The sequence below is a fragment of the Granulicella mallensis MP5ACTX8 genome, from assembly GCF_000178955.2.
GTDB lineage: Bacteria > Acidobacteriota > Terriglobia > Terriglobales > Acidobacteriaceae > Granulicella > Granulicella mallensis.
On the sequence record NC_016631.1, the window covers coordinates 2,812,584 to 2,870,254 of the forward strand.

Genomic DNA, 57,671 nt, shown 5'->3' on the forward strand with positions numbered 1-57,671 from the left:
GAAAAGGCTGGGTCAAAGCTTCTTTCCACTCTGCCGAAGGCTGAAGCGAGACGTAGCCGGAGCGACTGAATTGCTTTCTTTGATTGTGGCAAAACGAGTGGCCGCATCCTCAAAAGTGTCCCCGGTGGTCCTTGTGCAGCTTGGGCTGCACGAAAGAAGGCAATTCAGTCGTTGCGCCATTCGGGCTTCACTTCGGCCTTCGGCAGAGTGGAAAGAGCCTTTAAATGCTGCTTTTGTGGCACGGTTGAAACCGTGCCCTTCCGATTTGTGCCTCAATAAACTGATTGCACAGTTCGAGCATCCTTCACGTGCAGTTTGATATCACGCCTAGCGAAGTTTGTAGGGTGACGGTGGTACTTCAACCAGAGGGTGTTTGGCGGGAGCGGGAATCTGTGTTGCTCCTTCGAGCCCGTGACCCGTTACGTTCGCGAGACTCAGCAGCGGTCCGGTGTAACCGGTCACGGAGACATTCTTGATGGCGACGTTGCGCGCGTTTGCGATCGAGATTCCTTTGGCGCAGGTTCCGGAGATTCCCTGAAGGACTAAGCCGTCGAGCATCTTGCCGGAGTCAGTGTTTATTGCTTCGACGAGTACCGGGGCGTCCTGGACACGGATGTTTTCGAAGCGGAAGTTGCGGAAGAGCGGCAGGCCTTCCAGGCCCGGAACAGGATCGGCGTCCTGAATTCCGGCGTTGGTCTGATCGATGCGCAGGAAGCCCATGCGCATCCTGGCGGCGTCCATATCGCGGACCGTGAGGTTCTCGATGAACGCGCCGCGGCCGATGCGGCTCTTAATGTAGATCGCGTACTTGTACACGCTGGTGATGTGGCAGTGCTCAATGATGACGTTCCGGATTCCGGCGGAGGACTCGGTGCCGATGCCCAGGCAGGCGAAACCGCGGCCTTCCAGGGTGCAGTTGGTGATACGGACGTCCTCGGTCGGGCGGTTCATCGTGTAGGCTTCTTCGCCACGGCCCGACTTCAGCGAGATGCAGTCGTCGCCGGAGGCGATGTCGCATGAGTCGATCAGGACGTGGCGGCAGGAGTCGATGTCGATGCCGTCTCCATTGGTCTTTGTGCTGCGAATGGTGAGGTTGCGGAAGACGAGGTTGTCGCAGCAGGTGGGGTGGATGGACCACATGTGTGCGTAGCTGGTGGAGATGCCCTCCAGATGCACGCCATCGCAGTTGATGAACTCGAGCAGCGCGGGACGTCGCAGTGGATTGTCTTTGGTGGGCCTGCCCGCGACGGCTTCGTTGCCTTCGATCTTTCCTTCGCCGACGATGGCGATGTTGCGCGCGTCGAGAGCGTGCAACAGGGCAGTGTAGCCCGGAATCCATTTGCCTTCCCAGCGGACCTGCGCGACCGGATAGTGCGCGAGATCGGGGGAGCCGAGCAACGTAGCATCTTTGTCGAGCCGTAGGGTGACGCGGCTGCGCAGGCTGAGGCCTCCGGTGAGATAGCGGCCCGCAGGAATGAGTACCTCTCCTCCGCCCAGCACGTTGCAACGGTCGAGAGCTTGTTGAAGGCTGGCTGTTTCCAGTGTCGATCCGTCGCCTGTGGCTCCGAAGTCTCGAACGTTGAGTTGCAGGGAGGGCGGTGCGGCAGGTTTGGCGGGCTTTTCCGCTGCGAGTGGAAGTACTCTCGCGCCGAGCGATGCGGCCACGCCGGCTTGTACTGCACCTTTCAGGAAGCTGCGCCGGCCGATGCCTTGCTGTCCTTCGTAAGTCATGTTTTCCTCGTTGCTGTTTCAAGTTGTGTGCGAAGGATTACCTGGCGAGTGTGATGGCCAGGAGGCCGAGTACAACGCCGAAGAGTTCGCACTTTAGTTCCAGTTCTGAGAGGTCGCGATGCTCGTCTAGTTCAATCCGCAAGACATTCGCGGAGCCGCCCTCGATAGTCTTGCCGTGGCCTTTGAGGGTGGCGCGGTCCAGCAGTCGCACGGCTCCTGTTTGCAGGTCTACGCGTATCGGGAGCGGTGGCTCCGGTGCGCCAATGGGTTCGAGACGGAAGACGTAGTCGTCGACGAGAAAGTCCTGTTCTACAGGCCACCAGTTTTCCGGAGAGCTTAGAACCAGTTCGGTAGCTGGACCGCCATCCGCATAGTGGACCTGTAACCTGCCAAGCCTTGAACGGGTGGCCTGCGGAAAGGTTGTGCAGGTGAACAGGAGATAGATGGCCTTCGCTCGCCCTGTAAGTTTTACGCGTGCTGTGCTCTGATCGCCTTGCCACTGGGAGAGGAAACAGCAGTTGGGGGAGCTGGCGTTCTGTGGGGTTGAGAAGACGAGGCCATTTAGGATGGGCAGCTTACCTGCAGCGGCGCGGAGCCCTGCATCGTTGAGGGTGGCCTTCTTGTCGAAGTTGGCCCATCCTCCGAGGAGTTTCTCTGGGAGATCGAGCGAGCAGAGCCCAGACTTTGGCGCTGTGTATCCGCGTTTGAAGATATCTCGCACCTGGCCGTGCAGAATGTTCTGCAGATCTACTGTCTCGAAATGCTCTCCGGCTTTTGGAGCCATGCTGGGGTTGAGTGCGGTATTACTCAACACGTTGATCTCCAGGGGGAGCCAGTACCGGCAGGCTCCGTGTTCGACTCGCGTGAAGAAGGTATGTCCCCCGAGGCGATGGGCTTTGCCGTCGCGGAGGCAGCCTTGGGGATCGTCTAGTTGGGTAAGAGGAATTGTCTTCGGCCAGGGGATGGTTTCGCTGAGGTTGCAGACAATCGGATGTGCCGGTGCGAGGAGGGGAGGCTTTCCGTGCCACTTCAACTCGATCTTCCAGCTCTTCGCTGCACTCAGTGGACCTAGTACGAGTTGTGGAGAGCCTACGGCGTCGCTATCGAATACGGCTGTTGCAGGATGCCCATTTACACGAACGATGGGTAGCTCCATCGTGCGAGCTTGTAGATGGAGCGTCAACGTTACTGGCTTTGCGAATCGCGACGTGATGATCCAGACTTCTGCCAGGTCCTCGTGTGTGTAGGTGAGATCGAGTTCGGGATGGTGGAGGCTGGCATGATTCCACTCTGGGGGAAGTTGTGGACGAAGCTTCAACCTGCTCGACGATAGATCGGGAAGGATGCCCCACAGGCCTTCGACGATGGTTCGCGAGGCGCAGCCGATGGGATCTCCGAAGTCTCGCTGCGACTCCTGACGATGAGGATCGAGTTGCAGCGACATGGGGAAGTTGCCGGGACAGAGTCCTCTGTATCCTGCGTCGATCAGGCAGCCGCGAAGCAGGCCGTAGCCCTGCTCGGCCATTCCGGCTTGAAAGAGAGCGAGTGCGGTGTGCAGGTTTTCACCGAGGGCGAGCAAGGTTAGCGACCACTCGTAGGGCATCCAGTCGGAGCATGCGATCTGCCAACCGCCTTCGGGAACATCAGGGCCTGTGACGGGGACTTTACGCACGGCGCGAAGGCGTTCGGTGGCCATCTGCCAGGCTTCTTTCGGAGTTGTGATTTCGCTGTCGATGGCGTGATACAGCGTCCACATCGCGGGGCTTTCGCTGAGGGTTTGCTCGCCCAGCCAATCCTTGCTTTCGGCGAAGGCTCCGCGTTCGGGCATCCACAAGAGCTGGCGCATCGCCGACAAGATTGCGTTCGCTTCTGCGCGATAGGCTGCGGGGTCTTCGCCGATCATCTCGGCGACAGAAGCCATTCCTTGATTGAGGAAGACGTTGTAGGCGGAGGAGTGAGTCGCGCCACCGCCGTTGTATTGCAGGTTGTCGCTGGCCCAGATTGCGGCATAGGCCTCGTAGAGCGGCAGAGGATCTTTCGCAGAGCCGAAGTTGCGGCGGAAGAGCCGTCTCTCCCATGCCGCATGACGCACCAGGGCAGGCCACGTCTCGCGAGCGAAGGCTGCATCGCCCGTCCAGCGAAGATGACGGAGCAGGGCGTCGAAGAAGACGAGGTTCATGTCGTAGTGGTTGTGCGAGAGATCGCCGTTGGAGTGCAGCAGGTTCTCTGTTCTTGTTCCGGCTGAGCCTGCATCGGGCGCGCCTGTTGCAGGTGCGATTCCGGCAAAGCCTTGTGGTGTCGGAAGGCCTCCTGATCCGTTCGTGATTGCCGACACATTTTGCCGGGCGATCCAGCGGCGAAGATGGCGCTGCATCCGGTCGTGGCGTCCTGTCACGTCAAGCGCGTAAGGGCCGCGCCATCCGGCGAGCGGCATTCGCCAGGCGACGGCTCCGTGCATCAGGCAGCCGAGAGCTTCATCCCAGATGGCGTCGGTGGCGATGTTCAGTGCGCCGGCCATTCCATTCAACCAAGGGTCTGGGGTGCTCCAGGTCAGGGCTCCAGCAGTGCGAGCCAGGTCCGCTCGCCGGTGTGCGAAGTCATCGAGTGGCGGCGATGGGAGGCTGGGTTGGGTCGCACCTTCGAGAACGTTGAGGCGCAGTTGGATAGCGCTTCCATTCAGGGCGACACACCCGGTCAGAGCGGGGAACTCGAGCTTCACTGTCTCAGCACCGCTGCTCCAGAGGGCGCTCCAGCCATGGTTCCAGAGAGTGCCATCGCCGATACGCATCTCCGAGGCTTCGGGTGCCTGAAGCTGGATGCGTATCTTGCGCGCGGTTACTTCCGCTTCGGTGCCACGCACAGACCAGAGGTTGTCGCGACACTCTTCCGGCCGGACCTGGAAGAAGCGGCTGACGGGTTCTACTTCGCAGCCGATATCGCCGTTGCGTTTTCCCTTGCGGCCGCTGACTCCGGCGAAGGCCCAAGTGAGTGCGATACCGGAAGGGAGATTCGCTCCGGAGACCTCCACCCAGAGACCTGCGCCGACAGTGAGTACCTCAACGCGCAGCACGGCTTGATTTCCGAGTAGCGCGTCGCGGATCTCATAGAGCAGGCGGCCCTCTATGTATCGCATGGTTACGGATGAGGCCTGAAACAGCCAACGGTCTGCACCGTCCATGCCTGAGACTCCAAGTCTCAGGTTGCCGCCGTGACCCGGCAGGTAGAGAGAGAACTCGGGCAGGTCTCCACCGTCGACGCGAAAGGGAATGTTGGGCCCATAGAGAGGGCGATTGAAGAACTCTGTTCCGTTATGGATGGCGAAGGCGCCGTCCATAACGTTGTAGCGCAGGGGACGAGCCACGTTCGACTCAAGCAGTGGGGTGACGCTGCCGGAGGTGATCTCAGGCGAGCTTGCCTGAGACCGCGGCGGCGGCAAGGCCTGGCCCAGCGCTTGCCGCCATGCGGGAACGAGGGACGACGAAGCGCCGACAGCTGTCGCTGCCGCCAGGAATCTACGCCGAGTCCAGAACCCTTCGTGCATTCGTTCTCCAGGTCTTACTTTCCGCTGGGAGGGGCTTCGGGCTTGAACTTGCGTCCTAGCTCCGTCGTCGATTGAATGTCTGCTGCCGGAGGATTGACGGCCTTCTGCACCTCTACGCCGAAGACGTAGCTGGGGCCGAAGATGTTGCTGGTGAAGATGACGAGTGATTTGTCCGGAGAGAATCGCACGTTCGGCTCCTCGCGATAGTTATGGTGCGCCATGTTGACGAGATGCTCGGAGTGGAAGACGCCGGGATGAAAGAAGTCCGGTCCGGAGAGTGCGCCATCGCTTATCTTGAGCAGCTCCGGATGGAAGAGCTCGATCCATTCGTCATCGGGAGCCTTGGCTACGTGACCGGGATCGCCGCCATCGCCGGTGAAGAGGTCGAGGTCTTTGGTCAGGTTGAAGTGGATGGACCAGTCGTTGCGCGGCATGTTGTAGGCCGTGCGTTCGTGCGTCTTGAGGTTATAGCCGGCGAGATAGAAGACCTCTCCGCGGGGATACTGCCAGTCGTACCAGATGGTCTCGCCATCGAGGCCCCAGAACTCGTGGCCGGCGATCTCCATCAGCATGGTGCGCTTGTGGATGAGCGTGTTCTGGGTGCCGTCGGTGTGGATCATCCAGATGCGGTCGACTTTCTCCCAGGCTCCTTCATGGCAGTACATCAGGAGCTCAGGATCGGTGGGAGAGAACAGCAGGTGATTGACCCAGTCGGTCGAGTGCAGGAGCGTCTTCATGGTGCCCGGCTTTTCTCCGTTGGGTCCGGGCTCGAGTCGCACGGTGAAGAGAACCAGCGGAAGCCGTGCGGCAAGGCGAAGCCGCATCATCTCGCCTTTGTTAGTGGGTTGATAGTGCGGGCCCTGAGTCGCAGGGGTGTCTGTTTTTCCTGGCTTGGGAGGAGCGTTCGAGCCGTACTCTTTGCCGGTGGCATCGCCTTCAATGTAGGTGCCTGCGGCGAGTGTCTCGTCGGCGTTGACGGTGGAGATGCTGGTATGTGGCGGCAGGTCGGTGAGCTTGCGGATGTCGCCGGTGTTCGTGTCGATCTTGTAGACGGTGGTGATGCTCTTATCAGGGCTGGAGACGGTGTAGAAGAGACTGTTTGTTTTGTGGCCTACAACAACCGGATGGGGAGTTCCGGCTGCTCTTGAATCGCCGCCAGGATTGGGCAGCAGCAGGTGGGGCTTGCGTGTGCTGAGGTCGAGGACGTGAACGCCGTCGGGGGCGGTGTAGATCATCTGTTTGGAGTCAGGCGTGTAGGCGTTGACGTTGAAGTAAAAACCGCCGGAGTTGGGTTCGTCGCTTAGCCTCCAGATGCGGTGGCCGGTGTCTTTGTCTACCCAGGAACGTGGAGGGGATTGCGCTAGCGAGAGGAGTGGCGATAAAACGAGTCCGCCGATAGCCAGGGATTGGAAGAGAGACTTCATGAGATGTTCTCCTTGGGGTGAGCGAAGAGCGAGGCTGTGGGCGGCGCTTTCGCTGTTTCGATAATGTGTCTTGAGGGCCAACCGCTCGTGTGATGTGGCTCTCTTCTACTTCTCCCATGCCTTGTCATCTCGACCGGAGGTCGCGCTTTTGCGGACGGAGTGGAGAGACCTGTAGTTTGCTCGTGCAAGCACTATCGCAAGTACCAACACACTGCAGGTCTCTCCACTGCGCATGACGATAAAGCCATCATGCTCCGGTCGAGATGACAATTCTCGGGTAGTTCATAACGCTGACCATGCTTTAGTTGAGACCTGTTACATCGTGGCTGTCGGTGACAGTTACCTTGCTGCCATCGGCGGTGGTGAGAGCGATATCTGAGAAGTTCCAGTTGGCTGCATTCACGATATGTCCGGCTGTCTGGGTTTGCAGGGCGAGGTGATCGAGCTTGAAGCGTTCGAGTGGGGCCTTCGGATGGCCGTCTACCTCGAAGGCGGTCTTTGCGGTGCCCGCGATGTTCCAGATGTGAACGTCATGGAAGTGGGCGATGCCTTTGTCTTCCGGGACTGGGGTGCCCAGGACCTTCCAGTAGCTGGGATAGTCTTTGATCTCCGGCGGGATCGTGGCATAGCTATAGGCCGGGTTCCAGTTCATGATGACGCGGATGGCCACGGCGACATCCTTCAGATCCATATCGTGAATGCGGATGTCCTCTGCCCAGCCGCCACGCGTGTGCGCCGACTTGAAGAGGATGCCAACCGGCACCGGCTTGAGGACCGTGATGCCGTAGGCTTCGACGTTGCGGAAGCCGCCTGAGGTCTCGCTGCCGAAGGTCACTCCGGCGGCTCCGGCGCGGACGACCGAGTCTTTCAGCACGACATCTTCGGTGGGGCGGTTGACGCGCAATCCGTCGGAGTCGCGGCCTGCCTTCAAGCAGAGCGCGTCGTCGTTGACGGAGATGTCGGCGTGCTGCACCAGAATCTTTTTGGAGGAGTCGATGTCGATGCCGTCGGTGCTGGGCCCTTTGCCGTCTTCGTTGTTGCGGATGGTCACTCCGTCTACTTCGATATCGTGCGAGTAGCAGATATGCACGGTCCAGAAGCCTGACCGTTTGAGCATCAGGCCGCTCAGCTTGATGTGGTCGGAGTTGAAGATCTGGACGAGGCGCGGCCGCTTGGCGTCGTAGTCCGCAGCCCAGCGCAGGCCCTTGGGATCGTAGTCACTGCGCAGGGTGCGATAGCTGTCCCAGAAGATCTTGCCGTCACCGTCGATGGTTCCGCCCCCGGTGATGGCAGCGTTTTTTTGCTCGTACACGTTGACGAGAGCGGCGGGCCAGGTCATTTCAATGCCGGCGACGCGTGTTGGCATCAGGGGATAGTCGGTAATCTTCTGCGAGCCGCGAATGGTGGCATCTTTTTCGATCTGGAGAGTTACACCGCTCTTTACGAAGATCGATCCACACAGATAGGTGCCCGCCGGCACGATGACGGTGCCTCCGGAATGCGACGCGGCATCGATGGCGCGCTGAATCGCTGGGGAGTCGAGGGTTGTGCCATCGCCCTTGGCTCCGAAGTCGGACACTTTGAAGATCTTTGCCGCAGGAGCGGCAAAGGCTCCAGCCTCGAAGAGGGGAGCGATCAGCAACAGGCATAGAGCGATGCGCAGGAAGGAGGGCCGAACTAGATTCATTTCATCTCCGGGGGCGAGAGGAGGAGGATAAGGATGAACCGATGGATCGCAGAGCGACTCTGCGATCCATCGGTTATCCCATGTACGTTCGTTAGCAAACTAGAACTCGAAGCGGCCTGCGAACTGCCAGTCACGATTGCCGCTTCCGTTGTTGGTGGTGCCAAAGGCAGAGCTGTTGGTGTCCGTAGACGCGTATCCAAAAGTTACTTTGTTCGTTACGTCGAAGCAATCAGCCTGGAAGGTGAACTTGTACGTTCCGACGATGGGAAACGACTTCCGCAGGCTTGCATTCCAAGCATAGGTTCCTGGGGACCAGAGATCGGCAGGAGCACGACTCGGCACATTGCCGATGAGGTAGTTACCCGTGCTTCCTCCCGTATGCATGAATGCGCCTGTCGGTAGTTTGGACAGAGAGGTCCCCAGGGTTGAGCCATTGATGTAGACAGGCGATACGCCTCCTGCGACATAGTGACTGCCCAGGCTTCCGTTCTGGCGTGCCGAGCCCGAGAAGTTGGGGTTCCAGTCGGGATAGCAGGTTCCCTGACCCAGCACCGACAGGCACGAGCTATCTGTTACCGATACCGGTGCGCCGGAGCTGTACTGATAGGTCGAGGAGAGCTGCCAATCGTTCACGATCGGTCGGGTGAGGAAGTTGCCGCCGCTATACCTGCGCCCTTTGCCGAAAGGTAACTCCCAGACGCCATAAAGCGTGAGCTGCTGCTTGTTCGCATTGCTCTGCCAGGTGTTATCGAGGCTGTGTTCTTTCGCTGTGGTTGTCAGGCCGGAGATCAGGCCTGCTGGGATATCGTAACCGCTGCGAGAGTCGTCCGCGTCTCCTGTGGCGATGGCATAGGTGTAGTTCAGGGTGAATGTGATTCCATTCCATGTTCTCTGGTTGAGAGTCAACTGTAGAGAGTGGTAAGCCGTATTGGCTGCATCAGCCCAGACGTCCGAGATGCTCGAGTATTGAGGGAAAGGACGCAGTGCCTGTGAGATTGTTGCCTTGCTGCCTGCAAATGTTGCGTAGGGAAGACGGAAGCCCGGGAGAATCTTCTGCGCGGCAGCGACGTTCGCGGCGTTGGCAGGCTGGGCGAGCAGGGGACCGAGGCCGTTTGCCCCTCCCAGGAGATATTTGGGATCTAATGCGTCCGTCCAGTAGCCGCGGGGCGCACCGGGAACGAAGTGTCCAAGGCTGCCGACATAGTTCACGCTAAGTGTTGTCCTGTTGGCAACGGAACGTTGCACGCCGATATTGATGTTTTGGAAATAAGGAACCCGGCGACCGAGATAAGGATCTCCGTAACCGATGGTTGAGCCTTGAATGATATTTCCGTTCGCATCCAACTGCGCGCTGGAGTTACCGCTCAACTGGGTGGGATCTGTGTTAGGTAATGTGGGGACGGCACCGGGGAAGGAGCCTGCTCCAAAGACGGTGGGGCCGACCCTGCTTGTATCTCCATCCCAGGAGAAGGCCGCTTCTCCGAGAGAGGTGCCGGAGAGTGTGTTGGTTCCTGAGAAGCCCTGCTGGCTGGGGCCAGTGCGGGCACCGGAGTTATGGCCACCCTCCGCGGCGTCGCGTGCGTACGAGATGCCGTAAGCCGCGCGGATGACGGTCTTCGGGTTGACAGAGTAGGCCACACCGATACGGGGAGCTATGTTCTTCCACCACATCTTGATGGGCGAAGAGCAGTTACAACTGTTCGCGCCATACCCGTAGTACTTGAGAATGCCGGGCGCGCCGCTGATGGGGTTTTTGACGGTGGGGTCAAAGTAGGCGGAACGGTTACGGACTTCTTTGAAGGGAGTCCAGAGATCCCAGCGGATGCCCATATTGATCGTCAGGTTCTTTAGCGCTTTGTAGTCATCCTGAAAGTACGGTGCATAGGTTTTGTAGCGGGCACCTGACTCGGGGATAGCAGTAGTTTGCAGGCTCGAGCTATCTACAGCGCCGAGCAGGAAGCCAGCGTAGGCAACGCCTGTTGTTGAGGTGTCGAGTGTTCCTGCTGATTTATTTCCAGCCGGGAAATAGTTCGCGGTCTCCGTGCTATTGAAGCCATAAGTCATCGGGAAGCTATTGCTGTTATTCGGATACTTGTAATTGTCCTGTAGCCACTGGATCTGACCTCCGAAGGTCATGGAGTGCTTGCCGCGGAGATATTGCATGTTGTCGAGCAGAATGTAGGTGTTGACGACTTCGTTGTTCGAGACCGAGCCGGAGATAGCATGCCAGTTGGTTGGATTATCGGTGCCTCCGGCGAAGGTGACAGCCGGGAAGGTATCGGCTGCCTCTCCAGCAGGGAGTCCCGACAGACCTGCGGCGGTAGCCGTATTCGGTGTGCCGAGAGTGGCATTGACGTCGGGTGCCGCAAGCCGGTTGAAGGCGTACTTGATCTGATTCACCAGGTGGGGAGTGATGGTGTAGCTATGCTCTACATCGCCTGTGATGGAAAACTGAGAGACGTACTCGGCGGTGCCGTAGGGCAAGGGAAGCTTTGAGGTGTAGTCGGGGCCAATGGTCGAGTAGTTGCCGAGAAGAAGGATTCCGGAGAGCCGCTGCTTGTTGCTGATGTTGTAATCAACACGCTCGGCGCTCTTCCAGTAGATTGTTCCGCCCTTGATGGCTGACACGTAGTTGTTGACGAGTGCCGAGTTCGTTGGCGCAGGGAGGGCGGCGGCCAGTGCCTGAGAGATCGGAGAGATGCGGCTCGGATCGATCACGTTGGGTGTGGGGATGCCATTCTTCAAGCCCACGAACTGGTAGCGGCAAGGTACTCCACCGTTGGCTGCAGTGCAGGCTGCAGTTGTTGCGGGATCGTAGATGGGGTACGGATACTGTGAGAAATCGCCGGCTCTAGCCTGCATTGTCGGGACGGTTAGCTGCGTGGGGTTGGGGGTGCTCACGTATTTGAAGTGGTCATAGGTGCCGAAGGCGAAGAGTTTGTCCTTGATGATGGGACCGCCCAGGCTGCCGCCCACTTCCAGTTGGTGCTCGACGGGCTTTACAGGTTGCTTGGTGATGACGTTGACGTTAGCGATAGCTCCCGCGAATCCCCACGTGTCGAAGATGGTGTTGCGGATGTAGCCGAAGAGATTGCCGTGAAACTGATTGGTGCCCGATTTGATGACGTAGTTCTGAATGCCCGCGCCTTCGTACTCGACGGGTGAGCCGCTGGTCTGTACCTGGAACTGCTCTACGGCTTCAGGCGAGACCGTGTAGGCGACGGAGCGGTTGTCTCCCTGTTGTACGGGGGCCGTGAGCGGGATGCCGTCTACGTATACCTCGTCGAGATAGCCTGCGGAGCCGCTGCCGTTGAACTCGCCCGAACGTCCGACGCCACCGTTCACGCCGGGCATCAAGCCTACGAACGAAGTGGGATTGCGTGGCGAACCATTCATGATCAAGGGCAGGTTGGTGTATTCCTTTTGCTCCATCGTCGTACCGAGGGTTGCATTTTCGGTCTCAAGGAGCGGCGGCGCGGTGTCGACGGTGACCGATTCGGTGATCGATCCAAGGGAGAGCTTCGGGTTGTAGCCGATGGTCTGCAGGGCGTCGATGGTGACATGCTCCTGGGTCAAGGCGCTGAAGCCGGGGGCCGATGTCTTGATCGTGTACTGACCGGGTGCGAGCGGCGAAAGCACGTAGTAGCCGGCGCTCGATGTCGTGCGAACGGTGACGGAGTTGTTGTCGACGTTGGTCGCAGTGACGGTCGCTCCGGGAATCGCAGCGCCGGTTGTATCCGTGACGGTACCGGAGATGGCTCCCTGGCCGCCGATCTGTCCCTGCGCGAAGGGGGCGTAGACCAACGCCGAAAGCAGAAGGAGCAACGAGAGAACGTTGCAGGAGAGACGGCAGCGAGAGCGGTTAGATGCGTACATGCTAAACCTCGGCAGAGATGGGGTGAATCCGTTGCAGCTTTTGAGGACGAGGCAGATGTTAGGAGCGCGCTAAAACATTTGTCAATAGGAAAGTTATTTTATGCGTGAAATATATCTGCGAAACTGATACGCTTTGCGCGGAAGATTTAAGGCTGTTCGGACGTCGCCTGATTTTGGCCCGTGGGGCGGAATGGCAGCACTCTATGGAGGCGCAGCTGCGAAAATTTTGCCGGGTGGCGAAAGGGAAAACCGCGTGAATAAAGGGAACACGTTATCTCCGGTGCAGAGGCTCTGCCGTGTAGACGGTTTGAGGCCGGAGTGTTCCTTTTTCCATTTCCGCGCAGCCGGATGGATTCGCCGCATGTGCTGGTTGATGGCTCTTTTGGCGGCGGTTGTTCCGGCGCTGGCCCAGGGAATTCATTTGGAGAGGTTGAAGACGGAGGGGCGAACCGAAGCGTTGGGGCTCGATGAAGCTGCGCCTCGTTTGTCGTGGAGTCTTGCTTCTACTGCCGCCGGAGTTCTGCAGTCGAAGTACAGGGTGTTGGTTGCGACTTCGCCAGAGGGTAGTGAGCGAAGAAGGCCCGATGACCTGGTATGGGATTCGCAGGTTGTGCAGTCTGCAGATCCATACACGCGGTACAAGGGGAAGCCGCTGCAGTCCAGACGACGGTACTTCTGGACCGTCGAGGTGTGGACCGGCTTGCAGCAGAAGCCGATTGCGAAGAGTAGCTGGTTCGAGACCAGCTACATGTCGGAGAGCGAATGGACGGGGCAATGGATTGCCGGTGCGCCGCGGAGGGAAGTGAAACCCACAGCGGCTGAGGGCATCGCGGACGATGCCTGTTGTCGCGCCAGCGACACGCGGCTTACGCCAACGGAGTTCTGCCGGCCGGTGGGTGTCGGCAAGGGAGGGCGGCAGGATACGCAGGGGGAGTGCCTCGAGGTGAGGCCGGTGCCGAGGCTGCGCAAGTCGTTTCTGCTGGAACCGATCGTGCGACATGGGCGCATCCTGCGAGCGCGTCTCTATGCTGCGGGGCTTGGGTATAACGAGATGTCGCTCAATGGGACGACGACTTCTCCCAATGTTCTCGATCCGAACTTTACGAACTATGCGCAGACGGTGCTCTACACGACCTCGGACGTTACGACGCTGCTTCGGCAGCAGGCGAGTGAGGCGACAGAGAATGTGTTGGCTGCGGAGCTTGGATCGGGACAATACGATCAGGATGCCGATGGGGCGAACTGGGCCTACATCACTGCGGAGTGGAGAGGGAGGCCGCGTCTTCGCGCCAGCCTGTACGTCACCTATGAGGATGGGACGGAGCAGCGAATCGATTCGGATGGCTCATGGCAGAAGTCGGAGGCAGGGCCTATCCGGTATGCGGGGCTCTATCGAGGCGAGACCTACGATGCGAGGCTGGAACAGCGTGGTTGGGATCGACCTGGCTTCGATGCTTCCGGCTGGTTGCCCGTGGAGAGGGTAGAAACGCCTCAAGGGACGCTGCGTGCGGCGATGGGAACACCGACGCGCGTGGTCGCGGAGCGGCCGGCGGGAAGACGAACGACTCTGCGGCCTGGAGTGTTTGTCTACGATACGGGGCAGGAGCGCGCCGGGTGGGCGACGATCAGCGTCGCTGGGGTGCCGGCAGGAACGGCGATTGAAGTTCACTACTCCGACCAGACCGATAAGAGTGGAGAGGTGAATTCTTCGGGTTGCTGTATCGCCGGGCAGGTGCAGACCGATTACTACATCGCGAAGGGCACAGGCACGCGGGAACATCCGGAGATGTATGCTCCGCGCTTCAGCTACAAGGGGTTTCAGTACATCGAACTCAGTGCTCTGCATGAGGCTCCGTTGCCTGACTCCGCAGAGGTTCGTGTCGTCTCGGTGCAGGAGGTGCGTACGGACTTGCCTGTGGCAGGGACGTTTATTAGCGCAAATCCCAGGCTCAACCGGCTGGAACAGATGGTGCGCGGCTCGATAGCCGAGAACTATGTGGGCGGTATTATCACGGATACTCCCGAGTATGAGAAGAATGCGTGGACCGGAGATGCTGCATTGACGGCTCCGACGGCGTCGCTGCTCTTCGATACGGAGCAGCAGTATCGGAAGAGCTTCGTCGATATGCGCGATGCACAGCAGAGCAGCGGTGAGTTGACGCTGCTGGCGCCCGGAGCGCAGGGGTATGGACGTATCGGCGGATTTGGGAAGTCGGCGAGTTGCTGTGGGGCGACTCCTGTGTGGGATGCGTTCTGGTTTGTGCTGCCGTGGGAGTCATATCAGCGGTACGGCGATCTGCGGTCGCTGGAAGAGACGTATCCGTTGATGAAGAGATATCTGCGGGAGTGGGTTCCGCGTTGGGTCAACAAGGACGGGGATGATTCGCCGTACACGCTGCGCGCGGGGCTGGGGGACTGGGACCCTCCCAAGGGCAGAGAAGGTGAAGGGCCTACGGCTATTTCTATTCCGCCTGCGGTCTATAGCTCGACGACGGCTTACTATGCCTATCTCACTTCTATCGCTGCCGATAGTGCTCGTGCGTTAGGAAAGATGGAAGAGGCTGGGGCCTTTGATGCTGACTTCGCGAAGATTCGTGAGGCCTACAACGCGAAGTGGTGGGATGTGAAGCTTGGCTATTATCACGAGGCCTCGGACAAGACGCTTTATCAGGAACAGCAGGTGGTGCCGCTGGCGTTCGGGCTGGTTCCTGAAGGCGAGCGCGTTGAATTGGAGCGCAAGCTGATCGCGGACGTTCTTGATACGCGAGCAGGGCATGAAGAGGTGGGCATCGTCGGCGCGCGTTGGATACTGCCTGTGCTCAGCAGGGCTGCGGAGGAGGGGATTCCGCGGGCTGCAGATGCGGCTTACACGATTGCGACGCAGCGCACCTATCCCAGCTATGGCTATTGGATGGATGCCGGTTGGACCACGCTGGGAGAGACGTGGGAGCTGACCAGCCGCACTCGCACGCACCATATGTATGGATCGGTGGGGCAGTGGATGTACGAGAATCTTGCGGGGATTCGAGTGGCACAGCCCGGGTATCGCGAGATTCTGTTTTCGCCGATTCTTCCGGAGAAACTACAGTCTGCCTCCGCGACGTACGACAGTGTTCGCGGGCCTATTCGGGCCTCCTGGAAGAGGACGGGTTGCAGTGTGCTGTTTACGTTCAGCGTTCCACCGAATGCTACGGCGGTTGCGTCATTGCCGGTGACCGGGGAAGAGAGCGTGCTGCAGGTTGGTTCTATTGTTCACGCACATGTGACGACTGTTGGAAGAACGGCATTTCGGAGTTCCTATCGTTTTGGTTCCGGGATTTACAGCTTTGAGCGTAGAGAGAAGTCGAAGAGTTCAAGCCATTGTGTTGAGGATGTGCCCACTTCGGCTTCCTCAGGAAAAGATGTGCAGGCAGCGACAGCAGATTCCCTTCGGGAATGACAGAAAGAAAAGCAAAAGCCTGGAAGGAGCAGAATTTTCGATGAGATTGTCTAGAGGGATGAGTTCTCTCGTTTTACTTCTTGCTGTAAGCACCAGTGTCTCGGTTGCGGCAGAACTCGGGGCGCTGTCAGGTGCCGGCATCAATCCAGCCGTGATTGGGATGAATCAGCCGCCGCAGGATATTACGGTGGAACGCATCGCACGTTTGCCGGTAGTGCAGCGCGCAGCCTGGGTGGCCTATCTGCATCACTCGGAAGAACAGCGCAAGGTCGATAAGGCGAAGCTTGCCGCTGAGCGTACACCCGGTGTGCCGATTCCAGAGATGCCCAAAGAAAACCCTGGCGCGCGCAGCATGCCGCTTCACCAGGAGGCTGCATGGTATGGCTCGCCGGAGGCGCGGCATATCGCTGATGTCATTCTTAGCTTTCAGACTCCGGCGGGAGGCTGGAGCAAGAACCTCGACATGAGCGGGGCGCCACGGGCGAAGGGGCAAAGCTATACTCCGGACAACCTGTCGAAGCATCTGAGCGAAGCGGACTTCGATGCTCCCAAAGAGCCGCAGTGGAACTATGTGGGCACACTCGATAACGATGCGACGGTAACGGAGCTGCGCTTTCTCGCGCTCGTTGCCGGCCAAGCTGGAGACGCGGCCGCGCGGTATCGCGAGAGCTTTTTGCGGGGCGTTCGCTACCTGCTGAATGCGCAGTTTCCCAACGGAGGCTGGCCGCAGGTATGGCCGCTCGAGGGTGGATACCATGATGCGATTACGTATAACGACAATGCTGTCACGCAGACCGCTGATTTGATGACGACGGTCGCGGCGGGTGAGGGAGATTATGCCTTTGTTCCTGCGAACCTTCGAGCGGAAGCGGATAAAAGTGCCAGGCATGCTCTGCAGTGCATTCTGGATACACAGCTTAAGGTCAAGGGTAAGCGCGCGGGGTGGGCCCAGCAGCAGGACGCGCTTACCTTTGAGCCGGAGTCGGGAAGAAACTACGAGCCTGCGTCGCTGGCGTCTTCTGAGAGTGCCGATGTCCTGCTGTATCTCATGGCTTTGCCGAATCCTTCGAAGGCCGTTGTCACTGCGGTGGAGGGTGGGATTCAATGGCTTACGAGTGCGGAGATTCAGGGCCAGGAGTGGACCTCGAAGACCGCGCCGGGCGGGCGCACTCTCGTGGCTAAGCCGGGGGCGGGGCCTTTGTGGGCCCGGTACTATGACCTCGCAACGGATCGTCCGGTCTTTGGCGATAGAGATAAGACTCTTCACGATGACGTCAACGATCTCTCGCGGGAACGGCGCAATGGATATAGCTGGTTCAACGAAAGTCCTGCAAAGGCGCTGACTGCGTATAAGACGTGGAGCGCCAAATCTATTCCTGCAACAGAGGTGCTCAAAAAATGATGTCGATTTATTCCAATCGCAGGCTCTTTCTTGCTCGTGCTGCTGCCGCGGCTTCCGTGTTGGCTCTGCCGTTACGGGCTTCGTTTGGGCAGGGGACTTCAAGTTCTATGCCACGTCCGAAGTTTCCGGATGCCGATGCGCGCTGGCAGCGTACGTGGGATGCGGCGCTTGCGATGCTGGCGGAGAACATCAAAGTTGTTCCGCGTTACGATCAGCCTGTTCTGCTGGAAGGCAGTGTCTATCCCGGCGTGTGGCAGGAGTGTGCGCCGCAGGAGGGCCTGGTGTATGGCAGACTGAGCCGTTACATCGACACGAAGCAAGGGCAGGTGACGCCGCTTCAGGTTGCGCGCAACAACCACATGGCCTTCTTCACGCTGCAGAAAGAGGATGGGCAGCTTCCGGCTTGCGTGAAGATGAGCGCGACAGGATATGGGCAGATCCAGATGGTTGTCCCTATCGCCGCGACGGCGTGGGAGCTGTCGCAGATGACGAAGGACGAAGAGTTTCTTCAGACTGCGTACAAGGCTTGCTCGCGTTGGGATGCCTGGCTGCGGCAGTTCAGGGACACGCGAAAGACGGGTCTGGTCGAAGGTTTCTGCGTCTACGACACGGGACACGACAACAGTCCGCGCTGGACGGGAACGCCGAAGCAGTGTCCGAAGGCTGACGCGCATCTCTACGATCACAGCGTCGATACACTGCCGCGTCTCTGCCCGGATCTTTCTGCTACTACCTATGGAGGCCGCGTGGCGCTTGTGGCGATGGCCACAGCCCTTGGCAAGAAAGACGAGGCAGCCCGCTGGCAGGAGGATGCGGAGACGATTCGGCGGCTCATCATCGACAAGCTCTACGATCCGCAGGACGCTGCGTTCTACGATCTTGATGCGCAGGGCAAGTTCGTTCGCGTGAGGTCGGACGTCATCAGCCGTGTGCTTGGTGAGCATGTGCTGAAGCTCTCCGATCGCAAGGACAAGGCGATCTTCGAAGCCGTATGGACGCGTCAGATTCACAACCCCAAGGCGTTCTGGGCGCCGTTTCCGCTGACGTCGATCGCGCAGGACGATCCGGCTTTTGTGCGGCCGATCCCGCGTAACAGCTGGGGTGGAGCGTCCCAGGCGCTGACGGCGCTTCGTGCTCCGCGCTGGATGACGCACTACGGCAAGGCGAAGGAGCAGGCCCACATGATGTATCAGTGGTGCGAGGCCATCAGCCGGCATACGGAGTTCCGCCAGCAGATGGACCCGCTGACAGGCGAGTTTACACGTGTCGATCCCAGCGGGTATTCACCGGCTGCGCTTGTCTACCTTGATTTCATTACGCGGTTGTCGAAGTCGTCGGGACATCAAGAAAAGTGATTCCAGATCTAGAGGCGGCTTGAGATTGGCGGTTGGAGCTAGTGTCTTTAATCCATTGAAGAGTGGGCCGTTCCGAATAGCGCGAAGCGCAAACCGTGGCGCTTTAGCGTCGCGGGGCGGAGGGAGCCGTAGCCTTTAGGCTACGGAATCATGGGCTAAGTAAGAATTGGGCTTTAGCCCCGGGTCTTTTGTTCGCAGCCGAAAGAAGGCCCGGGCCTAAAGGCCACATCTTTGCTAGGCCTCTATTTCCGTAGCCTAAAGGCTACGGCTCCCTCCGTCTCCCTGACGCTAAAGCATCAGGGAACACGCTTCGCGCTATGGATGGCCACTAGCGTGATCAGCAGAATGAGAGGCTTTTTCGAGGAGTCACTGCAACTGGATTTCAGTGGCTCCTTATGGACGAAAGTTCATCGCCTGTGAAGAGCGTACCCCGTAGAAAAACGGCGTTGATGCGACGAGTGTTGGAGATGTTTTCCAAAGGATTCGCGTCGAGAAGTACGAGGTCTGCGATCTTTCCACGTTCAATGGTGCCCACGCTCTTCGATACGCCCATGAACTGTGCAGCATCCCGTGTTGCGGACTGAATGGCTTGAAGAGGCGTCAACCCAGCCTGCACGAGAAGTTCGAGTTCACTATGCAGAGCTTCTCCTCCCTGGGGATAAGGTCCGTCTGTTCCGGCAAGAATGGGGACGCCGGCTTTCTTCATCTCGCCGACGACCTCCAGGTCCTTTGCGAAGATTCTCTTTCCAGACTCCAGATCGCGATCGTTCAACTTGTCCCCATCTTTGTTGCTTGCCCATAGGGTGTTCAGGACATAAAGCGTTGGTGTTTGTGCAACCCCATGAGCCGCGTAGAGACGATAGAGGCGCTGAGCTTTATCCTCACTAAAAGTGGAGAGAAGCCTATCGTCGAATTCGGCTTTAAATTGGGGTTCGCTTGCCTGACGTTTTTCTTTCATCGCGGTTAGGAGTTCGTCATAGGTTTTCTTCGTTTCCGCATTGAACGATTCCTCGTCGCTGGAACAGGTGATAAGAACATTGAGAAATCTTCCACCTAGATGTTCGACGTTCTTCTGATTCGCCTGCGCGATGCTTCCGGCGGAGATCTCTGCCGGGATGTGGCCAACGAGCGGAAGCCCCTGATTCTTTGCCTCCTCTGCAATAGCCCAGTACAACTCCGGAGTCAGGCTCGTATCGACTTCAACATAATCGACTCCGCGTTGTTTTAAAGTTCTGACCTCATCGCGTGCCTGCTTCTCATCGAATAGATCGACGATGAGTGACATTTGGACGGGAACCGGTCCCTCCAATAGGGGGCCTGCAATGAAGAGACGTGGACCGATGAGAGCCCCGGAGGCCGTCGCGGTTCGAAGCCGCACAATATCATCCAGCGGCGCACCCATATCGCGGACGGTAGTGATCCCGTAGGAGATCAGAGATAAAAGAGGCGCCTTTGACTGATCGAAGGCCGGTCCATGCAGGTCGTTGTTCCAGAGCCCTGGGATCAGGAATTTTCCGGTACCGTCAACGATCTTTGTTCCCTGGGGTTGTCGCTTGTGGCTGCTGGTAATTGCCACGATCTTCGCCCCTTGCACCACAACAGTCGTGTCGCGCCTGGGAGCATGGTCAGTGCCATCGATGAGCGTGACATTTTCAATGGCAATTCGGCTCTGTGCAGATGCAGGAAGGAGCAAGGACGCAGAAAGGGCAAGAAGCAGGAGGCTTCGCATTCTGTGTCATACGCGATGAATCTGTATTCGGTTCCGCAGAAGTCCTTATCGTTAGTGAGATGAAAGCCACAAGACCTCGGCAAGGTAAGCTTGCCGAGGTCTTGAGATGTAAATAAGGCTGCTTGGAGGATGGAGCAGGTTAGAAGAGAATCTTGACGGCGAACTGGAGCTGCCGTGCAGGATAGTTGGAGGTGATTGCCCCGTAGCCACCATCGGTTCTGTTTCCGTCCGGCGCCTGATAGTTCACCTGGTTCAGCGCGTTGAAGGCTTCCGCGCGGAAATCAAGTTTTGTATCGTTCGCCCACAGATTGAACGCCTTGTGGAGCCCCAGATCGAGCTGCGAGAAACCGGGCGCTCGGACGGAGTTTCTGCCGGTGTTACCGAGAGGCCGGCTTGGATCCATGGGTAGCGCTACGGTGTTGAGATTGAGATATCCATTGAGAGCAGAGGTTGTCTTCATCCATTTTGAGGAAGGGTTCACAGGGTTGCCGATGGTGTTGGGTCGTTGAGCATAGAGCGTGCCCGAGGAAGCCGCACCTGCCGTAAGTGCGAAAGCGTCGGAGGCAAGGTTGCCCAGTTTGTAGCCACCGGCGGAGTAGGTGATGTTTATGGGAAGACCGCTGGTTGCCGTGTTGATCGCGGTAAACTGCCAGTCTCCCAGGATGCCACGGACGATGTGATTCGCATTGCCGCCGAAGCGCTTTCCGCGTCCGTAGGGCAGATCGTAGACGAGCGAGGTGGTGTCGTTGATCGGTTGATCGTAGCCGGAGCGGCCGCGGTCGTAGTTCGGGTCCTTGTAGGTCAGGAAGTTGGTGTCGCCGTTGTTGTTTTCGAGCGTGCCGGAGGCGTTGTCGATGGCGTGTGACCAGGTAAACGAGTTGAGCAGATAGAGGCCATACGAGTAGCGGTGTTCGAGTTTGACCTGAAGCGCGTGGTAGATGCTGTCACCCGCGCCGAAGGCGATTTCGATTCCGGCAAAGCTCTGAATAGGACGCCGTTTCTGCACCGTCAAGCAAGTGGCTGTGTTGGCCGATTGGCAGGTAGAAGCCTGCGGATTGGCTTCGTTGTAGTCCGCCAGGGTGGGCAGGTGTTTTCCTGAGACTCCTACGTAAGCGATATCGAGCAGCGTGTTTTTGGTGAGCTGCTGCTGTACGGTCACGTGCCAGCTTTCGGCGTAGCCGTTGGGATCGTTCGCGGGCTCGTAGTGCGGCTGGGCCAGCAGTGGGTTGAAGTTAGAGGGATCGGTGAAGCCGTTGGCATAACCCTGCATCGTGGTGCGGAAGCAGGAGGCGGGATTCTGCGAGAGGCTGGTGCAGAGCGGCTGCCCGTTGGCGGCCAGGGGCGCGATCTGGTTTACCTGCGCGTCGAAGGTGAAGGGAGCGTTATAGACCAGCAGGTTCTCTCCGCCTTCGCGAACGAAGTGGGTATAGCTGATGCCGTAGCCTGCGCGAACTACCGTGGTGGGTTGTGCCTGGAACGAGAAGCCGACGCGGGGCGCGAAGTTGTTCTTCTGCATGTTGACCAGCGCGCGGTTATAGATTGAGCCGGGGGATGCGGTGATCAGCTTGCCTGTCGAGGGGGATGTGGCGGGGTCGAAGTTGGCGAGCTGGTTGTTGGCTTCCCACTCCGGTGTTCCCAGCTCATAGCGAAGACCGACGTTGACCGTCAGCTTGTGGTTCAGACGCAGATCGTCTTGTCCGTACCACTGGTGCAGGCGCTGCTGAATGCTGACCAGGTGAGTGTTGTTCAGCTCATAGTGGCTGCGCGCGCCGAAGAAGAAGTCCGTCAGGGCGATGGCTTCGTTCGTCACCGTACCGCTGAGCCCGGCAGGTGTGGGCGTTCCCATGGGAGGCGTGCTGAAGGCGCCGGAGTAGGTGTCATTACCGTACTTCGGATGGAAGTCATCGTCGGCAACAGAGATGTGCTGATACTCATAGCCGAACTTTAAGCTGTGCGCGGCGCGCAGCATGGAGTAGTTGACCTTGGGGTTGATGACGAAGGGATTCTGTACGTTGGGGCTTGTCGTCTGGCGGCCAAAGCTGCTGAAGTTATTCACGGCCTGTGAGTTCAGCGGGCCAACGACGCGCGGATCGGTCGGGATATTGGGAATGCCGGCTTCGGCGAGGAAGCTGGGCTGGCCGATGTTGGGCGGCACCTTGCTTCCGTTGACCTTGCTGATGCCGACGCGAGCGTCGAGCAGGGAGTTATTGCTTACGGTGTAGGTGATGCCGAAGGCTTCCTGCTGATCGAAGATCGTCACGATACTGTTGGAGTTTCCGCCGTCGGGGCCGGGGATGTTGGGAGGATCGAAGATATCGACGTTGCGCTGGCTGAAGCGAAAGAACGCGTTCAGCTTTGGGGTGAAGTAGCCATCGTAACGGGCATCACCCTTGTTGTCGTTGAGCGAGCCGCGGGGTAGAGAGACATAGTTGTTGGAGGCGCCCGGAACATTAGTGGCAGGTAGAGCGCCCATCACCAGTGTCGCCAACGGATTGATCAACGAGGTGGGCACCTGGGCGAACTTTGTGACCGGATCCACCTGATAGATCTCTCCGGTATAGGGATTCATCACAGGAGTGGGGAAGCGTCCGAGCCGCTGGTTCGCGTCCGGAATCGTCGCGGTGGCCAGGCTTCGTGTGACGCGCCGCTCTCCTTCGTAGTCGAGGAAGAAGAACTGCTTGTTGCGCAGGAAGGGGGTCTTGATTGGGCCGCCGAAGGTTCCGCCGAACTGGTTCTGCTGATAGGTCGGCTTCTGGGTGTGCCCGGTCAGCGCGTTGACCGGCGGCAGAAAGGGGCCGATGGCATTCAGCGAGGTGTTGCGGAGGTACTCCCATGCGGCGCCGTGGAAGTGGCTGGTTCCGCTGCGGGTGGTTGCGTTGACGACAGCTCCGGTTACGCGGCCATACTCGGCGCTGTAGTTATCGGTCATCACCTTGAACTCGCTGAGTGCATCCGGTGAGGGTTGGATGGTCTGGTTCGAGAAGCCCTGGTTGTCTGTTCCGTAGAGGTTGTTATCCAGACCGTCGAGGATGAAGTTGTTCTGTTCGCTGCGCTGTCCGTTGACGTTGAAGGAGGAATCGCGGTTCGAAAGGGTCTGGTTCTCAAGGACAGACTTTCTGACGCCCGGAACCAGCAGCGCAAGATCGGCGTAGGAGCGGCCGTTGAGCGGAAGATTGACGATCTCGTGCTGGCCGATGACCTCGCCGCGATCGCTGGTATCTGTCTCGAGCATGCTCTCGGCGCCGGTTACGGTGACGCTCTCGCTGGCTCCGCCTACATCCATCGTGACGTCGACGCGCTGGCGCGCTGCTACCGCGACGGTTACATGGTCGACGTGCGCGGTCTTGAAGCCTGTGAGTTCGGCGGTCAGGTTATAGTCGCCCGGCTGGACGGAGGCGAACTCATAGTCGCCCTGGCCGTTGGTGACGGCGGTCTGCTGGGTGCGGGTAGCTATATTCGTCAGCACTACCGTGCTCTTGGGAAGGAAGGCGCCGCTGCGGTCTCTTAGGGTTCCAAGCACGCTGGCGGAATCGAACTGTGCCATCGCCTGACCTGCGGCGAGCAGAAAAAGAATGGCGATGAGCAACGAGGAATAGCCGAAAAATCGGGAACGACGCGCGGCGAGTCGTGTTGTCGGACTGGCGGAACGAGGCAGGGAAAAACGGAACATGGTTGAGATTCTCCTGATCTTTCGTTGAATGTAGGGGTGATCAGGATGATGGTGAGGTAAGGGGCGGTCAGCGCATAGGTGGTACCCCGGGGTAGAGAAGAAGATTGCAAATTTTGATGGCGGAAGACGCCTGTTTTGCTGGGAATAACAGCTTGATTCATGCCGCAGGAACTTTGTGTTCACTGTAATTTCACGCTTGAAAAATCAAGCCTACCCTGTGATATTCCACCGTTGAGGGATTGTGGATAGGACTGCTTAACGTTCACATTCTATTGATGAAAGGCTCTTATCTTCGGGTGAAGCCCCGGTTTAATCGATTTTCTTGGTAGTACTCGCATACCGCAGTTGTTCACTGCGAGTAATCCGGGCAGAACGGGCCTATGAAGGATCGCAGTTCCTACAAACCGTCGAACCCTGGACTATCGAAAGATGCACGCTGGCTTCTTGCACAGCGGCTTGTGGCGAATAAGAACTTTGCCAAGTCCCCCTTTCTTACTAACTTTCTTCTGTATGTGTGCGACCGCGAGCTCAGTGGGCGCGCCGATGAGATCACTGAGTACCAGATCGGGATTCAGGCCTTTGGCCGGCCGGTGGATTACAACCCGGGTGTCGACAATGTCGTTCGCAACTATGCCCGTGTGCTGCGCAAGCGGCTGGACCAGTACTTCGAGACGGATGGAAAGAATGAGCCGATCCGGATCAGCATTCCTGTAGGCCGCTATGTCCCCATCTTTCACGAGAGCGCGCAGGCAGCTGGCGATGGAATGCCTGTGCAACCGCCGCAAGCTCCAAGAGAAGAAGTTGAGATAAAGAAGCAGGTTCAGGAGAAGGCAGGGAATCCGAGCATGCCGGAGAGGCGAGGTTCGCACAGACTCCTGCTCGGAGTAGTGTTCGCTCTTGTGGGAGCAGTCCTGGTCATCGGATTTTTGGGAATCCACTTCTTCAAGCGAAGGCCTGCGACGCTCTCGCATCAGCTCTGGACGCAACTCTTCCGCAAGGACAGGCAGACGCTGGTTGTCCCAGCCGACAGCGGTCTTGGAATTCTTGAAAACCTTACCCGGCGACCTGTTCGGCTCTCCGAATATGTCACTGGCTCGTATCTCTCCCATGAAGATGCCATGGATCATGTGGATGCGAATAACCTGAACGATCTTCGCAACCAGCGATATACCAGTGTGGCCGATCTGAACATTGCGTTGAGCCTGTCTCACGTGCCGGAGTTGGTCCAGGAGTTGTTCGCGATTCGATATGCTCGCGATCTCAGAATGGATGACCTGAAGCAATCGAATGTCATTCTTCTGGGCTCGGTCCATACGAATCCCTGGGTCGAGCTCTTCGAGAAGAAGTTGAACTTTGCGTTGCAGTACAGCTCAGAGGTCGATGATTCGATTGTTGTGAATCGGCGCCCTGGGACAGGGGAGAGTGCGGTCTATCAGAACGGGCACGCCGAAGACCCGCAGCGGACGTATGCCATCGTTGCGTTTGTCCCCAGCCTGGATGGAAAAGGGCATGCGCTTCTGCTGGAAGGGCTCAATATGGCGGGGACGCAGGCCGCTTCCGATTTCTTTCTCAGCGAGAAAGCGATGGAGCCCATCCTGCAGAAAGCGCGAGGTTCGGATGGATCGATTCGTCCCTTCGAGATATTGCTTGAGACGAGCAGCATAGGAGCGAATGCTCCTGAGTCTCGGGTGATTGCTGAGAGATATGCGGACGGTATTTATTAGAGAGTTGAAGTTGTGTGGTGAGTCGTTAAACCGCGATGCTCGAGCCTCGCAGGGTGATGGAGCCGTAGCCTTTAGGACGCGGAGTCGAAGGACCCCGAGGGTTGCAATCTTGCCCAAGCCTTTTGCACCTTTTCGACCTCGAGCGCTCGAGCCTGGACTCTCGTGCTGGAAAAGGTCCCAACATCACGGGTGAGATCAAGTCCCTCGGGGTCCTTCGACTCCGCACCTCGCAAAGACGCGAGGCACTCCGCTCAGGATGACGATTCTGTGGGGGGGAATAAGCTATGTGAGTAAAGTCGACCCCAGGGGGTTACTTCAGCTCAAAGATGCTGTCGATCTCGACCGGAATGCCCATCGGCAAGGTGTGGACTCCGAGGGCGCTGCGCGCGGGGAGCTTGTCCGGTCCGAACAGGGCGAGCAAGAGATCGCTGGCGCCATTCGCTACCTTGGGGTGCTGCGTGAAGGATGAATCCGCGCGGACGTAAACAGTCAATCGGCTGCACCGATCGATCTTGTCCAGGCCATGTGCCTGGTTGACGCAGGACAGGATCATCAGCATGGTCAGGCGCGCTGCCTCTTGCGCTCTCTCCAGTGAGATGTCTCCGCCAACTACACCTATAATCGGCTTGCCGTTTTCGAACGGTCCGAGTCCAGAGACGTAGAGCTGGCTTCCTGAAATCGAAACCGTTTTATAAGAGCCGAGAGGGTCGATAGGGGCTGGCAATTCCAGGCCGAGTTGTGTGAGGCGATCGGTGAAGTTCATAGTTTCTCTCTTCAGCGTATCAAGATTGCAGGGCATTTTATTCATCATGCGAGTCGCTCAGATAAGCAGTGTCGCCAGGGAGCAGCAGATTCCTTTTCCACCCCAGAGAGCAAAGAACGCTCTCTGGGGGCCCGGCCTTCGGGAATGACAAGCAAGAAAAGCAAAAGCCGAAGGCCCGAGGCTATAGCAGGCGCTGCGAGCTGCGAATCCACAATAACCATTGTGATAGCTTGATAGTTAATATCAAGAGTTGAGCCCGGCTCAACGCCAACCTGCTTCCGGGCAAGGTGGAGCTCCCATTGCAGGAGGGAAGATATGGCCGATCTGGCAACACCGGTTTTTATCTCATCGCGTCCACCTATGAGCCATAGAGGGATTTGAGACGTAATGAGTAAAGAAAACATCAATATTGTTCAGCAGTTTGCGAGTGATAACTATTCGGGTATCTGTCCCGAGGCTTTGTCTGCCATGCAGGATGCGAACTTCGGGCATGCCTCTTCTTACGGTGATGATGCCTGGACCGGACGAGCTGCTAATGCCTTCCGTCAACTCTTTGAGACTGATTGTGAAGTCTTCTTTGTGTTCAACGGCACGGCGGCTAACTCGCTTGCGCTGGCCTCGCTCTGCCAGTCCTACCATGGGGTCATCTGTGCCGATTCGGCGCACGTGGAGACGGACGAATGCGGTGCTCCCGAATTCTTTTCCAATGGTTCAAAGCTGCTGGTGGCTCACTCCGCAGATGGCAAGCTGACGCCGGACTCCATTCATGAGCTGGCGACGAAGCGTCAGGATATCCACTATCCAAAGCCGCGGGTCGTTACGATGACACAGCCGACAGAGACGGGGCGGGTCTACACGACAGAAGAGGTGCAGGCGATCTCTGCAGCGTGTAAGGCGCATGGTCTCTCGCTGCATATGGATGGCGCCCGTTTTGCGAATGCCTGCGCCAAGCTCGAGCAGTCGCCGGCGGAGCTTACGTGGAGGAGTGGCGTCGATGTTCTGTGTTTCGGCGGAACGAAGAATGGGATGGCTGTTGGCGAGGCCGTGATCTTCTTCGATCGCAAGCTTGCTGCTGATTTTGATTACCGCTGCAAGCAGGCCGGGCAGCTTGCTTCCAAGATGCGCTTTTTGACTGCACCTTGGGTAGGCCTGCTCGAGAGCGGAGCCTGGTTGACTAATGCGGCGCATGCCAATCGGTGCGCTGCGTACTTTGCGGAACAGATCGCAACGATTCCAGGGGTTACCATCGTCTCTGCCGTTGATGCCAATGCCGTCTTCGTTCATGCCTCTGAGGGAATCCTGGAGCCATTGCAAAAGCGTGGCTGGAAGTTCTATACCTTCATTGGCGGCGCCGCGCGCTTCATGTTCTCCTGGGACGCGGATCTGGCCCGGATCGATGAGCTCGTGCGTGACCTGCAGGAGTGCGCTCTTTCGGCAAAAGACGCGCTCGTCTAGAAGACCTAGGCAGCAGATTTTCTGCAGGGAATAAAACAAAGGCAAAGGGGTTCTAATAAAGGAGATTCCGGGCTGAGGCTCGGCAAGGCTTATGATCGAATCGCATATGACAAAAGCTCAGACCCGCCGCAACTTCCTTCGGACTGCGCCCCTCGCCGCAGTCACGCTTCCACTGGCAGGCACGCTGTTCTCTGCGTCTTCTGCGCTTGCTGAGACGGGACAGTCTACCGATGAGAAATCGCAGGCGACCTTCCAGCTGTTTCCGGCAGCAACGATCGACGAGATGGTAAAGGGATTGCAAGCTGCGCCCGCCGCTAAAGACATCGTCAGCGCGAAAGGGCTGGCTGTGTCGATGACGGTGAGTGCGGAGGAGAAGAAGATCGCGAAGGAGTTCGAGTTCCATGAACATCGCGATCATGTCTTCCAGGTGCTGGATGGCGCGACTGTCTACGAGGTTGGCGGATCGCCCCAGAACGCGCGCCAGACCAAGCCCGGTGAGTGGCTCGCTCCGCACTCGGAAGGGTTTACTTCGATCGCCCTCAAGAAGGGGGACATGCTGGTTGTCCCACGGATGACGCCGCATAGACGTGTAACTGAAATGGGCGTGAGCCTGTTGTTGATCAACGCCACGACGCCTGCCTAGCAGAGTCAACAGATTTATCGCCTTCTCCAACTCCGGTTGTTGCACGGAGTGTAACCCTTAACCGATTTACAGTACCTGTACCAAGGAGCCACGTCATGCGTTTCGCATCCGCTATTTTTTCTACGATTATTCTGGCAACCGCCGTCTCCGCCCAGGCCCCTTCGGCCGACCACACCAGCGAACTCAAGAACGGAAGCGGAAGCGTTCTCGGCAAGGTAACGGTGACCGGCACTCCTCGTGGCGTGCTTTTGCGCATTGAGGCCAAGGGACTGACTCCGGGCTGGCATGGCATGCACTTTCATGAAAAGGGCGATTGCGGCGATGCGATGTTCAAAGGCGCGGGCGCTCACGTTCATGCCAAGACGCCGGTTGTCCATGGGCTTCTGAACGCCGATGCGAATGACGCTGGAGATCTTCCCAACCTTTTTGTGGCTGCGGATGGAACCGCGACGGTAGAGCTTTATTCGACACTGGTCACGCTTAAGGGTGGCGACGAACGTCCGGCTCTTCTCGATGCCGACGGCTCGTCGTTGATCATCCATGCCAATCCAGATGATTACCAGTCTCAGCCGATTGGCGGTGCCGGTGGGCGCGTGGCCTGCGCTGTAATTCGGTAAGCAGCTACTGGCTGTAGTCAGTAGAATGTTGGCCATGAGACAAAGGATGCGGTCAGGGCTGCTTGCTCTACTGCTGGTATGGGTATGCTCTTTAGGGCTGCGGGCTGAGAAGGTTGCGACTTTGCCCGCGCCCAAGAGCTACGTCAACGACTACGCCGGTGTGCTGAGCGATGCGACGAAGACGCAGACCGAAGCGATCTGCCGCGAGGTGCACGACAAGACCAAGGCGCAGATCTTTGTGGTGACCATCCACACGCTTGGGGACGAGTCGAAGGAGCAGTTCGCCAACGATCTGTTTCACAAGTGGAAGATCGGAGAGAAGAAGACAGACCGCGGCCTGTTGCTTCTGTTTTCGATTGACGACCACAAGTGGCGGATCGAGGTGGGGTACGGCTTCGAAGGGATTCTGAACGACGCCAAGGTGGGAGATATTGGCCGGGAGATGGTCCCGGCCCTGAAGCAGAAGGACTACGACGGGGCGATCGTGCTGGGCGTACAGCGGGTCGCGAAGGTGGTTGCCGACGATGCGAACGTTACATTGGACACGCTAACACCCTCGGATCCCTCCGGCGATACGACTTCAACTCCTTCTTCTGAGGTGCTTCCTCCCGTGAGCCCTCCGAAGCCATGGTGGCAGAGGGTCAACTGGTTCGCATGTCTTGTGCTCTTCTTCCTATGCCTCTATTTCTGGCACTGGATTAGACGTATGGGACGACGTCTAGCTTCCACCAGACCCCGATCAGGCCTCGGCAATACCAGCTCTGGATCGAATTACACCCGTTCTGGAGCAGGCTTCATCAGTAGCAATTCTGGATCAAACTTTAGCGATAGCAGTTCTGGATCGAGCTTCAGCGATAGTGGCTCAAGCAGCTCCGACAGTGGCAGCAGCAGTGATAGCTTCAGCGGGGGCGATGGGGGCGACTCCGGCGGCGGGGGAGCGGGCGGGGATTGGTAGCAAGACTATGTCGTGGCGTAAGTACAATTAGCCCTGTGATGAGTTCGATCTCAAACAACCTTGCCAAACCCTGGTGTTACCTGCTCACTCTGCTACTAAGCATTCCATGCCTGAGTGCTCAGCAAGACGGTCCAAAGAACTTGAATGGGCGAAGAAAGGGATTGCCCATAGCATTTGAGACGGTGTATTCATCTTCAGGTCGCACAATAAATGCTGGCAATCGTCTGATCACGCAAATCGGGATCAGGTAAACAACATCATCCGGTTGGTATGAATCAAAGAATCAGGAGATCTTATGAACAAAATTCGCAAAGCTTTGGCCCTATCGATTGTTGCTGCTACCCTCAGCGGAGGAGCGGCTTTCGCTCAGGATCATCATGACGACCGTCACGACGACCACCACGATAACCACGCCTATGTCCAGCATAAGGAGTGGAGAAAAGGCGCGCGCATGAATCATGACGATTGGAATCGCGGCGAACGCGTTGATTATCACCAGTACCACCTGAGTGCACCGCGGCCGGGCTACGAATGGCGCCAGGTGGATGGTAACTATGTGATGGCTGCTATTGCGACTGGCGTGATCGCTTCAGTGATCGTTGCTTCCGCCGCACACTAAGCCTTACCGAAGATTTAATCAGGTATCTGGATAAAGATATCTGGGGTAACGACAATGCCGGGGCAACTGCCCCGGCATTGTCGTTTCGATAGAGATATATGTTGCGCAGAGGAAGATTTGGCGTGCCCGACGGAAACAAGGCAGGCCCTAACCTTCACCTCTTGATACTCTCCCAGGCGGAGAGGCTAAGCAACGTCAAGGCCAGCGAATTTGACGTACGACCCGCACTCCCGGACCTGCACGGAAGAGATAGTATGTGTGTTGGTCCGTTGCTCTGTTATACGGTGAGACCACCATACGTTGCGAACCAACTAGAACTGTTATCTAACAATGGGGCTGGAAGCGTAACAGGTTTTCCATCCTGTGTGCTATACGCAACAAATACATCAGAAGTGTGGATTAAAAGTCTTTATTATGCGGTGTTTAGTCAATCGTCTGCCGAGCAGAGGCAAGAGCGGCAATCATTCATTAAGTTTCGTATAAGCAACGAAATTAATGAGTTGTCGGTTTTTAACTGATCCTCCTCTAGTCTCTGCTCAGCGCACATTCGCGCTAAAGGAGACACAATGTTCAATAGCAATGTCCGTAAGTCTGTTTTGGCGCTTATTCTTCTCGCTCTGGTTATGCCAATGGGTAGAGCGTTTGCTCAATCTGCTCCATCCACCACCAAGCCGTCCGCATCTGCCCCTGTTGTAGGTGGCACCGATCCCGAACCGCAGGTTGTGGGTGGTACCGATCCTGAACCGCAGATTAATACCATGCAAATGATCCTCATTCTGCTGCATTTGGCATAAGATGATTGCAGCCTATTCTCGGGAGCGGTCGCCCAATTGGAGAGATTTGAATGCAGTTGACAGGCATCGATCTCGTATTTTGGGCGGCCGGCTTCTTGGCGCATGCAGTACTGCTGGTGGTGCTGTGGACTCGTCACCGTGCAACTGTTTTTCCGTTTTTTACTACGCTGATTACTGAATACGTAGTGAGAACGATTACCCTCTATTTCATCGTCCATTACGGGACCAAGCATCAGTATCTTCTCGCTTACTTATCGCTTGGTACGGTAGATTTGGCTTTACAGCTTTGCGTAGTATACGAGCTGGCCTCACATATCTTTCGTCCCCTAGGCAAATGGGCTCCAGACGTACGAGGCAGTTTCGGGTGGCTGATCGGCGGCAGCATCATCATTGCATCGGCGCTTACCTGGCTCACGGCTCCTCCTGCTAATTCCTGGATGCGAGCGGTGCTCATCCGGGGAAATTTCTTTTCTTCGGTGCTGATGAGTGAACTCTTCGTTGGAATGATTGCACTTTCGGCGACGGTAGGGCTTCCATGGAAGACTCATGTCGCCAGGATCTCGCAGGGCCTTGGGCTCTACTCGATCATTGGAATATTGACCGAGGCAGGGCATAGTTACCTGGGAATGGATCATCACGCACGAATGTCTGCCAATTTGTCTTATATTCGTATATCGTCTTATTTGGCCTGCCAAGTGTACTGGATCATCATGCTTTGGCGCGAGGCTCCAGCATCCCTGGAGCTGCCGGAAGAGATGCGGGAACAACTCGCTGCTTTGCAGCGAAGAGTTGAATATGACCTCCGTGAGCTGAGGAGTTGGAGACCATGATGAACGCAAGCGCCATTCCCTTTTTCAGTGCAGTCGCAGTCTTTCTTGTCGCTCTGACTGCAACCGCAGCGCATTTCTATCGCCGTCGCCCGAAGTCGAAGTCTCCTTATGGAAATTGGGAGAGCCTGCTGGCCCGCTTCACTTCAGTCGATCGCGAGAGCATCACCTTGATCGCGTTGGATCTTGTCGATGAGTCGGGTGACCCGAGGCATGGAGGGGATGACATCATTCTCGATCCCTCTTGCATCTCGCCCCTGATTGGTGGGCTGGATGGCCTTGAGGTGCTGAAGCGAAATTGTGCCGTGTTGATCGATCTCGCTTTTTACGTACAGCAGTGGTATCCCGAAGCTCTGGTCGTCGCAGAGCAGCTGCGTATGAATGCCAGAGAGATTGAATGGCACATCGATCGCCTGAGAGGGGCCGCGAAGATAGGGAAGCTTGAGTCTGTCTTCCCAGAGTATGGACAGCGTGTCATTGCGACCTACTACCTCATGACTCGTCACGTGCTTGAACTCTATGAAATCGGCAATTTCCCGGGTCTCGCCGATTTACAGAGAGCTCTATAGCTTTCGTTTCGATCGATGATGGTGGGACCTATCGGGGTGATAGCGATAGGTCGCGCTTACAGCGCCCTGCCTGGAACGCATCACAGCCCAGGGCGAAGCCCTGGGCTGTGATGGGGTGCCGCGTGCTGCTTCTGGCTAAGCTATTCTCTATGCACTAGTCGCGCATTGCCTGGAACACTCGTTCAGGCGAGACGCCGGGAGAAGATTCCAGCGACTGTGCCAATGACTTCAACTTCGTGCTTATAGCGCAATCGTTTGTTGGTTTCGAAGGACAGCATGTGGGGTACCAGCGTCAACCACTCAGACAGCTTGTCAAGATCGCAGAAGCCGCAGAGATAACCCGTTCGTGTGAATAAAAAATAAATGGGGCGGTTGAACTCGTTGGTCCAGTCCCTCCTGCTGCCAATCGCACGCTTCTGCGTGTCGATCAAGACAATCGATCCCGGGAGAATCATCGGATCCATGGTGCGGTCCCGTTGGCCGATGATCCCGCGCCGGTAATGGATCGGCATCACTGTTTTGTCGGGAGGAAGAAGCATGGTGTCCTGGGGCGGAGGATCGGTCACTAATGTTTCAGGAAGCAAGAGTCTGGCATGCTCCTCCAGAGGACCTTCCAGCAACAGATGAGTCGAATTCGGACTGGAGGCAGGAGCGAGCTGGGGGGTGGCGGGCTCGTTTGTTTCCGGATAAAGCGCCAGGATCTGATCGGTCTTCAGACCGTAGATGTGCGCCAGAACAATCAGCTTAGTCGCGGATAATCCGCGATTTTCACGCTCTATCCGATCGAGCCAACTGGCTGAGATACGGTACGCAGAGTTGTTCGACTGCTGCGCGAGCGCGCCGCTGCGTTCTTCGACTTCTCTCAAGGTAAGACCCCATTGATTGCGGGCCGAACGAAGTTTAACGCCTATTCCATCCATGTATCACCTCTCCGGAAACGCAACCGGGGATGATTCATCTTCCATGTTGTTCGTTGCAATGACAATCCACTTTGCGAAGCAGATGCCATCCAAACAGGGAAGACTGACCACCGTAGAATTCACGAATTTCACTCCTGGGAAATAGCCCAAAGATATCAATCAGTTCAAGAAAACCGGATTGCCGTTTTTGTTTCAGTTGGGAGCAGTGTAGCGCATGTGACGGTGTTATGGCGTTCTGCGTTCTCTTTTCGCCTCCCTTGAGAACGCTTCCGGTTGTAGCACAGGATGATAAAGCTGCCTGACCACACGCAAAGCGAAGCGGGTGAGAATCTGTATTCTCACCCGCTTCACTTTGGCCGTTACACTGCTCGTTGCACAGTACCTGCTCCTCGCGATGACAGGTGCAGATCGTTAGAACGACTCTCCGACCAGTTCTTCGCTCTTCTTCCAGAGCGCCGCAGCATTCTTGGGATCGAGCGCATACCCTCGTACTCCCTCGCTGGCGGGGCTGATCATTACGTCATCCGCTACAGCCTTGCCAACGTGGCAGTTCTCGCAGTATTGTCCGCCCATCTCTTCTGCCGGAGCGACGATGCCTGCCCAGACCGAGGTTGCCGCGCCCTGGGGGACTGTCTTGAATTCGAAAGGTCCCTTGCCTTCCGCTGCAAGCTGCTGATTTATGTGATCGAGCATTGCCTCAAGGCTACCTGGCTCCATGTGGCGGCCCAGCTCCGTATAGATGCCGCCGGGATGGACGGCTGCCGCGCGTACGCCCCGCTCCTTATGCCGGCGGTCAAACTCGACGGAGAACAGGATGTTTGCCGTCTTTGAGCGACCGTAGGCGACGAAGGGTTCATAGGGTGTGCGCTCGAAGTTCGGGTCGTCGAGGTCGACGTTCGAGAAGCGATGACCGGAAGAGGCGAGGTTGATCAGGCGCCCACCTGCACGGAGCAGCGGCGCGATCCGATTGATGAAGACAAAGTGGCCCAGGTGATTGGTGCCGAACTGTGTCTCAAAACCGTCTGCAGTATGGCCGAACGGCGTCGCCATGACTCCGGCATTGGCGATGATCACGTCGAAGGGTTCACCCTTTGCCAGCAGCGCGTCGGCGCTTGCACGAACGCTCTTGAGGTTGGAGAGATCGAGCTCAATGAGCTCGAAGCTTCCGCCGTGGGCTGCGGCATCCTCTCGAACCTGAGTGGTGGCGGCTTCTGCTTTCTTCAGGTCCCGCGCCGCACCGACCACATGCGCTCCATGGGCAGCGAGCGTGCGCGCGGTTTCCACGCCGATTCCGGCGGAGACACCTGTAACCAGTATGCGTTTGCCGTCGAGCTTTACGCCTGACAGCACATCTTCCGTTGTTGAGGTCGCACCGAATACATTCGCCATTTTCTTCTCCTGGTTCTTCTTCTGGGTTTTGTGGAACACTTCAAGAGGGCTGCGCAGGTTCTTCGCGCCAAACAGCCCTTGCTAAAATAAAGCGGAGAGTCTCTCCGTAATAGTAGATAACCGGAGGCTCTCTCCGGTTGCAAATATTTTGACATGGCTACGAAACGTTCAGAGTCCGTACCTCGAAGACCGCGCGCCGATGCGCAGCGCAATCGCGAACGCATTCTGGAGGTGGCCAAAGAAGCCTTTACCCGTTCGGGCGCGGACACCAGCCTGGACGATATCGCGAAGCAGGCAGGGGTTGGAGCGGGAACCCTCTACCGTCATTTTCCGACACGTGACGCTCTGCTGGAGGCGGTGTATCGGACCGAGGTAGAGAAGCTGGCGGCAGCAGAGAAAGAGTTTGCCAGGACCATGCCACCGGTCGAGGCCTTGCGCGCCTGGATGTTGCTGTTCGTCGACTACATCGCGGCGAAGCAGCTCATCGCGCCGGCTCTCAATACGGTTGTGGGTGGGCCGTCCAAGCTGTATGAGGCAACTACCGGGTTGGTCGTAGGAGCGATTACAGCGCTGGTCGAGCGCGCGATCGAGACCGGCGAGATACGCCTGGATCTAGAGCCAATGGATTTGCTTCGTGCTCTGGTCGGCGTCTCCTATGTGGCGTCCACTCCGGATTGGCCGCAGAGCGCGAAAAGGCTCGTGGAGATTCTGATTCTGGGGTCACGGTCGACTGTCTAAGTCGTTCGCTGTGGCGACCGCGCGATTACCTGGGAGGTAATTGCGAGCTATTTCGAGAGGGGCGATATTGAGGCAGTAGCAGATCAATATCAACTCTGGAGAATGCAATGACAACTCTAACCATCACAAAGAGCGCACCACCGGAATGGTTGCTGGCCTTCTGGAAAGAGATCGACGACAAAACCTTTGGCAAAGGTTTTGACTGCTTTGTAGAGGATGCGACATGCCGCCTTGGGGTCGCTGAGTGGAATGGACGTGAGACGATTCGTGAAAACCTTCGCGCCTTCATCGACACAGGGTTCACGGCACATCACGACGTGGTGGAATATTGGGATGGCGGCTTGCTCAAGATCTTTCGCGGCATCGTCACGATGAAGCCCAACGACAGCAGCAAACCCACGGTAAAGCCCACCATGACCCACTTCTTTTATATGGACGAGGGAGAGCCATCCAAGGTGCGTAGCTGGATAGGATCGGTAGGGCCGGTTCAGTTCTAGTGCACGGTACATGCTGTAATTGCCAATGACTGGATGTCAGGATAGTACCCAATGAACTCTTCAACGCAAATGATGCAGCAGTCGGAACAGGAGTTAGGCGACTTGCTGCGCTACTGGAGACGGCAGCGAGGCAAGAGCCAGCTCGATTTATCTCTGGACACTGGCGTTTCTCAACGGCATATCAGCTTTGTGGAAAGCGGCCGCAGTGTTCCCAGCAGGGAATTACTTCTTAGTCTGGCGAAGACCTTGGATGTTCCTCTTCGTGAACAGAATGTTCTGCTGCTTGCGTCAGGGTACGCGCCGGTCTATCTCGAAAGTACCTGGGATGCTCCGGAGATGGCCGTCGTTACAAGGGTGATCGATCTTATGTTGAGGCAGCATGAACCGCACCCAGCCATTGTGATGGATCGATACTGGAACGTGCTGAAGACGAATGAGGCTTCAGCACGTTTCTTTGGTTCCTTTGTAAACCTCTCCGAAAGGCCGAAGCCTAGAAATCTTCTCGATCTCATGTTCGACCCCGATGGCATAAGGCCGTTCATAGAGAACTGGGACGAGGTTGCATTGGGATTGTTGCAGCGCGTCTATCGGGAGGCTGTTGGACATGTCACCGATGCCAGAACGATCGAACTACTGGGCCACTTGAGGAAGTATCCGGGAGTCGAGGAGCTAAGCGTACCTCGGAAGAGTGAAGCTCCGGTTTTGCCGATCACCTTTGTTCGAGGTAGCGAGAGAATTTCATACTTCTCGATGATATCGACGGTGGGTTTACCGCAAGACATCACAGCGCAGGAGCTTCGGATCGAGAGCATGTTCCCAGTTGAATAGTGAGAAGGGAATCCAATTCACGGCTACGTGGCAAATGGTTTTCTAGCTTTCTGGAGAATCGCATCTCGGTGATACCGTAGATTCTGTGAAGCATTTCAACGATGCCGATCGTCTCTGGTTCGTATTTTTTACATAGATACGTAGCAGGTGGGGAAAGAAATGATGAAGCAAAACCAAAATAGATTGAGACGAGCCGGATGACGATGGCGAACGCACCAGATCCAATTCCGCAGCCAGTTCTTGGGCCGCTCACACGCGCGGCGATCTTCCTTGTCGTTACCGTGAAGCCAGATGCTGAGAGCTATGCCGCCATACGCTCTTTTTGCGGCGATATCGCCGGGCTGATTCGGGCCGTGGAGTTCCGCGACATCGATGCCGGGCTCACCTGCATTGTGGGGTTCGGATCGAATGCCTGGGATCGGCTCTTCGGCAGGCCTCGTCCCGCAGAGTTGCATCCCTTCCGTGAGTTTCATGCGGGCGATCGTCATGCCATCGCTACGCCGAGCGATGTGCTGTTTCACATTCGTGCCGGGCGAATGGATATCTGTTTCGAGTTGGCCACGCAGATCATGGAGCGCATCGGCGATGCGGTGACGGTTGCCGATGAGGTCCAGGGCTTTCGATACTTCGAGGACCGCGACCTGATCGGCTTTGTCGACGGCACGGAGAATCCAAGGGGTACTCTTGCTCTTGAATCCGCGCTGGTTGGCGAAGAGGATGCTGCGTTTGCAGGCGGCAGCTATGTCCTTGTCCAGAAGTACCTTCACGATATGAAGGGGTGGAATACGCTTTCGACCGAGGCGCAGGAGCGGATCATCGGCCGCAAGAAACTGTCGGACATCGAGCTGGATGATTCTGCAAAACCGACTTCGGCTCATAGCGCTTTGACCGTCGTCGTGGAAAACGGCAAAGAGGTCAAGATTCTGCGCGACAACATGCCCTTTGGGCAGCCTGGCCGTGGCGAGTTCGGTACGTACTTCATCGGCTACAGCCGGACGCCACGCATCACTGAGTTGATGCTCGAGAATATGTTCGTGGGCCGTCCGCCGGGAAACTATGACCGGCTGCTGGACTTTAGCAAGGCGGTTACAGGAGGCCTGTTCTTTGCGCCTTCGGCAACTTTTCTTGAAGGCGCCGGGGAAGAAGAGCCTGCTGCAGCGGCCATCGCGACGCCGCCGGTGGTCTCTGAGCCGTCTTCTACGACAACTGTGGGCGATACATCACTTGGGATAGGATCCCTTAGAGGAGAACGAAATGAATAACCTCCATCGGGAGTTGGCACCCGTCTCTGACGCAGCGTGGGCGCAGATTGAAGAAGAGACGACTCGAACACTCAAGCGCTATCTCGCCGGCCGGCGTGTTGTCGATGTACCGACTCCTAATGGGATTGGTTTGCCGGCGGTTGGCACGGGCCATCTGCTGTCGATCGCTCCACCGGCGGAAGACATCATTGCAAGGCAGCGCGAGGTAAAGGCCCTTGTAGAGTTGCGGGTTCCTTTCGAGCTGACGCGCGAAGCGATCGATGACGTTGAGCGTGGCTCTGATGACTCCGACTGGCAGCCGGCGAAGGATGCAGCCCAGAAGATTGCCTTCGCTGAGGATCGGGCCATCTTCAATGGCTATAGTGCGGCGAACATCCAGGGTATCCGCGAAGGCAGCAGCAATCCGGCGATGACTCTTCCCAGCGATGTGCGGGACTACCCGGATGCCGTGGCTCAGGCGTTGAGCCAGTTGCGTCTTGTCGGTGTGAATGGGCCGTACTCGGTACTGCTCGGAGCCAAGGCCTATACGGAGCTCGCGGAGACCCGTGACCACGGCTATCCCATTCTCGAACACGTGAAGCGCATCGTTGATGGCAATCTCATCTGGGCTCCGGCCATAGAGGGCGCGTTCGTGTTGACGACGCGTGGTGGCGACTTCGAACTCAATATCGGACAGGATGTGTCCATCGGTTATCTCAGCCACACGGATTCCGTCGTCCGTCTTTACCTGCAAGAGAGCTTCACGTTTCGAGTGCTGACGAGCGAAGCGTCGGTTGTGCTCGCACCGTCTGCTTAGGCGCATAGCATTCGGGCTCGTTTCGCAAAGGATGAAGTGCGGAACGAGCCACGAGAGCTGCATTAGAATCGTTCCATGTCTGATCTATCCCTTGCGTCTCTTGCTTCGCCAGATGTGTTGGCCCGCGCCCGTAAGATCAAACTCTTCCTGATGGACGTAGATGGCACGCTGACTGATGGCGGCGTCTGCCTGATTTCTACGACGTCCGCCGACGGCTCTGGCGATCCGATTGTCTCCGAGATGAAGGTATTTAGCGCGAAGGATGGACAAGGACTTTCCCTCGCCCACACGATGGGGATTCAGACGGGTTTCATCACTGGTAGATCTTCTCCGGCAGTAGCCCGACGCGCAGCCGAACTAAAGGTTCCCTTTGTGTACCTGGGGCAGGCGAAGAAGACCGCCGCCTTCGAGGAGTGCCTGCAAAGGGCAGGCGTTAGCGAAGAAGAAGTCGCCTATATGGGTGACGATCTGCCGGATATTCCTTTGGCGCGGCGAGCTGGTTTAGGGGTGTGCGTGGCGGATGGTGCTCCTGAGCTGAAGGCAGTGTGTCATTTCACCACCCAGCAGCTGGCAGGGCGTGGCGCCGCTCGTGAGGTCATAGAACTGATCCTGAAGGCGCAGGGGCGTTGGGAAGAGGCTGTACCTCTGGCGCTTGCTTAGCTGGCTAGGTAGTTGTCTAACCAATCGGAGACCCCGATTTTAGACCGCAGCCAAACTCGCTGCACGCATAGCTTTTGTTCTTTGTTTCCCCACAGACGCGTCATCCTGAGCGGAGCGTCCCGGCCTTTGGGGACGCGTAGTGGAAGGACCCCGAGGGGTGATCTCTTGCCTATGCCCTTTGGAGCTTTTCTACCTCGAGAGATCGAGCCTGGACGCTCGTACTGGAAAAGGTCCTAACAGCCTGGGTGAGATGAAGTCCTTCGGGGTCCTTCGACTCTGCACCTCGCAAAAAGCGCGAGGTGCTCCGCTCAGGATGACGTTCCTATGGGGAACAAGATATGTGATTCGTTGGTGTTTTCGATTCGCCACGCACAACCCAGGGGCTTCAGCCTGCCTTGCGGAAGGTGAGATTGAATCGGTATCCGCCGGTTGCTGGATGAGACCCCTTCTTGAGCGGGTTGATGCCGTGATAGCACAGCCGCGCCGGCCCTCCCCAAACCAGCACGTCGCCATGAACTATCGGCAGCCGAATGGTTTTGTCGGATCTCTCCAGCCCTCCAAACAGGAAGACGGCGGGAAGTCCGAGTGACACGGACACGATGGGTTCTGCGAAGTCATTTTCATTCTTGTCCTGATGCAGCGTAAGCCGTGCACCAGGCTCGTAGCGGTTGATGAGGCAAGCGTCCGGGATGAAGGTCGGATAGCCGGCCAGCGTGGCTGCCTGCTGCGCCAGGTCCATGAAGACCTTTGGCATGGCAGGCCATGGACCGCCGGTTTCCGGGTCCATAGAGGCATAGCGATATCCCTTGCTGTCTGTGACCCAGCCGAGAGCTCCGCAGTTGGTCATCGCCACGGACATTCGGAAGCCTCCTGGCGTGACCATATGCCGGAAAGGGGACTCTGCCGCCACGGCAAACAAAGCTTCCATGATGAGGGCTTCGTGGTCCTGCGCGAGGCCACGCAGGAGCGCTGTTCCGGGGCCAAGCTCCTTGCTCAAGGGCTCCTGTTGTTCGAGGTGATCGAAGAGAGTCGGCGTCATGCTGTGCTCCTTAGCTGGCATCGTGGAATATGATGCCGACGGTATGCCGTTGGCCTGAACGCAGGCGACTGACCCCGTGGCGAAGGTTGACGCGATAGATGCCTCGTGTGCCCTGCACGGGCCTGTGGTGCACCGCAAAGGCTACCGCAACGCCCTGGCGAAGCGGAACGACCTCCGGTCGCGACTGCATGCGGGGCCTCTGCTCCGTGAGTACGAATTCTCCCCCGGTGAAATCCTGCTGCGGCTCGGAGAGCAGGATCGCTACCTGAATCGGAAAGACGTGCTCTCCATAGAGGTCCTGGTGGAGACAGTTGTAATCGCCGGGACCGTACTGCAGGAGTAGCGGCGTCGGGCGTTGTTGTCCTGCGTCGTGGCATCGCTGAATGAAATCGACGTGGCGCTCTGGATAGCGCACCTCGATCCCCATGGCTTCGTTCCAGCGATTCGCTACTGGAGCGAGCCAGGAATAGAGCGCGGTGCGGAGGCCATGAATGATCGAAGGGAGAGGATAGCTGAAATATTTGTATTCGCCTCGGCCGAAGCCGTGTCGCCCCATGATGACGCGACTACGGAAGATCGATTCTTCCGGGTAAAGGGACGCGATCGCTTTGCATTCGTCCGTGGAGAGGAGGCCTTGCAACACGGTGCTCCCTTGTGCGTCTAGCTCCTTGCCAATCTGAGGCCAATCGAGCGTGCTGATACGTTCGGCAGCTCCCTGGAAGGGAATCGAGTCTGCTCTGGATTCTCCGGCTGCTTGAAGTTCTTCTGCGAATAAGGTGTTCATGTGTGCCTCCCGCTTCCGTTGGAAGCGCTCTCAGGAGGTTAGCGGCTTCAGCGCTTCATCTCACTCCGTTTCTTGCGCTGGAACTCTCAAACGATCGGCGAAAGAGATCGGTCCGGCTTCAAAGACTCGGGATCCTGTGTGAGGTTAGAAGATTGCTCCGACTACGAGTAGGACAAGGCTCGCGAGCCCGGCAATCACTCGGATGAGATGAAACCTGAGCCAACGATCGCGAAGCTGCTGCCAGTCGGCGGGAAGAGTGGAAACGGTCCATGTTGCGATCTCTTCAACGATAGGAACTTCAACCAGTATTGTCACAAGCAGCGCAACGATAAAGAGAACGAGCGCTGTTGCGCTGAGGGCAAAGGTCAGAGGCCTCTCGTGATACGAGAGGATCAGTACCGGGACGATCGACAAGAGCGATGCCGGCATCAGGACGGTCATCACGGGTGCCATGTTGCGATTCATCCGGTCTACGATCGCGAGGAAGACTTCAGGTGTGAAGGTACTCATCGACCGGCTCAACGCAGCCCAGGGACCGTGGAACATCCCGGCCATTAATGCCAGGAGAACAATGCTGATCAACTCCCATGTCTTCATCGTGACGCCTATTGTCGCCACCACACATCCCTGGCGTCAAACGCCGATCTCGGCAAACAAACTCTCATCTTCATCCTTCGAGACGTTTGGAGTCGTCAGGAGCTTGTCACCCATGAAGATAGAGTTTGCACCGGCGAAAAAAGCTAGTAACTGGGCCTCTCGATTCAGGGATAAGCGTCCAGCCGAAAGCCGAATCCGAGCTTTTGGCATCAGGATACGCGCCACGGCAATCGTCCTGATCAGCACCGTACTGCTTACTGGTGCCACGTGTTCCAAGGGGGTGCCCTGAACCGGTACGAGTAAATTAATGGGGACCGATTCGGGCTGTGGGTTCATGCTCGCGAGTTCGGTCAAAAGACGACAACGATCCTCGTCACTTTCGCCGAGTCCGAGGATGCCTCCACTGCAAACAGTGATTCCTGCCTCTCGCACGGATTGAATCGTTCGAAGACGATCATCAAAGGTGCGCGTTGTAATGACGTTGCCGTAAAACTCCCGGCTGGTATCGAGGTTGTGGTTGTAGGCATCCAACCCGGCCTCTTTCAACAGCTTCGCCTGTTCGGGTGTAAGCATGCCCAATGTGGCGCAGGCCTCCAGGCCTAAGCTCTTTACCTCTCGAATGAACCCCAGTACATGTTCAAACGATTCGCCAGAGGGTGCACTGCGCCAGGCAGCTCCCATGCAGAATCTCTGGGCGCCTTGTTCCCGTGCGCGCAGTGCAGCCGCGCGTACATCCTGAATCGAGAGAAGTGCCTGACGCTCCAAACCCGTTTGATGGTGAGCAGACTGCGAACAATAGCCGCAGTCCTCGGGACAGCCGCCGGTTTTGATCGAGAGCAGGACGCACTTCTGGATATCCGACAGATTGTGATGCTCGAGATGAACCTGATGTGCGAGGGAAATAAGTTCAAGCAGCGGCATTCGATAGAGCGAACCTGAACTTTCAGGTCTGTGTTCAGCAAGCATGTATCACCTCAAAGAAGATGATCGGGTTAGCTTGCTGCGAGCACAAGGATGGTTTGGTACGGTGCTAGATAGTTTAATTTCTAAATTATAAATTCTTCCTGTGCGAACAGAAGTCCTTCCATTCTCCGCCGAGATGGCAATGCAGATTGATATAGGACTGAAAGTGTCGTAGTTTAGAGGGGAGGCTCCAAGACCCCTGAAAAGAAGCACAAGAACCCCCGCGGCAGTCTTTTTGGCGAAGCGCCGCGAGGGTCCGGAGATCGACAACCCGAAGGCTGACGACTTTCGACAGGATATAAGAATCCGTCAGCCTCGTATCAAGAAAGGTTTTTCCATGGCTGGCCGTTTTCCCCTTCGATTACGTATTCTGCATGTTTTTTTCCTGCTGTCTCTTCTCATTGTCCTCGCGCCACAGTCGGTCTGGGGGCAGAGCGCTCAAATTGCAGGCACGGTCACTGACCCCTCCAAAGCCATCATTCAGGGGGCATCGGTCGAGATCGTCAACAATGCGACGCAGGGGAAGTGGGAGACGAAATCGAATGGTGATGGCCGATATCTGGCACCCTCGCTTCTCCCCGGCGTCTACCAGATCACCGTGCAGGCCCCGAACTTCGAGACGGAGATCATCCAAAATCTGAAGCTCAATATCGCCAGCAAGATATCGCTGGACTTTGTCCTGCATCCGGGAGCGGTCAACCAATCCGTTACCGTCGATGGGAGCGGCATCACCCTGAATACGACCGATGCCAGCGTGAGCACGGTGATCGACCGGCAGTTTGTCGAAAATCTTCCGCTCAACGGCAGAAGCTTTCAGTCGCTCATGACGCTCGCGCCCGGAGTCCTGATCGTTCCTTCGCAGGGAGTTGGTCAGAGCGGGGAACTCAGCGTGAACGGCCAGCGCACCGAGGCGAATTACTTCACGGTGGATGGTGTGAGCGCGAACATTGGAGCCAGCGTCTCCTCCTCGGGATTTACTGGCGCCGGCTTCGGCGGCGCGACGCCGGGGGAGACGGCGTTGGGAACGACGCAGAGCCTGGTATCGATCGATGCGTTGCAGGAGTTTCGCGCGACAACCTCAACGTATTCGGCAGAGTACGGCCGCAACCCCGGCGGACAGTTTTCCTTTCAGACGCGATCCGGCACAAACCAATATCACGGCACGGCGTTCGACTATCTTCGCAACGACGCGCTCGATGCGAACAACTGGTTCAACGGATATACAAACACTCCGCCGATTGCAAAGCAGGCCTTACGTCAGAACGATTTCGGCGGCACGCTCGGCGGCTTCATCGACATTCCCCATCTCTACAACGGCCGCGACAAGACCTTCTTCTTCTTTTCCTACGAAGGGCTGCGTCTGACCAACCCAACGCCCTCGCAGCTCTACGAGGTGCCGAGCACCTTCCTGCGGCAAAACGCTCCGGCAGCGTTGCAGCCGTTTCTCGCGTCCTTTCCCGTATCAACGCAACGGGATAACGGCAATGGGTTGTCGTACTACACGGCTGGCTATAGTGCGCCAAGCTCGATCGATACCAGCAGCATCCGGATCGACCATAGCTTCAGCGACAAGTTCAAGATCTTCGGTCGCTACAGCGATTCGCCCTCCAACAGCACGGCCCGCCAGCCAACCGACCTGGCACAGGTGAACGCTACCATCATCAACGTGAAGACGGTCACGCTCGGCGCGACGAGTGTGTTGACGTCGAAGTTGGACAATGAATTTCGATTCAATGTCACGGGTGACGATTACAAATCTTCGCGCACGCTCGACAACTTCGGTGGCGCAACGCCGCTCAATCTGTCAGGCGTCCCGGGCTTGCAATCGAATAGCTGGCTTACGTTCTTCCTCTTCTATGATCTCTATCCCTACTACCTGCTGGAGCCGCAGTCGAATCGCGAGAGGCAGGTGAATGTTGTCGACACCTTTACGCACACTCTTGGACGGCACAATCTGAAGTACGGCGTGGACTATCGCAGGCTGGTCGTCTCCGAAGAGCTGCCGCCGCTTTGGGAGGTGGGGTTCTATTACAGCGAGGCCTCGGTGCTCGCGAACCATGCGGACGGCATCAACATGTACAAACAGACGATCAACATGAAGGCCGTGTACCCGAACACCTCGCTCTTCGTGCAGGATGAGTGGAAGGTGAATGATCGCCTGAGCCTCTCCTATGGTGTGCGCTGGGAGCTGAATCCGGCACCGCATGATGCCAATGGCAATACGCCTTATACCGTCGACCAGATCACCGATCTTGCTACCGTGAAGCTTGCGCCGAAGGGAACTCCTCTGTGGCAGACGGTCTACACTAACTTTGCGCCTCGGCTGGGAGCTGCGTATCAGGTGCATAGCGGGCGGGGAAGCGGGACAGTGCTGCGCGCGGGTGCGGGCCTCTTCTACGACACAGGCACGCAACTCGCGGCGGATGGCTACTATGGCGTGGGTACTACGGGATTCAAATCCTTCAATGGAGATTCGTTTCCATTGACGACCGCGCAGATCGACAGTGTCCCTCAGCCGAATGCGAACCCACCTTACAACGTGGCTGTCTGGGGCTTCGATCCTCATCTCAAGGCTCCGTATACGCTGCAATGGAACGCTGCGGTAGAGCAGCAGCTTGGCGAGCAGCAGACGCTGAACGTCAATTACGTGGCGTCGGCCTCGCGCCGCCTGCTTACGCAGAACTTCTATAGCCCGGACCTGCTGGGGAATCCGAACTTCATCTCCGGCAACGGACTGTACCTGACCACGAACCGCGCCAGCGCTGATTATCAGTCACTCCAGGTTCGCTTTCAGCGCACGCTTTCGCATGGGTTTCAGGGCTTGCTCGCCTATACCTGGTCGCACTCGCTCGACGATGCCAGCACCAACTTTACGATCTACGAATTGGAACGTGGGCCTTCGGACTTCGACATCCGCAACAACTTCCAGGCCGCGCTCTCTTATGAGGTTCCAGGACACTACGATAATCCGTGGCTCTCGTATGCTTTGAAACACTGGTCGCTGGATGCCAGAGTCTCCGCGCGCTCTGCTCTTCCTGTCGATGTGTTCTCGAAGACCACAGTCGACAGCGGCTCAGGACAGGGAATCCATTTTCATCCGGACCGGGACCTTTCGAATCCCCTCTATATCTTCAACCCGATTGCTCCGACAGGCCGTCAGATTAATCCTCTGGCTTTCAAAGAGAAGGACGGTGCCAACGGCAATGTCGTCGAGGGCGATGCAGGCCGGAATTCGGCGAGAGGTTTTGATGCCGTTCAGGCGGATATGACGCTTCGTCGTGACTTCCCATTCACTGGACGTGTGGGGCTTCAGTTCCGTGCCGAGGCCTATAACATCTTCAACCATCCGAGCTTTGGCTCCATCTACAACTCTCTCGATAGTGGAGCGCTCTTCGGCCAGGCTTACACCACGCTCGGCAGCCAGTTGGGCGGACTGAGCTCGATCTACCAGCTCGGTGGGTCGCGTTCAATGCAGGTCGCGTTGAAGTTGCACTTCTAATCGGTAAGGGACGGCAACGCATGGGATTCATCGACAGACCGCAACGCGTGTGGTGGCGCATGGCCATGTTCCAGATTCATCTCTGGGGCGGCGTTGTCCTGTGCCTCTACATGCTGGTCATCGGAGTCACAGGATCCATTCTCGTCTTCGAGAGCGAGTTGGAGCATGTCGCCTATCCGCAGTTGTGGCGCGCGACCTATCCGCAGGCAGGGCAGCGGGCTGCAGAGCTTCCCGCCGTGACCGAAACCGTGATGAAGGCGTATCCCGGATATAAGATCACTGCCGCTTATCTACCGGACAAGCCTGGCGATAACTTCGAGGTTTTCGTTCACCAGGGAAAGACCTTTCGATATGTCTTCCTCGATGCGAATACCGGGAGGATTGTAGGAGCCATCAATCCGGATCGATCCTGGCTGATCTGGATCATCGATCTCCATTTTCGACTTCTGGGAGGCAAGGTCGGCGAGATACTCAACGGCATTGGCGCAGCCTGCCTGCTGCTCTTGTGCGCGACTGGAGCTCTGGTCTGGTGGGCGGGGCTGAAGCACTGGACGCGTGGGCTCAAGGTTAATCTTCATAGAAGCTGGCGGCGGGTTAACTTCGATCTCCATAGTGCTGTCGGCTTCTGGACGCTGCTTGTCCTGTCGATGTGGGCCTTCACCGGTGTGTATTTCATATGGCCGAAGCCTATCGAATCTTTCGTCAACCATTTTTCTTCGATAGCCTCTGCCAACCCGCCGGTTTTTGTCGTTCCTCCGCGCGGCGATGGGCCCTGGGTCGACATGCATCGAATGATCGAGCAGGCGCAGCAATCCTCGCCGAATGCGAAGTTCGCTGGTGCGTTCTTTCCGGGTAGTGACAAGAGCGCCTTGACGTTGCTCATGGCTCGTGGCGCGGCGCGGAACTTCAGCCAGATGGACTACGTCTATTTCGATCCAGCGACAGGCAGACAGTTGGCTCTCTGGCATCGCGGGATCAATACCACCTGGGGTGGATCGTTCATCTTCTGGCTCAGTCCATTGCACTTCGGATATGACTGGGGGGGCACGATCAAAATTCTGTGGGCTACGCTTGGCTGTGCCTTGCCGTTGCTGGCTATCACTGGAGTGCTTATGTACTGGAATAGATCGTTGAGCAAGAAGTGGAAGAGGCTGTTACGGGCGTAGTCGAAGGACCTCGAGGGACTTGAGCTCACCCATAGTGTTGGGACCTTTCCCTCACGAGCGTCCAGGCTCGAACGCTCGAGGCAGAAAAGCTGCAAAAGGTTTGGGCAAGATGGCGACCCTCGGGGTCCTTCGACTGCGCGTCCCCAAAGGCTGGGACGCTCCGCTCAGGATGACGATTCTGTGGGAAGACGTAAAAACGAAAGCTATGTGTGCATTGATCTTGGTTTCGGTCCAAAGCCGGGATCTTCGATTTGTCAGATACTCCCTAGCAGCACGCTTCGCCCCGCATTGCGCGCCGAGCCTCGATGACGATGATGGGAATCGCTATGAGTGCGGCCAGGGGATCAACCCAGCGGATATGCAGAGTCGCATTCAAGATGAGGCCCAGGAGCGTCAATCCCGCAAGGTACGCGCATGTGGCCGATTGCACGGCGTCTGCGGCCAGGGCGCGATTCCCAATCTCGTTCGCATGCTTCCGCTTTGCGCGGCTCAGAATAGGCATGATCGTAAGGGCTATGAGCGTTATGCCGATACCCAGCTTGCTCGTGTCCGGTTCTATCCTTAGAACAAGCGCGCTCACGGAGATTACTGCGACAATTCCAGCCAGCAGGTACAGCAATATTCCCGCTATGAGAGCGGCGCGTTCGGTACTGACTTTAAAGACCGATGTGAACTGAAGCAGGACGACAATCGCGGATAGCAACTCTACGGAGCTATCCGAACCAAACGCGAGCAAAGCCGGGCTGTGTGCTCTCCACGCTGCTGTAAGCGCGACGCTGCATTCAACGAGCATCCAGCAGATGGTGAGGACTTGAAGGCGTCTCACGGTCCGGTCTGTGCGTGCAGGAGCATGGGAGCAACTAGCGCCGTGCGTGTGTGCTGACTCATGCCCGTGCGGGATGGCGGATGCGTCCGATGTGCTCATTTCAGGTACGCCCTCACCAGTTCAATCATGTCCTCTGCCAGTTCATGCGGGTTGGTCGTTTTACTCTCTGGCGTCAATAGATGTAATCGTATGTGATCTTCAAGGACTTCTGCCATAAGGCTGTTGATTCCACCTCGCACATTGGCGAGAAGCATCAGAATGTCAGCGCAGTCGTCGCCGCCAGTCAGCGAACGCTCAATAGAATCTACCTGTCCACGAATGCGTTTGATGCGGGCAATGAGCTTCTGTTTTTCTTTATCGATATGGGACATAACTCTCCTTGGTATACCCTACGGGGATATGATACAAAATGGAAGGCGCGAGGTTCACGCGCAGGAGAACGAGAAACACCTATGACCACAAATACAGCACAAGAGCCTCCTAGTAGTCCGAGTGCCTGCCTGTGCCGTGAACAGCATTCTGGAACAAGCCTTTAGCTTGCTATCGACGATTCCTCACTGCTCATCATGGCATGATACCTGTGATTTGAGCGCGTGAGACCGTGATCCGAGCGATCAGCCTCACCCCCCACTGATGATCTGCGAAGCGTTCTCGGCTACGCGCCTTTGTGCGTAGCCGACCATGACGCCTGCGATGTTGATGACGTTGATGCTCGGCTATCACGTCCTCGACCTCCCTGGTCTTCTACACAAGATTCGCTAACTGCTTGCGATACGAAGGAGGAAGTATGGACGACCCGGTTCCAAGTGAGCCTCCGCCTAGCCGGAGGCCTGCAGTCATCCCTCTCTGAGCACGACATCGCATGATGCTCTCTGCTCGCAGCAAGGGATCGCTGCCCCTGCGCGAGCTTCTTGAACAAGCTCCGTAACAACTGAGTGTTTGCGTAACAGACAAACGCAAGCGAAAGACTCACTGGCGAACCGGATGGCGGTTCCGCCCAGAACACTCGACGTGTGCCAAAAACGTCGCGGAGATACCCTCATGTCGATTTTCAGCAAGCTGCTCGCCGTCCTCAGGGGAGCACAGAGCTTCCCACAACCTTTCCGCCGCACGGTCTCGATTTTCTTTCTACTCTCCTGTGTCGTTGCGCCAACGTTTCTGATTGCTCAAACGGGTGGGCGCATCGCTGGTGCTGTAAAAGATGCTACCGGCGCTGTGATTCCGAACTGCCAGGTTGTTCTGGCCAACCCGGCTAATGGAGTGAAGCAGAACGCGGTGACTGGCAACGATGGGTTGTTTACCTTTGCCGCCGTTCCCGTCGGTCAGTATGAACTTGATGTGACCGCCGATGGTTTCAATCCCTATCGACAGACAGCCAATCTGAAGATCGATGTGAACACCGCACTGACCGTCGATGTCGTGCTCCAGGTTGCAGACGCAAGCCAGACAATCAACGTCATCGAGAACACCGCTGAGGTTCATACCACCGATACGCAGATCGGACAGACGATCGAGCGCAAGCAGGTGGTCGATATTCCACTCAATGGCCGCAGTTATACCGACCTGCTTGCAGTGCAGGCGGGCGTCGTACCCATTACGACCAGCGGCGCCGGCAACAGCACTTCGGGCGGAGGTTTTGGCACGGTCTCCGCTGCGGGTGAAACCAACACCGGTCAGTTCTCCATCAACGGACAACGCGAGTCAGATAACGCCTACTACCTGAACGGCGCGAGTGTGCAGGAGTCTATCGGCCAGCAGGCGGGTATCATCCCGAATCTCGATTCGATTGCTGAGTTCCGCATTCTTTCAAGTAACGTCGATGCCGAGTATGGCAGCTTTACCGGCGGCATCATCAACGTCGTCACAAAGTCCGGCACAAACGCGCTTCATGGCAATCTCTTCGAGTTCTTCCGCAACACGCATCTGGACGCACGCAACTACTTTTCTCCGGAGCGCGCTGCCTTCCATCAGAATCAGTATGGTGGCACTATCGGTGGGCCGATTCGCAAGGACAAGATCTTCTTCTTCGGCGATTACCAGGGGCAACGTCAGGTCCAGGGCATCGAGACCGGCCTTGTCAGCGTTCCGTCTCTGGCAAACCGCTCCGGCAACTTCGGTTCGTCTTCTGCTTTTACTGGAATCGTTAACGGACCTTACCTTGCGCAGGTTCTGAGCCAGCGTCTCGGCCATCAGGTTACGCAGGGAGAGCCTTTTTCAAAGGTGTTTCCCAACGGGATCATTCCCCAGAGCGCATGGGGAGCCGCACCAACAAAGATGCTGCAATACATTCCAGCGCCGAATGTTGGGACAGCCACGTTCTCAAGCGGGGCGTACAACAACACGATTAATGACAATAAGTTCGGCGGCAGGCTCGACTTCAACTCCAATCGTTTCGGAACCTCTTCGATCTACTACTTCAATGACAATTACAACCTCGATAACCCCTATCCCAGCGCGCTCGGAGGGGCCACCTTGCCCGCTAACGGGTTTGCCTATGATGCGACTTCTATGGGCTCGGATCAGACGGTTATCTTCAGCAATATCCGCACCTTCGGTTTGAATACCGTCAATGAGGCGCGCTTCGGCATCACTCGTTTGGACAACCACCTTGGGACACCCAAAGGAGGAGTCGGAGTTACGCTCGCGGACCAGGGCATTCAGGCAGGCGGTGAGGGCATCGTTCAGGGATTCCCAAAACAGGCAGGTGTCGAAGAGTTGATCTTCAACAACTTTTCTGTGGGCACGAATCCGTTCTCGCTTGCACAGGTCAACACGACTTACGATTTAGCAGACAGCCTTTCGCATACCGTCGGCAAACATACCATCAAGGCTGGGGGGCGCTACATCTGGTACAAGGTGAAGCAGAACCCTAACCTAATCGCGAACGGCCAATACCTGTTCGGCGCGGGCGGAACACAGACTACAGGCAATGCCTTTGCGGATTTCCTGCTGGGCACGCCCGATCAATACTCGCAGCAATCTTCGCCGATCTTTTACGAGAGTGCCGCCGATGGCGATCTGTTTGCCCAGGACAGCTTTCGCATCCGTCCGAATCTCACGATCAACTACGGCCTGCGCTGGGACTACGTAACTCCCTGGGCTGAGAAATATCACCAGACGACGACCTTCGTAGCCGGTGTACAGTCCGAGACATTTCCAGGGGCACCCCTGGGATACCTCGTACCGGGAGATCCGCTTCCAGATGGAGGCACGATCCCCAACGCAATCGCACCTACATCCAAGGACAATTTCTCGCCGCGCTTTGGACTCGCGTACGCCCCGGCATTCTCCGATGGCCTGCTCGGGAAACTGACCGGCGGCCCAGGCAAGACCAGCATCCGGCTCGGCGGCGGACGTTTCTTTAGCTCGCCCCAGGGGCTCACCGTTGCCTATCCGACCGGCAATCCGCCGTATGGTCTCACCTATATCAGCCAGGAACCTCCGGTCATGGAGACGCCCTTCGTTGGAGCTCTCACGGGCACACAATACATCCAGCAGTTTCCTGTGCATGTGCCGCCCCACACTGTTTCGCGTCAAGACCCGGATAACAACGTCGATTGGAACCTCTATACCCCTATCAGCGGAGCAGGAAGTGTGTACTACAAGAACAAGACCAGCTACTCGATGCAGTACACGCTCTCGATCGACCGCCAGATTGGCGCCAACGCCCTGTTCAGCATCGCCTATGTCGGTTCGCTGGGAAGGCATCTGCTCACCGTTCGAGGAGCCAACCCCGGTAACCCCGCGCTCTGTCTCAGCCTGAGTCAACCCTCGGAGGTAGCCTCAGGCTCGACGCCCTGTGGGCCCTTCGGTGAGAACGGTGTCTATACAAGGTCCGATGGTGCGGTCGTCAACGGAACGCGTGGTCCCTTTCCCAATACGATTGGGACCGATGCCTACTACCAGAACATGGGCAACTCGCACTACAACGGCCTGGAAGCGACCTTTAAGCGTACGGTCGGACCGCTATCCATGCTTGCCAGCTATACCTATTCCAAGTCCTACGACCAAAGTTCCAGCATCCAGGAGCAGGTCGATCCTTTCAACTATCATCGGCTGGATGGAATTTCGGCATTCGATCTGAAGCATAACTTCGTCGTTAGTTATAACTACGATCTACCCATCGCTCGGCTGTGGCGTCCGAACCGGCTCACCAGCGGCTGGGCCCTCTCCGGCATCACTCGTTTCTCAACAGGTGTGCCGGTGACATTTGCCACCACCAGCGACAACTATCTGGTATTTGTGCAGGACAACGGCGTGAACAATATCAGCCTCGACATGCCGAATTATGATGGCACCGGATACAAGATCAACCGCAACCCACGCAATGGCAAGCCGTATTTTAATCATCTTGCCTTCACCCCTAATGCTCTCGGAACACCGGGTAACTCCAAACGCCGAGATTTCTACGGACCGGGCATTGATAACTACGATATGGCGCTGCACAAGGTAACGAACTTCTCGGGAACTCGTGCGCTGGAGCTTCGCCTGGAGATGTTCAATGTCTTCAATCACGCGCAGTTCTATGGAGGCAACTCAGTCGACGGAAATATTGGCGACCAAGGTGGCACCTTCGGGTATGTGACGAAGGCGGCTGATCCTCGTATCGGTCAGATCGCGGCAAAGTTTCAGTTTTAGCGGGAATGAGGGAGGCTTCATCGCCTCCCTCATTCTTCAAAGCCACCAGAACGGAGAAAGACATGATCGGAATCAGCACACTCCACTTTGCCATCCGCTTGTTGCTTGCGATTGCAATGGGCGCGACGGTTGGACTGGAACGTCAATGGCGGCAGCGCATGGCGGGTACTCGTACCAATGCTCTTGTCGCCGCAGGCGCCGCGGCGTTTGTCATGTGTGGCCTTTTGCTCGACAACGACCCCTCGGCTCGGGGGCGCATTGTTTCGTATGTTGTCTCAGGTGTCGGATTTCTAGGTGCAGGCGTTATCTTCAAGGATGGTGCGAACGTGCGCGGCCTCAACACCGCAGCGACAATCTGGTGTTCCGCCGCAATTGGAGCACTGACGGGCCTCGGCTCACTGAATCTCGCCCTTGTTCTGGCGGCTGCAGTTTTGCTCACCAATATGGTGCTCCGCCCGTTGGCCTATCTTCTTCATCCCGTTCTTCCTGATGCCTCTCCCGTCGAGACGCTCTATGAGATTCGCCTTACCTGCGGTCTTTCTGTTGCCGTGCATATCCGCTCCTTGTTGCTTACTACGATCAGCCGATTGCCGGTGGTCCTTCAGTCCATCCACGGTGAGCAGGATGAGCAGACGGATGAGACACATATCCGGGCCGAGGTGATGACTGCGGGGAGAAACAACGAGGCCTTGGAGCAGGTAGTCGTTCGGCTGTCGATTGAAGACGCGGTCTCGAATCTGAGCTGGTCTATCGTTCAATCTTCAATGGAATAGGCGTGTGGATCATTGCTGAATCATTTGGTCAGCGACTCCGAGGCCACGAGCGCGTTGGTCCTAAAAGTGTCGAGATGCTGATTCACTGCGTCCACTCCTTTCTGGATCTCCTCTGAGGTCGCAAAGGCGCCGAGGAAGCTGTTGCGCGCAAGAGTGGCAATGTCCTCTACGGACAGGCTCATAGCCCTCCAGCACGCGAGCAGGTTCTCATTGACGTAGCCGCCGAAGTACGGCGGATCATCGGAGTGAACACTCACTCGCAGTCCACGATCCAGCATTTTCTTGAGCGGATGCAACTCTAGAGATGGAACACCCTTCAGACGGAGGTTGGAGAGCGGACAAACCGTAAGGGGTATCAGCTCCGCGGCGAGTCGCTCCATCAGTTCTTCATCGCGATGTGCGGTGACACCATGATCGATCCTGTCGATGGGCAGCATGTCCAGAGCCTCGCGGATATATGCGGGCGGTCCTTCTTCGCCTGCATGAACTGTGGTTTTGTAACCCAATGCTTTGGCCTTAAGGTAGAACGGCCTGAATCGACCTGGAGGATAGCCCACTTCCGGACCGCCCATGCCGATACCGGCGACTTTTTCAGCCCACGGCGCGATAGCGTCGAGTACCTCCATAGCCTCCTCGACGGGTCTGTGGCGGTGAACGCTGACGATATACCCGGCTCTGATGCCGGTAGCGGAGTGCGCGTCATCGATAGCGCCAAGCACACCGCGCATGATGTCCTCGAGCGGCACGCCTCGCGCAGTGAAGCTCTGCGGACCGAGAAAAATCTCTGCGCGCCAGACACTCTGCTCACTTGCCTTCGCCAGGTAAGCGGCAGTCACGTCATAGAAATCCTGCTCCGTCACGAGAACCCGGCAACCCTCGAAGTAGAGCGCTAGAAAGTCTTCGAGGTTGGCAAATTCGTATGCAGCGCGGAGTGTCTCTACAGAAGGCCAACGCAGCGAGATGTTGTTACGTTCAGCCAAAGAGAACAGCATCTCCGGTTCGAGAGAACCTTCGAGGTGCATGTGGAGTTCTGCTTTCGGCAACGTTAGGATGAACTGTTCGATGCTAATTCCTGCCTCCCTCAATTCCATTCCGGAATCTATACAAGCTCGTGATATGCCAGCAGCGAAGGGCTGGAACAAGAGGTGAATCTCTTGTTCCAGCGTATGGCTATTGGCTTAGAGCTTTGCCGGTACTTCCCATTCGGCAAAGACGAAATCGGCGATTGGTTTACGAGTGCGTGGCGCGAGCTCGCGTTGCTTGAGTCCTTCCGGCAGGGCGTCGGGATCGCCGAGATAGCCAATGGCCCAGCAGGCGCCGATCTCGAAGTCTGCGGGAATGTTGAAGTGAGCGCGGGCCTTCTCCTGGCTGAAGCCGCCAAGGCCGTGAGCGTGCAGGCCGAGCGCGGTGGCCTGGAGCGTCAGATAGGCGGAGGCAGCGCCGGTATCGTGCAGTGCGAAACGGTTTGGCTGGCCGCTGAAAGGGCCCGGCGAGAAGGTAGACTTGTCGACCGAGAGCAGGAGAACGGGCGCGTGCCTGGCCCAGGCCTGATTGGCCTCGACCATGGAGTCAAGGATCTTAGCGAAAGTCGCGTCGCCGTTGCGTCCGAAGAGAAAGCGCCAGGGCTGCTCGTTGGCGGAGGATGCGGCCCAGGAGGCAGCGGTGAAGATCTTGTGCAGATCTTCTGTAGAGACTGGCTGATCGCTGAAGGCCCGTGGGGACCAGCGGCTGGCGATGGGGTCGAGGATGCCGGCGGAGGCAGGGGCGTATTTGATTTGTTCGAGGTCGGGCATGGGTTCTCCTTTGTTTATTTTATTTGCCTGAGATGGAATTCAAAGAAGCACAAACCCGCTACAAAAAGTAAAAGCCCCTCGCGAAAGGGGCTGTAAACCTTGAGTATTTGAATGGTGGAGGCGGCGGGAGTCGAACCCGCGTCCGAAACTACAGTCAACAGAGAGCTTTCATGCTTTTTCCGGTTCACGTTTGTCTCGTGGCGGACGCTTGGAACGGACGAAGACGCGTCAACCACCAGCCTGATTGGTCTCGCCCTTGGCGTCCAGACGGAACTCCTTGGGCCAGCCTACTGTGCGACGATCGGTACAAGCCCGTAGGCGAAGCCTGAGCGATCGGCTACTTAGTTAATTAAGCAGCAAGCGCGAATTGAGGTTCGGCACTTATAGTTTTGTGAGCGATTACGGGTGTCCACACCCCGGCATGCCTCTCTGCCGCTAGCAATCCCGTCGAAGCCGTGACGCCCCCACAATGGTGGAGAAACTTCGAGCGTTGCATGATGCAGCGCTGTCAAAGAACTACTTCCATTATAAGGCCCGCTGATCCCCAGGTTCACTTGTAAACCGAAACCCGAACAATGCTCCTTACTTCTTCATGAAATCGCTGACGAACGCAGCGATCTCGTCTGCCTTGGTATCCAAAGCGAAATGTCCAGCGTCCAGAACATGGACTTCGGCCTTCGGAACGTCCTTCCGGTAACGCCCGGGCTCACCGGCATCGAAGGAAAGATCGTGTTTCCCCCAAAGGACTAATAGCTTGGGCTGGGTCTTCTGCATCCATGCCTGCCACTTCGGATAAGCCTCGACGTTCGTCCGGTAGTCGTAGAAGAGATCCGTTTGGATTTGTGCCTGCCCCGGAGAGTTCAGAAAGGCGTACTCATCGGTCCAAAGATCCGGGTCATAGAGCTCGACGTTCGGATCGTCTCCGATATGGCGTGTCTTCGTTGTCGCCATCGACAGCAGGTTGGTGCGCAACGCCGCTTCGTGTGCAGGCCGGTCCGCCCAGAAGGCCCGCCGTGTTGCCCAGTTTGCCCCGAGACCTTCGTTGTGACTGACCGCATCCTGGACGATCAGAGCCTGCACTCGCTCGGGGTGTGCCAAGGCCATGCGAAAGCCAACCGGTCCACCATAGTCCTGCATGTAAAGGGTGTAGTGCGGGAGACCCAGTGCCTTGGTAAAGCTGTCCATGACGGAGGCGATGTGGTCGAAGGTGTAGTCGAACTGCTTCGTGTCCGGCCAGTCGCTGTGCCCGAAGCCCGGATAATCGGGCGCGACCAGGTGGTAGTGGTCTGCAAGCCTTGTCAAGAGAGGCTGAAACATCCGCGAGGACGACGGAAGGCCATGCAGCAAAAGAATGGTAGGTGCGTCTTTCGGTCCGGCCTCTCTGTAGAAGATAGACAGGCCATCGACCTGCACCGTGCGATAAGCAATGGGGTGTTCCATGGAACGCTCCTTTCGCTGAGCAAGACAAGCTATTGAAAGTGATGCGGTCATCAGAACGACCACTAAGATCACCAGGGGAAACCTGCGTGTGTTGTTCATTGAGGTAGGTCCTTTCCAGTCTTCTCGCACCCTATATTCAGCGTACCAATCGACCCAGTATGCGCGGCATGGGTGCGTTACGCGAAGGCCAGAACCAGCGCGCCGGCAGTGACGAGCGAGGCTCCAAGAATCTTCATCGGCGTC

The 57,671-nt window shown here is 57.1% G+C and carries 42 protein-coding genes, 1 other RNA gene and 1 riboswitch (1 of these 44 only partly in view); of the genes, 22 read left to right on the forward strand and 21 right to left on the reverse strand.

Going from position 1 to position 57,671, the window contains the following annotated elements:
- Positions 1–327 precede the first annotated feature (327 nt).
- The 5 genes from ACIX8_RS11575 to ACIX8_RS11595 form a co-directional block, all read right to left on the reverse strand.
- Positions 328–1,731 (reverse strand): glycoside hydrolase family 28 protein, encoded by a 1,404-nt coding sequence (locus ACIX8_RS11575; RefSeq protein WP_014265523.1) that lies wholly within the window; start codon positions 1,729–1,731, stop codon positions 328–330.
- Between the two features lie 37 nt (positions 1,732–1,768).
- A complete protein-coding gene (locus ACIX8_RS11580) occupies positions 1,769–5,272 on the reverse strand; it encodes a DUF4450 domain-containing protein (RefSeq protein ID WP_014265524.1) in 3,504 nt (1,167 codons plus the stop codon).
- A gap of 14 nt (positions 5,273–5,286) precedes the next feature.
- The gene (locus ACIX8_RS11585) at positions 5,287–6,696 is read right to left on the reverse strand and encodes an oligogalacturonate lyase family protein (RefSeq protein ID WP_014265525.1); all 1,410 of its coding nucleotides are present in this window, start codon (positions 6,694–6,696) and stop codon (positions 5,287–5,289) included.
- Positions 6,697–6,997: 301 nt separating this feature from the next.
- Positions 6,998–8,383, reverse strand: a complete 1,386-nt coding sequence (locus tag ACIX8_RS11590; protein WP_014265526.1) for a glycoside hydrolase family 28 protein — start codon at positions 8,381–8,383, stop codon at positions 6,998–7,000.
- A gap of 99 nt (positions 8,384–8,482) precedes the next feature.
- On the reverse strand, positions 8,483–12,259 hold the full coding sequence (locus ACIX8_RS11595) for a carboxypeptidase-like regulatory domain-containing protein (RefSeq protein ID WP_014265527.1): 3,777 nt from the start codon (positions 12,257–12,259) through the stop codon (positions 8,483–8,485).
- A gap of 253 nt (positions 12,260–12,512) precedes the next feature.
- Between ACIX8_RS11595 and ACIX8_RS11600 the strand changes: the two genes are divergently transcribed.
- From ACIX8_RS11600 to ACIX8_RS11610, 3 genes are read left to right on the forward strand one after another with little or no spacing between them, the layout of a single operon-like run.
- Complete coding sequence (locus tag ACIX8_RS11600) at positions 12,513–15,698, forward strand: alpha-L-rhamnosidase (protein ID WP_190273770.1); 3,186 nt, start codon at positions 12,513–12,515, stop codon at positions 15,696–15,698.
- Between the two features lie 58 nt (positions 15,699–15,756).
- On the forward strand, positions 15,757–17,100 hold the full coding sequence (gene pelA, locus ACIX8_RS11605) for a pectate lyase (RefSeq protein ID WP_044176611.1): 1,344 nt from the start codon (positions 15,757–15,759) through the stop codon (positions 17,098–17,100).
- Entirely contained in the window at positions 17,097–18,455 is a 1,359-nt protein-coding gene (locus ACIX8_RS11610) for an MGH1-like glycoside hydrolase domain-containing protein (protein WP_014265530.1), read from the forward strand. Before pelA ends, ACIX8_RS11610 begins: the two co-directional genes overlap by 4 nt.
- Before the next feature lie 382 nt (positions 18,456–18,837).
- On the opposite strand, the gene ACIX8_RS11615 is transcribed toward ACIX8_RS11610, so the two are convergent.
- Positions 18,838–20,184, reverse strand: coding sequence for an amidohydrolase family protein (locus ACIX8_RS11615; RefSeq protein ID WP_014265531.1), 1,347 nt, complete (start codon positions 20,182–20,184; stop codon positions 18,838–18,840).
- Positions 20,185–20,323: 139 nt separating this feature from the next.
- Positions 20,324–23,854 (reverse strand): TonB-dependent receptor, encoded by a 3,531-nt coding sequence (locus ACIX8_RS11620; RefSeq protein ID WP_014265532.1) that lies wholly within the window; start codon positions 23,852–23,854, stop codon positions 20,324–20,326.
- A gap of 380 nt (positions 23,855–24,234) precedes the next feature.
- Between ACIX8_RS11620 and ACIX8_RS11625 the strand changes: the two genes are divergently transcribed.
- Positions 24,235–25,578, forward strand: coding sequence for a hypothetical protein (locus ACIX8_RS11625; protein ID WP_014265533.1), 1,344 nt, complete (start codon positions 24,235–24,237; stop codon positions 25,576–25,578).
- A gap of 310 nt (positions 25,579–25,888) precedes the next feature.
- Here ACIX8_RS11625 and ACIX8_RS11630 read toward each other — a convergent pair whose 3' ends face one another.
- Positions 25,889–26,341, reverse strand: coding sequence for a RidA family protein (locus tag ACIX8_RS11630; RefSeq protein WP_044176613.1), 453 nt, complete (start codon positions 26,339–26,341; stop codon positions 25,889–25,891).
- Between the two features lie 235 nt (positions 26,342–26,576).
- Positions 26,577–26,686: riboswitch (SAM-I-IV-variant riboswitch) on the forward strand.
- A gap of 42 nt (positions 26,687–26,728) precedes the next feature.
- Here ACIX8_RS11630 and ACIX8_RS11635 point away from each other — a divergent pair.
- From ACIX8_RS11635 to ACIX8_RS11670, 8 genes are all read left to right on the forward strand, one after another.
- Positions 26,729–27,796, forward strand: coding sequence for a threonine aldolase family protein (locus ACIX8_RS11635; RefSeq protein WP_014265535.1), 1,068 nt, complete (start codon positions 26,729–26,731; stop codon positions 27,794–27,796).
- Positions 27,797–27,887: 91 nt separating this feature from the next.
- Positions 27,888–28,439 (forward strand): cupin domain-containing protein, encoded by a 552-nt coding sequence (locus ACIX8_RS11640; protein WP_014265536.1) that lies wholly within the window; start codon positions 27,888–27,890, stop codon positions 28,437–28,439.
- Positions 28,440–28,534: 95 nt separating this feature from the next.
- Positions 28,535–29,056 carry a superoxide dismutase[Cu-Zn] gene (gene sodC, locus ACIX8_RS11645; RefSeq protein ID WP_014265537.1) on the forward strand — a complete coding sequence of 174 codons (522 nt, stop codon included), beginning with the start codon at positions 28,535–28,537 and terminating at the stop codon, positions 29,054–29,056.
- 34 nt (positions 29,057–29,090) lie between these two features.
- Positions 29,091–30,011, forward strand: a complete 921-nt coding sequence (locus tag ACIX8_RS24560) for a TPM domain-containing protein (protein WP_223295523.1) — start codon at positions 29,091–29,093, stop codon at positions 30,009–30,011.
- Positions 30,012–30,306: 295 nt separating this feature from the next.
- On the forward strand, positions 30,307–30,630 hold the full coding sequence (locus tag ACIX8_RS11655; protein WP_014265539.1) for an RcnB family protein: 324 nt from the start codon (positions 30,307–30,309) through the stop codon (positions 30,628–30,630).
- Positions 30,631–31,196: 566 nt separating this feature from the next.
- Complete coding sequence (locus ACIX8_RS11660; RefSeq protein WP_014265540.1) at positions 31,197–31,424, forward strand: hypothetical protein; 228 nt, start codon at positions 31,197–31,199, stop codon at positions 31,422–31,424.
- A gap of 50 nt (positions 31,425–31,474) precedes the next feature.
- Positions 31,475–32,254 (forward strand): hypothetical protein, encoded by a 780-nt coding sequence (locus ACIX8_RS11665; protein ID WP_014265541.1) that lies wholly within the window; start codon positions 31,475–31,477, stop codon positions 32,252–32,254.
- On the forward strand, positions 32,251–32,820 hold the full coding sequence (locus ACIX8_RS11670; RefSeq protein WP_014265542.1) for a hypothetical protein: 570 nt from the start codon (positions 32,251–32,253) through the stop codon (positions 32,818–32,820). Before ACIX8_RS11665 ends, ACIX8_RS11670 begins: the two co-directional genes overlap by 4 nt.
- 182 nt (positions 32,821–33,002) lie before the next feature.
- Here ACIX8_RS11670 and ACIX8_RS11675 read toward each other — a convergent pair whose 3' ends face one another.
- Both ACIX8_RS11675 and ACIX8_RS11680 read right to left on the reverse strand, forming a co-directional pair.
- Positions 33,003–33,740: a helix-turn-helix domain-containing protein gene (locus tag ACIX8_RS11675; protein WP_014265543.1), complete on the reverse strand. Its 738-nt coding sequence runs from the start codon at positions 33,738–33,740 to the stop codon at positions 33,003–33,005.
- A gap of 411 nt (positions 33,741–34,151) precedes the next feature.
- Positions 34,152–35,129 carry an SDR family NAD(P)-dependent oxidoreductase gene (locus ACIX8_RS11680; RefSeq protein ID WP_014265544.1) on the reverse strand — a complete coding sequence of 326 codons (978 nt, stop codon included), beginning with the start codon at positions 35,127–35,129 and terminating at the stop codon, positions 34,152–34,154.
- Between the two features lie 153 nt (positions 35,130–35,282).
- On the opposite strand from ACIX8_RS11680, the gene ACIX8_RS11685 reads away from it, so the two are divergent.
- From ACIX8_RS11685 to ACIX8_RS11710, 6 genes are all read left to right on the forward strand, one after another.
- The gene (locus ACIX8_RS11685; protein WP_014265545.1) at positions 35,283–35,867 is read left to right on the forward strand and encodes a TetR/AcrR family transcriptional regulator; all 585 of its coding nucleotides are present in this window, start codon (positions 35,283–35,285) and stop codon (positions 35,865–35,867) included.
- A 107-nt stretch (positions 35,868–35,974) separates the two neighbouring features.
- Entirely contained in the window at positions 35,975–36,364 is a 390-nt protein-coding gene (locus ACIX8_RS11690; RefSeq protein WP_014265546.1) for a hypothetical protein, read from the forward strand.
- Positions 36,365–36,415: 51 nt separating this feature from the next.
- Positions 36,416–37,192 carry a helix-turn-helix domain-containing protein gene (locus ACIX8_RS11695; protein ID WP_014265547.1) on the forward strand — a complete coding sequence of 259 codons (777 nt, stop codon included), beginning with the start codon at positions 36,416–36,418 and terminating at the stop codon, positions 37,190–37,192.
- A gap of 203 nt (positions 37,193–37,395) precedes the next feature.
- The gene (locus tag ACIX8_RS11700) at positions 37,396–38,454 is read left to right on the forward strand and encodes a Dyp-type peroxidase (protein WP_044178482.1); all 1,059 of its coding nucleotides are present in this window, start codon (positions 37,396–37,398) and stop codon (positions 38,452–38,454) included.
- Complete coding sequence (locus ACIX8_RS11705; RefSeq protein ID WP_014265549.1) at positions 38,447–39,250, forward strand: family 1 encapsulin nanocompartment shell protein; 804 nt, start codon at positions 38,447–38,449, stop codon at positions 39,248–39,250. Before ACIX8_RS11700 ends, ACIX8_RS11705 begins: the two co-directional genes overlap by 8 nt.
- A gap of 75 nt (positions 39,251–39,325) precedes the next feature.
- Positions 39,326–39,910 (forward strand): KdsC family phosphatase, encoded by a 585-nt coding sequence (locus ACIX8_RS11710; protein ID WP_014265550.1) that lies wholly within the window; start codon positions 39,326–39,328, stop codon positions 39,908–39,910.
- Between the two features lie 385 nt (positions 39,911–40,295).
- Here the strand turns inward: ACIX8_RS11710 and alkB are convergent, their stop codons facing one another.
- The 4 genes from alkB to bioB all read right to left on the reverse strand — a co-directional run bounded on the left by alkB (position 40,296) and on the right by bioB (position 43,296).
- A complete protein-coding gene (gene alkB, locus ACIX8_RS11715; RefSeq protein ID WP_014265551.1) occupies positions 40,296–40,949 on the reverse strand; it encodes a DNA oxidative demethylase AlkB in 654 nt (217 codons plus the stop codon).
- A 10-nt stretch (positions 40,950–40,959) separates the two neighbouring features.
- Positions 40,960–41,733, reverse strand: coding sequence for a 2OG-Fe(II) oxygenase (locus ACIX8_RS11720; protein ID WP_014265552.1), 774 nt, complete (start codon positions 41,731–41,733; stop codon positions 40,960–40,962).
- A 144-nt stretch (positions 41,734–41,877) separates the two neighbouring features.
- On the reverse strand, positions 41,878–42,351 hold the full coding sequence (locus ACIX8_RS11725; protein ID WP_223295524.1) for a DUF1772 domain-containing protein: 474 nt from the start codon (positions 42,349–42,351) through the stop codon (positions 41,878–41,880).
- Between the two features lie 15 nt (positions 42,352–42,366).
- The gene (gene bioB / locus ACIX8_RS11730) at positions 42,367–43,296 is read right to left on the reverse strand and encodes a biotin synthase BioB (protein ID WP_014265554.1); all 930 of its coding nucleotides are present in this window, start codon (positions 43,294–43,296) and stop codon (positions 42,367–42,369) included.
- A 334-nt stretch (positions 43,297–43,630) separates the two neighbouring features.
- On the opposite strand from bioB, the gene ACIX8_RS11735 reads away from it, so the two are divergent.
- Both ACIX8_RS11735 and ACIX8_RS11740 read left to right on the forward strand, forming a co-directional pair.
- Positions 43,631–46,792 carry a TonB-dependent receptor gene (locus ACIX8_RS11735; RefSeq protein WP_014265555.1) on the forward strand — a complete coding sequence of 1,054 codons (3,162 nt, stop codon included), beginning with the start codon at positions 43,631–43,633 and terminating at the stop codon, positions 46,790–46,792.
- A gap of 20 nt (positions 46,793–46,812) precedes the next feature.
- Positions 46,813–47,958: a PepSY-associated TM helix domain-containing protein gene (locus ACIX8_RS11740; RefSeq protein WP_014265556.1), complete on the forward strand. Its 1,146-nt coding sequence runs from the start codon at positions 46,813–46,815 to the stop codon at positions 47,956–47,958.
- A 265-nt stretch (positions 47,959–48,223) separates the two neighbouring features.
- On the opposite strand, the gene ACIX8_RS11745 is transcribed toward ACIX8_RS11740, so the two are convergent.
- The gene (locus ACIX8_RS11745) at positions 48,224–48,784 is read right to left on the reverse strand and encodes a cation transporter (RefSeq protein ID WP_190273771.1); all 561 of its coding nucleotides are present in this window, start codon (positions 48,782–48,784) and stop codon (positions 48,224–48,226) included.
- A gap of 95 nt (positions 48,785–48,879) precedes the next feature.
- Positions 48,880–49,155, reverse strand: a complete 276-nt coding sequence (locus tag ACIX8_RS11750) for a metal/formaldehyde-sensitive transcriptional repressor (RefSeq protein ID WP_014265558.1) — start codon at positions 49,153–49,155, stop codon at positions 48,880–48,882.
- 670 nt (positions 49,156–49,825) lie between these two features.
- Between ACIX8_RS11750 and ACIX8_RS11755 the strand changes: the two genes are divergently transcribed.
- Both ACIX8_RS11755 and ACIX8_RS11760 read left to right on the forward strand, forming a co-directional pair.
- Complete coding sequence (locus ACIX8_RS11755) at positions 49,826–53,422, forward strand: carboxypeptidase regulatory-like domain-containing protein (protein WP_014265559.1); 3,597 nt, start codon at positions 49,826–49,828, stop codon at positions 53,420–53,422.
- A gap of 62 nt (positions 53,423–53,484) precedes the next feature.
- Positions 53,485–54,195 (forward strand): MgtC/SapB family protein, encoded by a 711-nt coding sequence (locus ACIX8_RS11760; RefSeq protein WP_014265560.1) that lies wholly within the window; start codon positions 53,485–53,487, stop codon positions 54,193–54,195.
- A 20-nt stretch (positions 54,196–54,215) separates the two neighbouring features.
- Here ACIX8_RS11760 and ACIX8_RS11765 read toward each other — a convergent pair whose 3' ends face one another.
- The 5 genes from ACIX8_RS11765 to ACIX8_RS11785 form a co-directional block, all read right to left on the reverse strand.
- Positions 54,216–55,286, reverse strand: a complete 1,071-nt coding sequence (locus ACIX8_RS11765) for an adenosine deaminase (RefSeq protein ID WP_014265561.1) — start codon at positions 55,284–55,286, stop codon at positions 54,216–54,218.
- 87 nt (positions 55,287–55,373) lie between these two features.
- On the reverse strand, positions 55,374–55,988 hold the full coding sequence (locus ACIX8_RS11770; RefSeq protein WP_014265562.1) for a nitroreductase family protein: 615 nt from the start codon (positions 55,986–55,988) through the stop codon (positions 55,374–55,376).
- A gap of 112 nt (positions 55,989–56,100) precedes the next feature.
- Positions 56,101–56,454, reverse strand: a transfer-messenger RNA (tmRNA) gene (gene ssrA / locus ACIX8_RS25245).
- 116 nt (positions 56,455–56,570) lie between these two features.
- Positions 56,571–57,428 (reverse strand): alpha/beta fold hydrolase, encoded by an 858-nt coding sequence (locus ACIX8_RS11780; protein WP_014265563.1) that lies wholly within the window; start codon positions 57,426–57,428, stop codon positions 56,571–56,573.
- A 176-nt stretch (positions 57,429–57,604) separates the two neighbouring features.
- A protein-coding gene (locus ACIX8_RS11785; RefSeq protein ID WP_014265564.1) for an EamA family transporter crosses the window boundary here: on the reverse strand, positions 57,605–57,671 show its 3' end. Its footprint extends 353 nt past the window's final position; the window shows 67 of its 420 coding nt (coding positions 354–420); the start codon falls outside the window, past its right edge; its stop codon occupies positions 57,605–57,607.

What these genes read in the sequence shown, in the direction of transcription:
- bioB (WP_014265554.1), bottom strand. Translation starts at nt 43,296, where the DNA reads ATGCTTGCTGAACACAGACCTGAAAGTTCAGGTTCGCTCTATCGAATG.
- ACIX8_RS11765 (WP_014265561.1), bottom strand. Translation starts at nt 55,286, where the DNA reads ATGGAATTGAGGGAGGCAGGAATTAGCATCGAACAGTTCATCCTAACG.
- ACIX8_RS11640 (WP_014265536.1), top strand. Translation starts at nt 27,888, where the DNA reads ATGATCGAATCGCATATGACAAAAGCTCAGACCCGCCGCAACTTCCTT.
- ACIX8_RS11760 (WP_014265560.1), top strand. Translation starts at nt 53,485, where the DNA reads ATGATCGGAATCAGCACACTCCACTTTGCCATCCGCTTGTTGCTTGCG.
- ACIX8_RS11770 (WP_014265562.1), bottom strand. Translation starts at nt 55,988, where the DNA reads ATGCCCGACCTCGAACAAATCAAATACGCCCCTGCCTCCGCCGGCATC.
- ACIX8_RS11585 (WP_014265525.1), bottom strand. Translation starts at nt 6,696, where the DNA reads ATGAAGTCTCTCTTCCAATCCCTGGCTATCGGCGGACTCGTTTTATCG.
- ACIX8_RS11675 (WP_014265543.1), bottom strand. Translation starts at nt 33,740, where the DNA reads ATGGATGGAATAGGCGTTAAACTTCGTTCGGCCCGCAATCAATGGGGT.
- ACIX8_RS11635 (WP_014265535.1), top strand. Translation starts at nt 26,729, where the DNA reads ATGAGTAAAGAAAACATCAATATTGTTCAGCAGTTTGCGAGTGATAAC.
- ACIX8_RS11705 (WP_014265549.1), top strand. Translation starts at nt 38,447, where the DNA reads ATGAATAACCTCCATCGGGAGTTGGCACCCGTCTCTGACGCAGCGTGG.
- ACIX8_RS11660 (WP_014265540.1), top strand. Translation starts at nt 31,197, where the DNA reads ATGTTCAATAGCAATGTCCGTAAGTCTGTTTTGGCGCTTATTCTTCTC.
- ACIX8_RS11780 (WP_014265563.1), bottom strand. Translation starts at nt 57,428, where the DNA reads ATGGAACACCCCATTGCTTATCGCACGGTGCAGGTCGATGGCCTGTCT.
- ACIX8_RS11685 (WP_014265545.1), top strand. Translation starts at nt 35,283, where the DNA reads ATGGCTACGAAACGTTCAGAGTCCGTACCTCGAAGACCGCGCGCCGAT.
- ACIX8_RS11665 (WP_014265541.1), top strand. Translation starts at nt 31,475, where the DNA reads ATGCAGTTGACAGGCATCGATCTCGTATTTTGGGCGGCCGGCTTCTTG.
- ACIX8_RS11755 (WP_014265559.1), top strand. Translation starts at nt 49,826, where the DNA reads ATGTCGATTTTCAGCAAGCTGCTCGCCGTCCTCAGGGGAGCACAGAGC.
- ACIX8_RS11575 (WP_014265523.1), bottom strand. Translation starts at nt 1,731, where the DNA reads ATGACTTACGAAGGACAGCAAGGCATCGGCCGGCGCAGCTTCCTGAAA.
- ACIX8_RS11690 (WP_014265546.1), top strand. Translation starts at nt 35,975, where the DNA reads ATGACAACTCTAACCATCACAAAGAGCGCACCACCGGAATGGTTGCTG.
- ACIX8_RS11720 (WP_014265552.1), bottom strand. Translation starts at nt 41,733, where the DNA reads ATGAACACCTTATTCGCAGAAGAACTTCAAGCAGCCGGAGAATCCAGA.
- ACIX8_RS11670 (WP_014265542.1), top strand. Translation starts at nt 32,251, where the DNA reads ATGATGAACGCAAGCGCCATTCCCTTTTTCAGTGCAGTCGCAGTCTTT.
- ACIX8_RS11595 (WP_014265527.1), bottom strand. Translation starts at nt 12,259, where the DNA reads ATGTACGCATCTAACCGCTCTCGCTGCCGTCTCTCCTGCAACGTTCTC.
- ACIX8_RS11620 (WP_014265532.1), bottom strand. Translation starts at nt 23,854, where the DNA reads ATGTTCCGTTTTTCCCTGCCTCGTTCCGCCAGTCCGACAACACGACTC.
- ACIX8_RS11740 (WP_014265556.1), top strand. Translation starts at nt 46,813, where the DNA reads ATGGGATTCATCGACAGACCGCAACGCGTGTGGTGGCGCATGGCCATG.
- ACIX8_RS24560 (WP_223295523.1), top strand. Translation starts at nt 29,091, where the DNA reads ATGAGACAAAGGATGCGGTCAGGGCTGCTTGCTCTACTGCTGGTATGG.
- ACIX8_RS11695 (WP_014265547.1), top strand. Translation starts at nt 36,416, where the DNA reads ATGAACTCTTCAACGCAAATGATGCAGCAGTCGGAACAGGAGTTAGGC.
- ACIX8_RS11615 (WP_014265531.1), bottom strand. Translation starts at nt 20,184, where the DNA reads ATGCGAAGCCTCCTGCTTCTTGCCCTTTCTGCGTCCTTGCTCCTTCCT.
- ACIX8_RS11655 (WP_014265539.1), top strand. Translation starts at nt 30,307, where the DNA reads ATGAACAAAATTCGCAAAGCTTTGGCCCTATCGATTGTTGCTGCTACC.
- ACIX8_RS11590 (WP_014265526.1), bottom strand. Translation starts at nt 8,383, where the DNA reads ATGAATCTAGTTCGGCCCTCCTTCCTGCGCATCGCTCTATGCCTGTTG.
- alkB (WP_014265551.1), bottom strand. Translation starts at nt 40,949, where the DNA reads ATGACGCCGACTCTCTTCGATCACCTCGAACAACAGGAGCCCTTGAGC.
- pelA (WP_044176611.1), top strand. Translation starts at nt 15,757, where the DNA reads ATGAGTTCTCTCGTTTTACTTCTTGCTGTAAGCACCAGTGTCTCGGTT.
- ACIX8_RS11630 (WP_044176613.1), bottom strand. Translation starts at nt 26,341, where the DNA reads ATGAACTTCACCGATCGCCTCACACAACTCGGCCTGGAATTGCCAGCC.
- ACIX8_RS11680 (WP_014265544.1), bottom strand. Translation starts at nt 35,129, where the DNA reads ATGGCGAATGTATTCGGTGCGACCTCAACAACGGAAGATGTGCTGTCA.
- ACIX8_RS11610 (WP_014265530.1), top strand. Translation starts at nt 17,097, where the DNA reads ATGATGTCGATTTATTCCAATCGCAGGCTCTTTCTTGCTCGTGCTGCT.
- ACIX8_RS11750 (WP_014265558.1), bottom strand. Translation starts at nt 49,155, where the DNA reads ATGTCCCATATCGATAAAGAAAAACAGAAGCTCATTGCCCGCATCAAA.
- sodC (WP_014265537.1), top strand. Translation starts at nt 28,535, where the DNA reads ATGCGTTTCGCATCCGCTATTTTTTCTACGATTATTCTGGCAACCGCC.
- ACIX8_RS11625 (WP_014265533.1), top strand. Translation starts at nt 24,235, where the DNA reads ATGAAGGATCGCAGTTCCTACAAACCGTCGAACCCTGGACTATCGAAA.
- ACIX8_RS11580 (WP_014265524.1), bottom strand. Translation starts at nt 5,272, where the DNA reads ATGCACGAAGGGTTCTGGACTCGGCGTAGATTCCTGGCGGCAGCGACA.
- ACIX8_RS11710 (WP_014265550.1), top strand. Translation starts at nt 39,326, where the DNA reads ATGTCTGATCTATCCCTTGCGTCTCTTGCTTCGCCAGATGTGTTGGCC.
- ACIX8_RS11700 (WP_044178482.1), top strand. Translation starts at nt 37,396, where the DNA reads ATGGCGAACGCACCAGATCCAATTCCGCAGCCAGTTCTTGGGCCGCTC.
- ACIX8_RS11735 (WP_014265555.1), top strand. Translation starts at nt 43,631, where the DNA reads ATGGCTGGCCGTTTTCCCCTTCGATTACGTATTCTGCATGTTTTTTTC.